General features: G+C 61.8%; 60 protein-coding genes and 1 pseudogene (1 of these 61 cut by a window edge). 36 read left to right on the top strand and 25 right to left on the bottom strand.

Features of this window, described 5'->3' with window-relative positions:
* Together EFD55_RS00300 and EFD55_RS32995 are read left to right on the top strand one after the other, a co-directional pair.
* Nucleotides 1-605, top strand: partial view of a complex I NDUFA9 subunit family protein gene (locus EFD55_RS00300; protein WP_125841813.1) — the 3' portion only. The gene continues 376 nt to the left of window position 1, outside the view; the window shows 605 of its 981 coding nt (coding positions 377-981); the start codon falls outside the window, past its left edge; it ends in the stop codon at nt 603-605.
* Nucleotides 606-886: 281 nt separating this feature from the next.
* A complete protein-coding gene (locus tag EFD55_RS32995; protein WP_008524876.1) occupies nt 887-1,039 on the top strand; it encodes a hypothetical protein in 153 nt (50 codons plus the stop codon).
* 233 nt (nt 1,040-1,272) lie between these two features.
* Here EFD55_RS32995 and EFD55_RS00295 read toward each other — a convergent pair whose 3' ends face one another.
* Entirely contained in the window at nt 1,273-2,070 is a 798-nt protein-coding gene (locus EFD55_RS00295) for an undecaprenyl-diphosphate phosphatase (RefSeq protein ID WP_125841811.1), read from the bottom strand.
* 235 nt (nt 2,071-2,305) lie between these two features.
* Here EFD55_RS00295 and EFD55_RS00290 point away from each other — a divergent pair, with 235 nt between their 5' ends.
* The 3 genes from EFD55_RS00290 to EFD55_RS00280 are packed head-to-tail and all read left to right on the top strand — an operon-like array spanning nt 2,306 to nt 5,031.
* Complete coding sequence (locus EFD55_RS00290) at nt 2,306-2,998, top strand: glutathione S-transferase family protein (RefSeq protein ID WP_125841809.1); 693 nt, start codon at nt 2,306-2,308, stop codon at nt 2,996-2,998.
* A 12-nt stretch (nt 2,999-3,010) separates the two neighbouring features.
* Entirely contained in the window at nt 3,011-4,162 is a 1,152-nt protein-coding gene (queG, locus tag EFD55_RS00285; protein ID WP_125841807.1) for a tRNA epoxyqueuosine(34) reductase QueG, read from the top strand.
* Nucleotides 4,162-5,031 (top strand): SDR family oxidoreductase, encoded by an 870-nt coding sequence (locus tag EFD55_RS00280; RefSeq protein ID WP_125841805.1) that lies wholly within the window; start codon nt 4,162-4,164, stop codon nt 5,029-5,031. The genes queG and EFD55_RS00280 overlap by 1 nt, the downstream gene beginning before the upstream one ends.
* 174 nt (nt 5,032-5,205) lie before the next feature.
* Here the strand turns inward: EFD55_RS00280 and EFD55_RS33560 are convergent, their stop codons facing one another.
* On the bottom strand, nt 5,206-5,553 hold the full coding sequence (locus tag EFD55_RS33560) for a hypothetical protein (protein WP_245438372.1): 348 nt from the start codon (nt 5,551-5,553) through the stop codon (nt 5,206-5,208).
* On the opposite strand from EFD55_RS33560, the gene EFD55_RS00275 reads away from it, so the two are divergent.
* The 6 genes from EFD55_RS00275 to EFD55_RS00250 all read left to right on the top strand — a co-directional run bounded on the left by EFD55_RS00275 (nt 5,438) and on the right by EFD55_RS00250 (nt 12,502).
* Complete coding sequence (locus EFD55_RS00275) at nt 5,438-5,791, top strand: septal ring lytic transglycosylase RlpA family protein (RefSeq protein WP_245438369.1); 354 nt, start codon at nt 5,438-5,440, stop codon at nt 5,789-5,791. The genes EFD55_RS33560 and EFD55_RS00275 overlap by 116 nt on opposite strands.
* A gap of 148 nt (nt 5,792-5,939) precedes the next feature.
* Nucleotides 5,940-7,229 carry an RsmB/NOP family class I SAM-dependent RNA methyltransferase gene (locus EFD55_RS00270; RefSeq protein WP_125841803.1) on the top strand — a complete coding sequence of 430 codons (1,290 nt, stop codon included), beginning with the start codon at nt 5,940-5,942 and terminating at the stop codon, nt 7,227-7,229.
* 212 nt (nt 7,230-7,441) lie between these two features.
* Nucleotides 7,442-8,716, top strand: coding sequence for an imelysin family protein (locus tag EFD55_RS00265; RefSeq protein ID WP_125841801.1), 1,275 nt, complete (start codon nt 7,442-7,444; stop codon nt 8,714-8,716).
* A gap of 45 nt (nt 8,717-8,761) precedes the next feature.
* Entirely contained in the window at nt 8,762-10,300 is a 1,539-nt protein-coding gene (locus EFD55_RS00260; RefSeq protein ID WP_125841799.1) for a di-heme oxidoreductase family protein, read from the top strand.
* Nucleotides 10,300-11,400, top strand: coding sequence for an imelysin family protein (locus EFD55_RS00255; RefSeq protein ID WP_125841797.1), 1,101 nt, complete (start codon nt 10,300-10,302; stop codon nt 11,398-11,400). Before EFD55_RS00260 ends, EFD55_RS00255 begins: the two co-directional genes overlap by 1 nt.
* Nucleotides 11,401-11,404: 4 nt before the next feature.
* Complete coding sequence (locus EFD55_RS00250) at nt 11,405-12,502, top strand: DUF1513 domain-containing protein (RefSeq protein WP_125841795.1); 1,098 nt, start codon at nt 11,405-11,407, stop codon at nt 12,500-12,502.
* On the opposite strand, the gene EFD55_RS00245 is transcribed toward EFD55_RS00250, so the two are convergent.
* Nucleotides 12,484-13,560 carry a DUF2252 family protein gene (locus tag EFD55_RS00245; RefSeq protein WP_125841793.1) on the bottom strand — a complete coding sequence of 359 codons (1,077 nt, stop codon included), beginning with the start codon at nt 13,558-13,560 and terminating at the stop codon, nt 12,484-12,486. The genes EFD55_RS00250 and EFD55_RS00245 overlap by 19 nt on opposite strands.
* Nucleotides 13,561-13,760: 200 nt before the next feature.
* Here EFD55_RS00245 and EFD55_RS00240 point away from each other — a divergent pair, with 200 nt between their 5' ends.
* The 3 genes from EFD55_RS00240 (at nt 13,761) to guaA (ending at nt 16,522) form a co-directional block, all read left to right on the top strand.
* The gene (locus EFD55_RS00240; protein ID WP_003583690.1) at nt 13,761-14,210 is read left to right on the top strand and encodes a PaaI family thioesterase; all 450 of its coding nucleotides are present in this window, start codon (nt 13,761-13,763) and stop codon (nt 14,208-14,210) included.
* On the top strand, nt 14,207-14,845 hold the full coding sequence (locus EFD55_RS00235; RefSeq protein WP_125841791.1) for a 5'-methylthioadenosine/S-adenosylhomocysteine nucleosidase: 639 nt from the start codon (nt 14,207-14,209) through the stop codon (nt 14,843-14,845). The genes EFD55_RS00240 and EFD55_RS00235 overlap by 4 nt, the downstream gene beginning before the upstream one ends.
* 114 nt (nt 14,846-14,959) lie before the next feature.
* The gene (gene guaA / locus EFD55_RS00230; protein ID WP_125841789.1) at nt 14,960-16,522 is read left to right on the top strand and encodes a glutamine-hydrolyzing GMP synthase; all 1,563 of its coding nucleotides are present in this window, start codon (nt 14,960-14,962) and stop codon (nt 16,520-16,522) included.
* A 159-nt stretch (nt 16,523-16,681) separates the two neighbouring features.
* Here guaA and EFD55_RS00225 read toward each other — a convergent pair whose 3' ends face one another.
* From EFD55_RS00225 to EFD55_RS00215, 3 genes are all read right to left on the bottom strand, one after another.
* The gene (locus EFD55_RS00225; protein ID WP_125841787.1) at nt 16,682-17,113 is read right to left on the bottom strand and encodes a PIN domain-containing protein; all 432 of its coding nucleotides are present in this window, start codon (nt 17,111-17,113) and stop codon (nt 16,682-16,684) included.
* Nucleotides 17,110-17,409, bottom strand: a complete 300-nt coding sequence (locus tag EFD55_RS00220) for a hypothetical protein (RefSeq protein WP_125841785.1) — start codon at nt 17,407-17,409, stop codon at nt 17,110-17,112. Before EFD55_RS00220 ends, EFD55_RS00225 begins: the two co-directional genes overlap by 4 nt.
* A gap of 80 nt (nt 17,410-17,489) precedes the next feature.
* Complete coding sequence (locus EFD55_RS00215; protein WP_125841783.1) at nt 17,490-18,386, bottom strand: LysR family transcriptional regulator; 897 nt, start codon at nt 18,384-18,386, stop codon at nt 17,490-17,492.
* A gap of 105 nt (nt 18,387-18,491) precedes the next feature.
* On the opposite strand from EFD55_RS00215, the gene EFD55_RS00210 reads away from it, so the two are divergent.
* The 3 genes from EFD55_RS00210 to EFD55_RS00200 are packed head-to-tail and all read left to right on the top strand — an operon-like array spanning nt 18,492 to nt 20,553.
* Nucleotides 18,492-18,866, top strand: coding sequence for an Atu4866 domain-containing protein (locus EFD55_RS00210; RefSeq protein ID WP_125841781.1), 375 nt, complete (start codon nt 18,492-18,494; stop codon nt 18,864-18,866).
* 58 nt (nt 18,867-18,924) lie between these two features.
* The gene (locus EFD55_RS00205) at nt 18,925-19,776 is read left to right on the top strand and encodes an oxidoreductase (protein ID WP_183736649.1); all 852 of its coding nucleotides are present in this window, start codon (nt 18,925-18,927) and stop codon (nt 19,774-19,776) included.
* A gap of 42 nt (nt 19,777-19,818) precedes the next feature.
* Complete coding sequence (locus EFD55_RS00200) at nt 19,819-20,553, top strand: SDR family oxidoreductase (RefSeq protein WP_125841777.1); 735 nt, start codon at nt 19,819-19,821, stop codon at nt 20,551-20,553.
* A gap of 111 nt (nt 20,554-20,664) precedes the next feature.
* Here EFD55_RS00200 and EFD55_RS00195 read toward each other — a convergent pair whose 3' ends face one another.
* Entirely contained in the window at nt 20,665-21,228 is a 564-nt protein-coding gene (locus tag EFD55_RS00195) for a methylated-DNA--[protein]-cysteine S-methyltransferase (protein WP_125841775.1), read from the bottom strand.
* Between the two features lie 181 nt (nt 21,229-21,409).
* On the opposite strand from EFD55_RS00195, the pseudogene EFD55_RS00190 reads away from it, so the two are divergent.
* The 4 genes and pseudogenes from EFD55_RS00190 to ybaK all read left to right on the top strand — a co-directional run bounded on the left by EFD55_RS00190 (nt 21,410) and on the right by ybaK (nt 24,120).
* Nucleotides 21,410-22,008: pseudogene (locus tag EFD55_RS00190) on the top strand (2'-5' RNA ligase family protein).
* A 99-nt stretch (nt 22,009-22,107) separates the two neighbouring features.
* On the top strand, nt 22,108-23,166 hold the full coding sequence (locus tag EFD55_RS00185; protein ID WP_125841771.1) for a M14 family metallopeptidase: 1,059 nt from the start codon (nt 22,108-22,110) through the stop codon (nt 23,164-23,166).
* 126 nt (nt 23,167-23,292) lie between these two features.
* A complete protein-coding gene (locus tag EFD55_RS00180) occupies nt 23,293-23,643 on the top strand; it encodes an ArsC family reductase (RefSeq protein WP_125841769.1) in 351 nt (116 codons plus the stop codon).
* Nucleotides 23,644-23,646: 3 nt separating this feature from the next.
* Complete coding sequence (gene ybaK, locus EFD55_RS00175; RefSeq protein WP_125841767.1) at nt 23,647-24,120, top strand: Cys-tRNA(Pro) deacylase; 474 nt, start codon at nt 23,647-23,649, stop codon at nt 24,118-24,120.
* A 56-nt stretch (nt 24,121-24,176) separates the two neighbouring features.
* Here ybaK and EFD55_RS00170 read toward each other — a convergent pair whose 3' ends face one another.
* Nucleotides 24,177-24,620, bottom strand: coding sequence for a MarR family winged helix-turn-helix transcriptional regulator (locus tag EFD55_RS00170; RefSeq protein ID WP_125841765.1), 444 nt, complete (start codon nt 24,618-24,620; stop codon nt 24,177-24,179).
* Between the two features lie 101 nt (nt 24,621-24,721).
* On the opposite strand from EFD55_RS00170, the gene EFD55_RS00165 reads away from it, so the two are divergent.
* Complete coding sequence (locus EFD55_RS00165) at nt 24,722-25,405, top strand: glutathione S-transferase family protein (protein ID WP_125841763.1); 684 nt, start codon at nt 24,722-24,724, stop codon at nt 25,403-25,405.
* 128 nt (nt 25,406-25,533) lie between these two features.
* Complete coding sequence (locus EFD55_RS00160) at nt 25,534-26,787, top strand: aminopeptidase (protein ID WP_125841761.1); 1,254 nt, start codon at nt 25,534-25,536, stop codon at nt 26,785-26,787.
* Here EFD55_RS00160 and EFD55_RS00155 read toward each other — a convergent pair.
* A complete protein-coding gene (locus tag EFD55_RS00155) occupies nt 26,735-27,658 on the bottom strand; it encodes an EamA family transporter (RefSeq protein ID WP_125841760.1) in 924 nt (307 codons plus the stop codon). The genes EFD55_RS00160 and EFD55_RS00155 overlap by 53 nt on opposite strands.
* Before the next feature lie 81 nt (nt 27,659-27,739).
* On the opposite strand from EFD55_RS00155, the gene EFD55_RS00150 reads away from it, so the two are divergent.
* On the top strand, nt 27,740-28,237 hold the full coding sequence (locus EFD55_RS00150) for a MarR family winged helix-turn-helix transcriptional regulator (protein ID WP_125841758.1): 498 nt from the start codon (nt 27,740-27,742) through the stop codon (nt 28,235-28,237).
* Here the strand turns inward: EFD55_RS00150 and EFD55_RS00145 are convergent, their stop codons facing one another.
* Entirely contained in the window at nt 28,238-28,831 is a 594-nt protein-coding gene (locus EFD55_RS00145; RefSeq protein ID WP_125841756.1) for an NAD(P)H-dependent oxidoreductase, read from the bottom strand.
* Nucleotides 28,832-28,833: 2 nt separating this feature from the next.
* Nucleotides 28,834-30,414 carry an exodeoxyribonuclease VII large subunit gene (gene xseA, locus EFD55_RS00140; RefSeq protein WP_125841754.1) on the bottom strand — a complete coding sequence of 527 codons (1,581 nt, stop codon included), beginning with the start codon at nt 30,412-30,414 and terminating at the stop codon, nt 28,834-28,836.
* A gap of 342 nt (nt 30,415-30,756) precedes the next feature.
* On the opposite strand from xseA, the gene EFD55_RS00135 reads away from it, so the two are divergent.
* Nucleotides 30,757-30,999 (top strand): hypothetical protein, encoded by a 243-nt coding sequence (locus EFD55_RS00135; RefSeq protein WP_125841752.1) that lies wholly within the window; start codon nt 30,757-30,759, stop codon nt 30,997-30,999.
* 26 nt (nt 31,000-31,025) lie between these two features.
* On the opposite strand, the gene EFD55_RS00130 is transcribed toward EFD55_RS00135, so the two are convergent.
* On the bottom strand, nt 31,026-32,873 hold the full coding sequence (locus EFD55_RS00130; protein ID WP_125841750.1) for a hypothetical protein: 1,848 nt from the start codon (nt 32,871-32,873) through the stop codon (nt 31,026-31,028).
* 160 nt (nt 32,874-33,033) lie between these two features.
* Between EFD55_RS00130 and EFD55_RS00125 the strand changes: the two genes are divergently transcribed.
* Nucleotides 33,034-34,041: a glycosyltransferase gene (locus EFD55_RS00125; RefSeq protein WP_125841748.1), complete on the top strand. Its 1,008-nt coding sequence runs from the start codon at nt 33,034-33,036 to the stop codon at nt 34,039-34,041.
* Nucleotides 34,038-34,415 (top strand): GtrA family protein, encoded by a 378-nt coding sequence (locus tag EFD55_RS00120; protein WP_125841746.1) that lies wholly within the window; start codon nt 34,038-34,040, stop codon nt 34,413-34,415. Before EFD55_RS00125 ends, EFD55_RS00120 begins: the two co-directional genes overlap by 4 nt.
* Before the next feature lie 92 nt (nt 34,416-34,507).
* Here the strand turns inward: EFD55_RS00120 and EFD55_RS00115 are convergent, their stop codons facing one another.
* Complete coding sequence (locus EFD55_RS00115) at nt 34,508-35,494, bottom strand: Gfo/Idh/MocA family protein (RefSeq protein ID WP_125841744.1); 987 nt, start codon at nt 35,492-35,494, stop codon at nt 34,508-34,510.
* 194 nt (nt 35,495-35,688) lie between these two features.
* On the opposite strand from EFD55_RS00115, the gene EFD55_RS00110 reads away from it, so the two are divergent.
* Both EFD55_RS00110 and EFD55_RS00105 read left to right on the top strand, forming a co-directional pair.
* Nucleotides 35,689-36,636: an aldo/keto reductase gene (locus EFD55_RS00110; protein ID WP_125841742.1), complete on the top strand. Its 948-nt coding sequence runs from the start codon at nt 35,689-35,691 to the stop codon at nt 36,634-36,636.
* A gap of 13 nt (nt 36,637-36,649) precedes the next feature.
* Entirely contained in the window at nt 36,650-37,099 is a 450-nt protein-coding gene (locus tag EFD55_RS00105) for a GNAT family N-acetyltransferase (protein ID WP_125841740.1), read from the top strand.
* 9 nt (nt 37,100-37,108) lie between these two features.
* Here EFD55_RS00105 and EFD55_RS00100 read toward each other — a convergent pair whose 3' ends face one another.
* Nucleotides 37,109-37,738, bottom strand: a complete 630-nt coding sequence (locus tag EFD55_RS00100) for a hypothetical protein (protein ID WP_125841737.1) — start codon at nt 37,736-37,738, stop codon at nt 37,109-37,111.
* A gap of 148 nt (nt 37,739-37,886) precedes the next feature.
* Between EFD55_RS00100 and EFD55_RS00095 the strand changes: the two genes are divergently transcribed.
* A complete protein-coding gene (locus EFD55_RS00095; protein WP_125841735.1) occupies nt 37,887-38,384 on the top strand; it encodes a YciE/YciF ferroxidase family protein in 498 nt (165 codons plus the stop codon).
* Nucleotides 38,385-38,410: 26 nt separating this feature from the next.
* Here EFD55_RS00095 and EFD55_RS00090 read toward each other — a convergent pair whose 3' ends face one another.
* Nucleotides 38,411-39,322: a LysR family transcriptional regulator gene (locus tag EFD55_RS00090; RefSeq protein ID WP_125841733.1), complete on the bottom strand. Its 912-nt coding sequence runs from the start codon at nt 39,320-39,322 to the stop codon at nt 38,411-38,413.
* 124 nt (nt 39,323-39,446) lie between these two features.
* Between EFD55_RS00090 and EFD55_RS00085 the strand changes: the two genes are divergently transcribed.
* Both EFD55_RS00085 and EFD55_RS00080 read left to right on the top strand, forming a co-directional pair.
* Complete coding sequence (locus EFD55_RS00085) at nt 39,447-40,442, top strand: aldo/keto reductase (protein ID WP_125841731.1); 996 nt, start codon at nt 39,447-39,449, stop codon at nt 40,440-40,442.
* Nucleotides 40,443-40,532: 90 nt separating this feature from the next.
* The gene (locus EFD55_RS00080; protein WP_125841729.1) at nt 40,533-40,892 is read left to right on the top strand and encodes a nuclear transport factor 2 family protein; all 360 of its coding nucleotides are present in this window, start codon (nt 40,533-40,535) and stop codon (nt 40,890-40,892) included.
* Between the two features lie 68 nt (nt 40,893-40,960).
* On the opposite strand, the gene pheT is transcribed toward EFD55_RS00080, so the two are convergent.
* The 5 genes from pheT to infC form a co-directional block, all read right to left on the bottom strand.
* Nucleotides 40,961-43,393 carry a phenylalanine--tRNA ligase subunit beta gene (gene pheT, locus EFD55_RS00075; protein ID WP_125841727.1) on the bottom strand — a complete coding sequence of 811 codons (2,433 nt, stop codon included), beginning with the start codon at nt 43,391-43,393 and terminating at the stop codon, nt 40,961-40,963.
* Between the two features lie 16 nt (nt 43,394-43,409).
* Complete coding sequence (pheS, locus tag EFD55_RS00070) at nt 43,410-44,492, bottom strand: phenylalanine--tRNA ligase subunit alpha (RefSeq protein ID WP_125841725.1); 1,083 nt, start codon at nt 44,490-44,492, stop codon at nt 43,410-43,412.
* Between the two features lie 150 nt (nt 44,493-44,642).
* Nucleotides 44,643-45,047: a 50S ribosomal protein L20 gene (gene rplT / locus EFD55_RS00065; RefSeq protein ID WP_125841723.1), complete on the bottom strand. Its 405-nt coding sequence runs from the start codon at nt 45,045-45,047 to the stop codon at nt 44,643-44,645.
* 38 nt (nt 45,048-45,085) lie between these two features.
* Nucleotides 45,086-45,289: a 50S ribosomal protein L35 gene (gene rpmI, locus EFD55_RS00060; protein WP_003570998.1), complete on the bottom strand. Its 204-nt coding sequence runs from the start codon at nt 45,287-45,289 to the stop codon at nt 45,086-45,088.
* A gap of 297 nt (nt 45,290-45,586) precedes the next feature.
* On the bottom strand, nt 45,587-46,123 hold the full coding sequence (infC, locus tag EFD55_RS00050) for a translation initiation factor IF-3 (RefSeq protein ID WP_245438240.1): 537 nt from the start codon (nt 46,121-46,123) through the stop codon (nt 45,587-45,589).
* A 179-nt stretch (nt 46,124-46,302) separates the two neighbouring features.
* Here infC and EFD55_RS00045 point away from each other — a divergent pair, with 179 nt between their 5' ends.
* Nucleotides 46,303-47,142, top strand: a complete 840-nt coding sequence (locus EFD55_RS00045; RefSeq protein ID WP_125841719.1) for an alpha/beta hydrolase — start codon at nt 46,303-46,305, stop codon at nt 47,140-47,142.
* A gap of 160 nt (nt 47,143-47,302) precedes the next feature.
* Entirely contained in the window at nt 47,303-47,902 is a 600-nt protein-coding gene (locus tag EFD55_RS00040) for a transglutaminase-like cysteine peptidase (protein WP_125841717.1), read from the top strand.
* A 163-nt stretch (nt 47,903-48,065) separates the two neighbouring features.
* Here EFD55_RS00040 and mbfA read toward each other — a convergent pair whose 3' ends face one another.
* The gene (mbfA, locus tag EFD55_RS00035; protein ID WP_125841715.1) at nt 48,066-49,049 is read right to left on the bottom strand and encodes an iron exporter MbfA; all 984 of its coding nucleotides are present in this window, start codon (nt 49,047-49,049) and stop codon (nt 48,066-48,068) included.
* A gap of 170 nt (nt 49,050-49,219) precedes the next feature.
* On the opposite strand from mbfA, the gene EFD55_RS00030 reads away from it, so the two are divergent.
* A complete protein-coding gene (locus EFD55_RS00030; RefSeq protein ID WP_125841713.1) occupies nt 49,220-49,687 on the top strand; it encodes a group III truncated hemoglobin in 468 nt (155 codons plus the stop codon).
* A 111-nt stretch (nt 49,688-49,798) separates the two neighbouring features.
* On the opposite strand, the gene EFD55_RS00025 is transcribed toward EFD55_RS00030, so the two are convergent.
* The 3 genes from EFD55_RS00025 to EFD55_RS00015 form a co-directional block, all read right to left on the bottom strand.
* On the bottom strand, nt 49,799-50,710 hold the full coding sequence (locus EFD55_RS00025; protein WP_125841711.1) for an EamA family transporter: 912 nt from the start codon (nt 50,708-50,710) through the stop codon (nt 49,799-49,801).
* Between the two features lie 136 nt (nt 50,711-50,846).
* The gene (recX, locus tag EFD55_RS00020; RefSeq protein WP_125841709.1) at nt 50,847-51,395 is read right to left on the bottom strand and encodes a recombination regulator RecX; all 549 of its coding nucleotides are present in this window, start codon (nt 51,393-51,395) and stop codon (nt 50,847-50,849) included.
* A 9-nt stretch (nt 51,396-51,404) separates the two neighbouring features.
* On the bottom strand, nt 51,405-52,430 hold the full coding sequence (locus tag EFD55_RS00015; RefSeq protein WP_125841707.1) for a histone deacetylase family protein: 1,026 nt from the start codon (nt 52,428-52,430) through the stop codon (nt 51,405-51,407).
* 133 nt (nt 52,431-52,563) lie between these two features.
* Between EFD55_RS00015 and EFD55_RS00010 the strand changes: the two genes are divergently transcribed.
* Nucleotides 52,564-53,175: an HAD-IA family hydrolase gene (locus EFD55_RS00010; protein WP_125841705.1), complete on the top strand. Its 612-nt coding sequence runs from the start codon at nt 52,564-52,566 to the stop codon at nt 53,173-53,175.
* Between the two features lie 16 nt (nt 53,176-53,191).
* Here EFD55_RS00010 and EFD55_RS00005 read toward each other — a convergent pair whose 3' ends face one another.
* Entirely contained in the window at nt 53,192-53,710 is a 519-nt protein-coding gene (locus EFD55_RS00005) for a GNAT family N-acetyltransferase (RefSeq protein WP_125841703.1), read from the bottom strand.
* Nucleotides 53,711-53,842: the final 132 nt, after the last annotated feature.

The raw sequence follows: 53,842 nt of genomic DNA, 5'->3' as shown, positions 1-53,842 counted from the left end.
CCAAATCCGCTTCGGACTATGGTCGCACCAAGGGCCGCGCCGAAACCGCCATCTTCTCCATCAAGCCCGATGCGGTGATCTTCCGCCCATCGATCGTCTTCGGACCGGAAGACAGCTTCTTCAACAAGTTCGCCGACATGGCGCGCATGTCGCCGGTCCTGCCCCTGGTCGGCGGCGGCAAGACGAAATTCCAGCCTGTCTATGTCGAGGATATTGCCGAGGCCGTCGGCCGTGCCGTCGATGGCAAAGTCGCCGTCGGCAAGGTCTACGAGCTTGGCGGGCCTGAAGTGCTGAGCTTCCGCGAATGTCTCGAGACGATGCTGAAGGTGACGAGCCGCAAGAACCCGCTGGTGTCCCTGCCCTTCGGCATCGCTTCGCTGATCGGCAGCATCGCCTCGATGATCCCCTTCATCACGCCCCCGATCACGCCGGACCAGGTGCGCCTGCTCAAGCACGACAATATCGTTTCCAGGGAAGCCGAGGCGGAAGGCCGCACGCTGCAGGGCCTCGGCATCACGCCCACAATGCCGGCATCGGTGCTCGGCTCCTACCTCGTGCATTATCGCCCGCACGGCCAGTATACCGGTACCGGAAAGGCTGCGTGACCAAATTTCAGACAACGAAACACGCCGCTCGCGGAAACGCGGGCGGCGTTTTTTTTCGTGTGGCATCACGCAACGCCGGCGCAAGTTCGGCATGATTTTCTGCCCCCACCTTGAGGCGGCGTTGCATAAAAGACGCATCGGAAATTTTGTGGAATTAACGCCAAATTTAGCAGGAACGTTTATTGCTATTTGCCATTCCACTGACTACCAAACCCGCGCGTCTTCGGCTGGACTCAACGCCTGCGATAGCGTGCGGCAATCACTGTGAAAGGCATTTCTCGATGGGCAAGTCAATCGCGCTTTTATTTGCGTGTGCGGCGCTGGTTATCCTTGCAGGCTCCTTCGTTGCGCCCGGCTCGGTCGCGGCGGTGAAGGGCGATTGCTCGCCGGCCTACGGCGTCGATCCTTGCTCGACGGCTTCGATCAGCCACTGAAAAAAGGCCGGCCGTCTGCGCCGGCGTTTTGCCTGAGACGAACAGTCGTTAGAAACACCTGAAACAAGGTGCTTCATCAACGCTCAGCCTGCTTGAAAAACGGCGATGCGTATTTTCTCAAATATGCCTATCTGAAAATCGGCTTGCCGCTCATCGCGTGTCTGTGCGCGGCGTCCGGCCGGACAATTGCATTCGCGCCGGGAGTTGCGCGAATGCAATGTGGCGGGGATGTCTCAGGCGATCAAGCCGGTTGCGGCCATACCGAGCAGCAGGACACCGAGAATGATGCGGTAAATGGCAAACAGGGTGAACCGGTTGCTTCTGATGTAGGCGAGCAGCCATTTGACCGCAATGAAAGCGACCACGGTGGAAACGACGAAGGCGATACCGAGCGCGGTCCAGTCTTCGCCTGCCGCTCCGCCGTCCTTGAAGGTCTTCAGCAATTCATAGCCGCTTGCGGCATACATGGTCGGTATCCCGACGAGAAAGGCGAATTCGGTCGCCGCTGCGCGGTTGCCGGTGCCCGCCAACATGGCAACGAAAATCGTGGCGCCGGACCGCGAGGTTCCCGGGAAGATGCCGGCGACGATCTGGGCGATGCCGACCAGGATGGCGACGAGCCAGGTGATCTCCTTATGCGGCGGCCTGCGGGCGGCAGCCCATTCGGCGAAGATCATCCAGATACCGCCGATGATGAGCGCCCAGGCGATCGGCGTCGCGGTCTCCGGAAGTTCGAAGCCGAGCTTCTTGACGATAAGACCCAGAATTGCGGTGATAAGAAATGCGACGATCAGCTTGGCGGCATAATCTCGATTCTGAGGCTCGCGCCAGCCAAGCACCAGATCCAGCAGGCGACGCCAGTAAATGATGGTGACGGCAAGGATGGCGCCGGCCTGAATGACGATGTTGAACATGTCCGACCGGTGTCCGAGCCATTGCTCGACAATGATAAGGTGGCCGGTGCTCGAGATCGGCAGAAACTCGGTAATCCCCTCGACGACACCGAGGATTGCAGCATTTATATAGTCCATAAATTGTCTCCGGTTTAAAAGTCGGTCGGATTTGAACAGCGCTTGAGCCGATCAGGCGCTGCGTTTATCCTCGTGCGCAAGAAGCGTGTTTCGTCCCTGTCAGATGGTGTGAGACCCGATTCGCTTGTGTTGGCCCGGCCAAGCTCCTATAGCTTCAACCAATGAGTCATGACTAGGGCGCTATAACTGAGCTGCCACACAGTCCTGTAACAGCAATCACAAAGCCCGAGTATCGATGCCCACCCTTTATCATCATCCCATGTCATCCGCATCTCGCTTCGTCCGGCTGATCCTGGCGGAATACGGCTACCACGCGGACATGATCGAAGAGCAGACATGGGAGAAACGCCGGGATTTCCTGGCGCTCAATCCCGCCGGCACGTTGCCGGTCTATGTCGACGACAGCATGCGCGCGCTCTGCGGCGCGAGCGTCATTTCCGAATATCTGGACGAGACGCATGGCGTCCTGAAGCGCGACCGGCGGCTGCTTGCAGAGGACCCTTTCCAGCGGGCGGAAATCCGCCGGTTGACCGAATGGTTCATGCAGAAGATGGAAAACGACGTGACGAAGCCGCTTGCCCGCGAGCGTGTCTATAAGTTGCAGATGACTGCCGATCAGGGCGGTGGAGCACCGGATTCGAAGATTTTGCGCACGGCCCGCGCGAATATCCGCCAGCATATGCGCTACCTCACCTGGCTTGCCGGCTCACGGCAGTGGCTGGCAGGCGAGCGGATGAGCTATGCCGACCTTGCCGCCGCCGCCTCGATCTCGATCCTCGATTACCTCGGGGAGATCGAATGGGCGGATGCGCCTGTCGTCAAGGACTGGTACCAGCGGCTGAAATCGCGCCCCTCCTTCCGGCCGATGCTGACCGAGCGCGTGCGCGGCCTGACGCCGGTTTCCCATTACGCCGATCTGGATTTCTGACGAGGGCTCTTCATGCCCGAACCGAATGACAAAGAGAGCAAGCGCCGCGACAATTTGTCCGCCTTCGTAAAGGCAGAATCCGCCGCTCACGGCTTCGATCTCTGCCGCATTACGCGCGCCGATGCGATCCCTGAGGCAGGGCAACGGCTCGGCGAGTTTATCGATGCCGGCCGCCACGGGACGATGGAGTGGATGGCGGAGACGCGCGACAGGCGCGGAGATCCTCGCACGCTCTGGAGCGACGTGAAATCCGTCGTCGTCTTCGGCCTCAATTACGCCCCGGAGGAAGATCCGCGCGGCATTCTCGACAAGCCCGACAAAGCCGCGATCTCGGTCTATGCCCGCAACCGCGACTATCATGACGTCATCAAAGGCCGGCTGAAGGAGATCGCCACACGCTTTGCGGCGCGCGCGAGCGCCGACGTGAAAGTCTTCGTCGATACTGCACCCGTCATGGAAAAGCCTCTGGCCGTGGCAGCCGGCCTCGGCTGGCAGGGAAAACACACCAATCTCGTCAGCCGCCTGCACGGCTCGTGGCTGTTTCTCGGGAGCATGTTCACCACGGCCGATCTTGCCGTCGACGCGCCGGAGACGGATCATTGCGGCTCCTGCCGCGCCTGCCTCGACATTTGCCCGACGGCCGCCTTCCCCGCGCCCTATCAGATCGATGCGCGACGCTGCATCTCCTATCTCACCATCGAGCACAAAGGGCCGATCGATCCCGACCTGCGGCCGTTGATCGGCAATCGCATCTATGGCTGCGACGACTGTCTTGCCGTCTGCCCCTGGAACAAGTTCGCAAGCTCCGCCTCGGAGATGAAGCTGAAGGCGCGGGAAGACCTGAAGGAACCGTCGATCGCCTTTCTGCTGACACTTGACGATGCCGCCTTCCGCGCCTTTTTCAGCGGCTCGCCGGTCAAGCGGATCGGCCGCGACCGTTTTATCCGCAATTTGCTGATCGCCGCCGGCAATTCCGGCATGCCGGAATTGATCGCGCAATGTCGGCTGCTCGCCGCCGACCCCTCGCCCGTGGTGCGCGGCATGGCGGTGTGGGCGCTTTCGCGGCTGATGGAGGCTGGCGAATTCGTGGCCTTTGCCGCACAAAGGGCCGATGAGCGCGATGACGGCGTGTTGAACGAATGGCGGCTGGCGGGAGTGGGCTGATGCATGTGATGATCTTTGGCTGCGGTTTTTCCGGAACGGCGATCGCAAAGGCCTTCACCGACGACGGCGTGCGCGTTTCCGGCACGACGCGCTCGGCAGAGAAGATGGAAACGCTGAGCCGTGACGGCATCGAGGCATTCCTTTTCGACGGCGAGACCTTGGAAAACAGGTTGCGCGAGGCTTTGGCTGACGTCACCCATCTCGTGCAATCGATCGCACCGGGAAAGGCCGACCCGCTGCTGCGGTTGCTCGGCGAAGACGGCGCAGCCCTGCTGCCCAGGCTCGAATGGATCGGTTACCTCTCGACCGTCGGCGTCTACGGCGACCATAAGGGCACATGGGTCACTGAGGAAACGCCCTGCGTGCCCGTTTCCGGACGGTCGAAGGAACGGCTCGAGGCCGAGGACGGCTGGCTGGCAATGGGAGAAAAGCGCGGCGTGCCGGCCGCGGTACTCCGCCTTTCCGGCATTTACGGGCCTGGGCGCAATGCCTTCTGCAATCTGGAAAAGGGCACGGCACGTCGCCTGATCAAGAAGGACCAGGTGTTCAACCGCATCCGCGTCGAGGATATCGGCGCGGCGACACGCTTCCTGTCGGAGCATCGCCTTGGCGGCATCTATAATGTCACCGACGACCGACCCGGCCCGCCGCAGGATGTGATCGTGGAGGCGGCGCGCCTGATGGACGTCGAGCCGCCGCTGGAACAGGCCTTCGAAACTGCCGAGCTGACACCGATGGCGCGCTCCTTCTACGGCGAGAACAAGCGGGTTTCGAATGCGAAACTCAAAGCCGCCGGCTTCAAATTCTCCTTCCCTGACTATCTGATGTCGCTTGCCCAATTGTGGCGGGACGAACGCTGGCGCGGCTGAAGGCGAGAAGCCATCGACCCCCACATAAAAGAGTAGGAAATTCCTACTTTTCCGGCTTATGCGAGCGATTTTCGCCTCGAATATAGTTAACGGCCTCTGAATTTGCTGAAATGTGGCAGCAAATATGGCAAGTTCCGCAAAAAAATTTCGTGATATTTGTGACGCCCGAGATGTTTACCATTCGTTCGGAAAATTCATTCGAATTTTAGCTGATTCTATTACGTTTTTTCCACGTCCTGCCATCGGCGCCGATTTCCTATATTTAATCAACGATATCACGAGTATTACATAATGTAACATTCCGTGATCGACCGTGGCACTTTTTTGCCATTTTTCGACGGATTTAAGCCCCGCCGCCTGCAAGGGCGTGAGTTCAATAGTTGAGGGACACTCCGTTTTGAAGAAAATAAGCCGTTCTATTATCGCTGCCGCAACTATTGCAGCCTGTTCTTCCTTGCTTCCGGCGGAAGGTTTTGCTGCAAATGGCTGTGGCGGTGCTTCATGGTACGCACTTCGCTCCAAAACTGCTTCCGGGGAACGTATGAACCCTGCCGTCTTGACTGCCGCACATCGTTCGCTCGCATTCGGCACCAAGGTGAAGGTCACCAACAGCCACAATGGCCGCACCGTCGTCGTTCGCATCAACGATCGCGGTCCGTTCATCCGCGGCCGCGTGCTCGATCTGTCGCGTGCCGCCGCGCAGAATATCGGCATGGTAAGCTCCGGCACGGCGAAGGTCTGCTACCAGGTCATCAGCTGAGGCCACGCGCCTCCTACATCCGGCCCGCGCCTCTACGGCGCTTGCTCTTGCCGTCAATCGCGGTTACCACGCGGTTGAGACTTGTGAACACTCCGCCCGCGACCAATCGCGCGATCGTTCACATGCCATGGCAACAGGAGACATGTGAATGCGTCTGGGCGGCCGCCTCGAAGGGGCGATTTCTGTGCTCGCGGACATCGATGCCCGCAAGCGGCCCGTCGCCGACGCGCTGAAGGACTGGGGCCTTGCGCATCGCTTTGCCGGCTCCGGCGATCGCGCCGCGATCGGCAACATCGTTTATGACGCATTGCGCATGCGTCTTTCCCATGCCTGGCTGATGGATGACGACAGTGCTGCCGCCGTTGCCCACGCCGTCATGTTCCGCCAATGGGGTTTCACACCCGAGAGCCTTGCCGCCGAACTGGCGGATGACAAGTTCGCGCCGCCGCCGCTTTCGGCCGATGCCGCCTCGGCCTTCGAAAGCCGCTCGCTCGACGATGCCCCGCCGCATATCCGCGGCGATATTCCCGTATGGGTCCAACCCTCCTTCGAACAGGCCTTCGGTGCCGAGTGGCTCGCCGAGGCACAAGCGCTTGCCGCCCGCCCGACGCTCGATCTGCGCGCCAACATCCTGAAGGCCTCCCGCGACAAGGCCGTCAAGGCGCTCGAAAGAGCCGGCGCACATGCCGCGAAGATCGCCCGCTACGGCATCCGGATTGCCGCCGGCGAAGGCGCCTCGCGTCTCCCCAACGTGACAGCCGAGCTTTCGTTCCAGAAAGGCTGGTTCGAGGTTCAGGACGAGGGGTCGCAGATCGTCGCCGACCTGGTGCTCGCGCGGGATGGCGAACAGATCCTCGACTATTGCGCCGGCGGCGGCGGCAAGACGCTCGCCATGGCGGCGGCCATGCACAATAAGGGCCAGGTTCACGCCTATGATGCCGACCGCAAGCGGCTGGCGCCGATCATCGAGCGGCTGAAGCGGGCGGGCACCCGCAATGTCCAGGTCCATGACGACGCCAAGGGGCTCTCCGGCCTTGCCGGACGCTGCGACAAGGTACTGGTCGACGCGCCCTGCACCGGCACCGGCACGTGGCGCCGCCGCCCCGATACGAAATGGCGGTTGACGGCGAAGAATCTCGACGAGCGTACCGCCCAGCAGCAAGACGCGCTGGCACAGGCAAGCGGCTTCGTCAAATTAGGCGGCGAGCTGATCTACGTCACCTGTTCGGTGCTGCCCCAAGAAAACGAGGAACAGGTGCGCCGCTTCACGGCCGACAATCCCGACTTCGAGATCGTCAACGCCCTGCCCGCCTGGGATGGCCTGTTCGGCAAGGACGCCCCGCGTCCGCATTCTTCCGACGGCCTGACGGTGACGCTGACGCCCGCCTCCACCGATACGGACGGCTTCTTCTTCTGCCGCATGCAGCGCAAGGGCTGACGCGGGATAGTGATGCCGCGCAGTGGTGACGCTGAGCGCCAAGTGCGGCGCGCTTGCTGCCATCTTTTCAAACAGATGCCCTTCAAAGAGGCTGGTTTGCAATGCCCTGTCCGATCTTAAAATTATTCCAAACTAGAGTATTTGACACCAGTTTGCTTTTGGGCGAAGAGACGAGGCCCGATTAGACGGAAAATCCGTCACAGGAGAGGATCATGAAGCTCAACACATTCCGCGCGGCCGTGCTGGCGATCGCCCCCGCAGCCCTGCTCGCCCTTCCCGCGCATGCCGAGACCGATGCTGCCGCCGTGGTGAAACACTATGCCGACGTGGCGCACGCCAAATACGAGGACTCGCTGACGACGGCCAAGGCGCTCGACGCCGCCATCGATGCCTTCCTGAAAGCGCCGACCGATGAGACGCTGAAAGCCGCCAGGGACGCCTGGATCAAGGCGCGCGTCCCCTACCAGCAGACGGAAGTCTATCGCTTCGGCAATCCGATCGTCGACGACTGGGAAGGCAAGATCAATTCATGGCCTCTCGATGAAGGCCTGATCGACTACGTCGACTCCTCCTACGGCACCGAGAGCGACGAAAATTCTCTCTATGTGGCGAATGTCATCGCCAACAAGACGATCAAGATCGACGGCAAGGATGTCGACGCCTCCAAGCTGACGCCGGAATTCCTCTCCGGCACGCTTGCCGAAGCTGGCGGCATCGAGGCCAATGTCGCGACAGGCTACCACGCCATCGAATTCCTGCTCTGGGGACAGGATCTGAACGGCACGGGGCCTGGCGCAGGCAACCGCCCGGCAACCGATTACGACCTCAAGAATTGCACGCACGGCAATTGCGATCGTCGCGCCGAATATCTGAAGTCCGCGTCCACCCTGCTCGTTTCCGATCTGCAGGAAATGACCGACAACTGGAAGCCGGACGGCGCTGCGACAAAGAACGTCGAAGCCGATCCGAAAGCCGGCCTCGTCGCGATCCTGACGGGCATGGGTTCGCTCTCCTACGGCGAGCTTGCTGGTGAGCGCATGAAGCTCGGCCTTTTGCTGCACGATCCGGAAGAAGAGCATGACTGCTTCTCGGACAATACCTACAACTCGCATCTCAACGACGCGATCGGCATCGCCGCCGCCTACACGGGCGACTATACCCGCGTCGACGGCACCAAGCTCGCCGGCCCGTCGCTGCACGATCTTGTTGCTGCCAAGGACAAGGCACTCGATGCCGAGATGGAAGGCAAGCTCAACAAGACGCTCGATGCGATGAATGCCATGGCAAAGCGCGGCGAGACGGTCGAGAAGTACGACCAGATGATCGCCGAGGGCAACAAGGAAGGCAACGCCATCGTCCAGGCCGCCATCGACGGGCTGATCGACCAGACGAAATCGATCCAGCGCGTTATTGCCGCACTCGATCTCGGCACGGTTCAGCTTGAAGGTTCCGACAGCTTGGATAATCCTAACGCCGTCTTCAAATAAGCACAAAGGCGGGCCGCTCCCACCGGAGCGGCCCGAACCCCTGAAATGTCGCATACCCCGGTTCGCCGATTGATCGCCAGCGCAGCGCTCTGCGCCATGCTTGCCGGTTTTTCGGCAGCAATCGCCGCCGGTTTCGATCTGCCGACGAAACGCGCGGATCTTTCCGAGGCCGATCTCAAACGCGTCGCCGACGTGGCGCGGCCGACGGCGGATTTTTCCAAAGCTGAACAATACGAAGCGATGCAGGCGGGTGCGGCGACCTCGATCAATCCAGTCACCGAGGACAGCTTTTCGCATATTTCGGCCAATATCCCCTTCGAAGAGGAGCAGCAATTCAGGCTCGGCAACGCGCTCTTCCGCAAGCTCTGGGTTTCCGCTCCGTCTTCGACGCAGGCCTCTGACGGCCTAGGGCCGCTCTTCAACGCCCGCTCCTGCATGAGCTGTCATGTCAATGACGGCCGTGGCAAGCCGCCGGAAGGGGGGCCGAGCGCCACTTCGATGCTGCTGCGGCTGGCGCGCGCGGCCAAGACAGCGGAGGAGGAAAAGGCGATAGCACAGGCGGATGTCGTCAATTTCCCCGATCCGGTCTACGGACACCAGCTGCAGGACCTCGCCGTTCCCGGCCTTGCCGCCGAAGGAAAGATGGCTATCAGCTACAGCGAGGAACCGGTGACGCTCGGCGACGGCGAGACGGTGTCGCTGCGCCGGCCGAGCTATACGGTTGAGAACCCCGCCTACGGTCCGCTCGATCCCGCCACCACGATTTCACCCCGCGTTGCCTCCGCCATGATCGGTCTTGGGCTGATCGAGGCCATTCCGGAAGCCGATATCCTTGCCCATGCCGATCCCGACGATGCCGACGGCGACGGCATCTCCGGCAAGGCGGCAATCGTGCGCGACCATCGCAGCGGGAAGATCGCGCTCGGGCGCTTCGGCTGGAAGGCGCAGAACGCCACGGTGCGCGACCAGAGCGCCGACGCCTTCGCCAACGATATCGGCATCTCGACGCCCGATCAGCCGAATGCGCAGGGCGACTGCACCAAGGCGGAAGAAAAATGCCTCGATATGCCGACCGGCGTGCAGAAGCGGCTGGGCGTGGAAGAAGCGCCGGGGCCCATCCTTGACCTCGTGACCTTCTATTCCGAAAATCTCGCCGTTCCGGCGCGGCGCAAGGCGAGCTTCCCCGAAACGCTGCGGGGCAAGCGGATCTTCTACGAAACCGGCTGCATTTCCTGCCATGTGCCGAAATTCGTCACCCGCCGGGATACGCCGGACAAGGCGCAGTCCTTCCAGCTGATCTGGCCTTATTCCGACTTCCTTCTGCACGACATGGGCGACGGTCTCGCCGACGGCCAACAGGTCGGCCTCGCAAGCGGACGTGAATGGCGCACGCCGCCGCTATGGGGTATAGGACTGACCCGGACAGTCAGCGGACACAGCTTTTTCCTGCATGACGGCCGTGCGCGTGATCTCACCGAAGCGATCCTCTGGCATGGCGGCGAAGCTGAAAAGGCCCGCAACGCTTTCTCCTCCCTGTCCAAAGAGGACAGGGAGGCCCTGATTACATTCCTGGAGTCACTTTGATGCGCCTTTGGCACCCTTTGCTCTGCCTCACTCTGATCGGCTTCGCCACGTCGGCGACCGCCCAGACCGCCGCTCCTCCGGCAGGGCTGAACGAGGATGCCGTTCCCGCCGTCATGCAGCGCGCTGTCGACGAGGTGATCCGTCCCGGCTATCGCAACATGCAACAATCGGCCGCCCGGCTGACGACGGCGATGAAGGATCTTTGTGACGGCGGCACACAACAGACGCTCGACAAGGCGAAATCCGCTTTCGACGATACGATCCGCTACTGGTCGATCATCGAGATCGTCCAAACCGGCCCCGTCATCCAGGACAATCTCTTCGAGCACATCCTGTTCTATCCCGACCGCAAGGGCGTTGGCCTCAAGCAGGTACAGGCGCTGATCGCCAAGGCCGATCCCAAGGATGCGACGGTCGATGCGATCGCCGGCAAGAGCGTGGCGCTGCAGGGCCTGACCGCGCTGGAATATGTGCTTTACGGCAATGGTTCGGACGATCTGATCAAGCAGAAGGGCGGCTTCCGCTGCCTTTACGGCCAGGCCGTCGCCGGCAATATCCAGCGTGAGGCCGGCGAAGTCGTCGCCGCCTGGGAAAAGCCCGACGGCATACAGGCGAGCTGGAAACATCCGGGCTCGCAGAGCAACGATTTCATGGACAACAAGGAAGCCGTCACCGCGCTGCTCGGCATTCTCGTCCACGGCACGGAGAATATCCGCGACCAGCGGCTGGAACAGTTCTACAAGGGCAAGGACACTCCGCCGCGCCCACGCATGGCGATCTACTGGCGTTCGAAAAACACCTGGAAGTCGATGGCCGCCAATCTCGAAGGCCTGCGCACGCTCTGGCAGAAGGCCGGCATGGCCGAGCTTTTGCCGGCGGACAAACAGGCGGTCGCCGCCTTGATCGACGAGGAATTCAAATCGCTGCTCGACAGCGTGCCGAAGCTCAACCCCGACATCGACGTCGCAACCAGCGATGCGGAGAAGGCCAAGCTCGATACGCTTCTTGCCGAGAGCCGCGACCTGATCACCAAGATCAGCGACGAATATGGCGCAGCCATCGGCCTTTCGGCCGGCTTTTCCTTTTCGGACGGAGACTGAAACAATGATGCAAAGTGCCGCGATCGACCGACGCAGCTTCGTCAAGGCGGCGGGGCTCGGCTTCCTTGCGGCCTTGGCGCCAAAGTCGCTGATGGCGCTCGAACGGGCCGATGCGGTCTATGCTTCGGGCATTCGCGCAGCGGACGGCTCCTTTGCCGTCGCGACCGTGACGGAGCGCGGCGAGATCGTCGATCAGGTCGCCCTTCCCGCGCGGGCGCACGGCATGGCTTTCAGCGCCGCCAGCGGCAAGACGGTCGCCTTCGCGCGCAGGCCCGGCACCTATGCGATGATCTTCGATCCCCGGAACAAGGGCGAACCGATCGTCATCAGCTCCCGGGAGGACCGGCATTTCTACGGTCACGGCGCCTTCTCGCCCGATGGCCGCATCCTGTATGCCAGCGAGAACGACTTCGACGGCAATCGCGGCATGATCGGTCTCTACGACGCCAGCGACCGCTTCAGGCGCATCGGCGAATTCGAGACATACGGCATCGGTCCGCACGATATGACGGTGTCCGATGACGGACGCCTCCTGATCGTCGCCAATGGCGGCATCGAGACACATCCGGATTTCGGCCGCACCAAGCTCAATCTCGGAGCGATGCAGCCGTCGCTTGTTCTGATCGATGCGGCAACCGGCGCGCTGATCGAAAAACATGTGCTGCCCGCCGAATGGTCGGAACTCTCCACCCGACATGTCGATCTCGACGGGAACGGCCGCATCTGGTTCGCCTGCCAGTATGAAGGCCACCGCAGGGATCTGCCGCCGCTTGTTGGGCATTTCGCCAAGGGCGAGGATCTTTCCTTCGTCGACCTGCCGGAGGAGACGACGCGCAGACTTGCCAATTACGTCGGAGCGATCGCCGTCAATCGCCGCGATGGCCTCGTCGGCGTCACCTCGCCGAAGGGCGGCGCCTCGGTGACCATCGATGCAAGGACGGGCAAGGTGCTGGCCGAGACAACAGTTCCGGATGCTGCGGGCATCGCGCCGGCAAGAGACGGCTTTGCCGTCTCCTCCTATGACGGCGATTTTCTGTCGACCCGCAGCGATGTCGCCTGGGATCAGCATATCGTGCGCATTTCTCAGCCGGCGCGTGAATAGGCCTTCTGCTCGGCACTGATGCTCGCTGCCGCCGCCCTTGCCGACTCATGCAGCCATTCGCTTCCGCGCACCCGCAGATCCTCCAGGATAGCCGCAACCGCCTCCGGATCGTCGGAATGGCAATTGGCGATTTCGAAGCCCGTCAGTTCGAGCATCGTCGGCGCAAGCAAGATTTCCGGGTGCTTGTCGATCTCGATCTTGCGGCTGTTCGGAGAGAGCCGGCGAAGGAGGATGCGGCCTGAGACGCTGTAGTGGGGATTGGCCGATCGCGCCCGCCCCGCGGCGATTTTGCCCGCATGGATGGCCACATCCTGCGGCCTGTGGCAAAGCGACCAGGCGGACGGCACCAGCGCCTTCGCCTCCCGCAGCACCGGCCCCCCCTGCCATTCGGCATAGGCGACGAAACGCGGCCGGCCGAGGCTGCCTGTGCCGGCGGTGCGCGGCTTTGCTACGAAGGAGCCGGACCCTGGCGGCAATGCGCCGGCCAGTGCCTTGATATAGGCTGATGGCGCCGGCTTCTTGCCTGGAGGCAGCGTTTCGTATTTCTCCCAGAATTCGCGGCGCTCGGGATTCGGCAGGACCAACGCCTTGCGCAGCCACTTGTAGTCGCGCTCGAGGATGACGGGGAGCGGATTTTCAAGGCCCCTGCGATAGCCGCCCAGAATCAGTTCACAGATCATTCGGACCGGGGGACCATCATCGCCGCGCGCCAGGATGGCGCTTGCCGCCAGGCGAACGAGATCGAGCGCATAGGGCATCACCGCCGCATCGTCGAAATCATTGGCGCCCCAGACGAGCCGGCCTTCGACATCGCGCCAGGTGCCGAAATTCTCCAGATGCGTATCGCCGATTGCCAGCACCTCGGGCGCGCCGCTGAGGTCCGGGCAGATATCAAGGATGGTCTCGGACCAACGCCAATAGGTGGCGCGCAGGAAGACGAAATCGTCGCTTCGCATCTTCTCGTGCTTCTTGCGCAGATCCTCCTTGACGAGATCATCGCCGAGCTGGTCGGCGAGCCAGTTCTCATATTCCAGGACCGATTGCGATATCGTCGTCATGCCGCTGGTGCTCCATCATGTCGAGACCCGTTGAGCAGAATACGCGCAAGGCGCGAGCCCACAATCACCTTTGCACGGACCGCGACAGGCCGGCCGAGCACGGCCCGATCTTTCCACTATCGTCGCAGGCGATTTCGGCAATGTCCAGCTTGTCGAATCCGGCGCGCCATGCCACTTTCGCCGCTTCAAGAGGGGCAGCCATGAGTGAGACTGACAGGGGCGATTTCCGCGCGCGAATCCGCCGCAATTTTGCGCGCCAGGCGGCGATGCAGACGATCGGCGCGGAACTGACGCGCGTCGAGCACGGCGTCGTCGAGATCGAACTTCCCTTCGACGTCAAACTGACACAGCAGCACGGCATCCTGCATGCGGGTATCATTTCCGCCGCGCTCGATTCGGCCTGCGGTTTTGCAGCCTACAGTGTCATCGACCCCGAAGCCTCGATCCTGACGATCGAATTCAAGGTCAATCTCATGTCGCCGGGGCGTGGCGATCGTTTCCTATTCCGCGGGGAAATCACCAAACCCGGCTCCACCATCATCGTCGCCGACGGGCGAGGCTATGCGATCAGCGACGGGCCGGCGAAACTCATCGCCTCCATGACGGGAACGATGATGGTCATCCGTGGTAGAGAGGGAATTACTGGATGAAGTTCGAACTGAAATCGGTCGCGGGGAAATCCATCCTTTTCGTGATGGCGGCGGAGGCCGAATACGGGCCCTTCCTGCGTTCGCGCATCGAGCCTTTGATGACGGGCGTCGGCCCGGTCGAGGCAGCGGTCGCTCTGACCAAGGCCTTGGCGCGGCTCGATGCAGCAGACGACCTGCCGGATCTCGTCGTTTCCCTCGGCTCGGCCGGCTCCGCCAAACTGGAACAGACCGAAATCTATCAAGTGACCTCGGTTTCCTATCGCGACATGGATGCCTCGCCGCTCGGCTTCGAAAAAGGCCTGACACCTTTCCTCGACCTGCCTGCGACGCTTGAACTGCCGCTGCGCATTCCCGGCATCCCGGAAGCCAGCCTTTCCACCGGCGGCAACGTCATCTCCGGCGCCGCCTACACCAATATCGACGCTGATATGGTCGACATGGAGACCTATGCGGTGCTGCGCGCCTGCCAGGGCTACAAGCTGCCGCTGATCGGGCTGCGCGGCATTTCCGACGGCGTGGTCGAGCTGCAGCATATTTCGGGCTGGACCGAATATCTGCACATCGTCGACCGCAAGCTCTCCTACGGTGTCGACAGTCTGTTCACGGCGCTGGAAGACGGGGTTTTCTGGTTCTGAACCTGACAGCCCCGCGCATCTTGCCAGACGTGCGGGGACAATTGGAACAATAAAAAGCCGATGCCGCCGATTTCCCGGATTGCAAGGCGAAGCGCTTTTCTTTAAAGCCTCGCCATGACCCAGACAGCACATCCCGACTCCGTTCTCATCGTCGATTTCGGCAGCCAGGTGACCCAGCTCATCGCACGGCGCGTGCGCGAGGCCGGCGTCTATTGCGAGATCGTTCCCTTCCAATCGGCCGAAGAAGGCTTCAAGCGCCTGCAGCCGAAGGCCGTGATCCTGTCCGGCAGCCCGGCTTCCACGGTGGACGAGGGGTCGCCGCGAGCGCCCCAGATCATCTTCGACAGCGGCCTGCCGGTCTTCGGCATCTGTTACGGCCAGCAGACGATGTGCATGCAGCTCGGCGGCAAGGTCGAGAGCGGCCATCACCGCGAATTCGGCCGGGCCTTCCTCGATGTGGACAAGGATTGCCAGCTGTTCGAGGGCCTCTGGTCCTCCGGTTCGCGCCATCAGGTCTGGATGAGCCACGGCGACCGCGTCACGGCGCTGCCTGAAGGGTTCGAGGTGATCGCCACCTCCTCCAACGCGCCCTTCGCCTTCATCGCCGACGAGAAGCGCAAATATTACGGCGTGCAGTTCCATCCCGAGGTCGTGCATACGCCCGACGGCGCCAAGCTGATCGGCAACTTCATCCACAATATCGCCGGCATCAAGGGCGACTGGTCGATGTCGGCCTACCGCCAGAAGGCGGTCGAACAGATCCGCGAGCAGGTGGGCGACAAGCGCGTCATCTGCGCACTTTCGGGCGGCGTCGACAGTTCCGTCGCGGCGCTGCTGATCCACGAGGCCGTCGGCGACCAGCTGACCTGCATCCTCGTCGACCACGGGCTGATGCGCAAGGACGAGGCGGCCGGCGTCGTCGCCATGTTCCGCGAGCACTACAATCTGCATCTCTTGCATGTCGATGCGTCCGACCGCTTCATCGGCGAGCTCGAAGGCGTCAGCGACCCTGAGACCAAGCGCAAGATCATCGGTCGTCTCTTCATCGAAACCTTCGAGGAAGAGGCAAAGAAACTCGGCGGCGCCGATTTCCTCGGCCAGGGCACGCTCTATCCCGACGTGATCGAGAGCGTCTCCTTCACCGGCGGCCCTTCCGTCACCATCAAATCGCATCACAATGTCGGCGGCCTGCCGGAACGCATGAAGATGCAGCTCGTCGAACCGCTGCGCGAGCTCTTCAAGGACGAGGTGCGCGCGCTCGGCCGCGAACTCGGCCTTCCCGACAGCTTCATCGGCCGCCACCCCTTCCCCGGCCCCGGCCTTGCGATCCGCTGCCCCGGCGGCATCACCCGCGAAAAGCTGGAAATCCTGCGCGAAGCCGATGCGATCTATCTCGACGAAATCCGCAAGGCCGGCCTCTACGACGCCATCTGGCAGGCTTTCGCCGTGCTGCTTCCCGTCCAGACCGTCGGCGTCATGGGCGACGGACGCACCTATGAATTCGTCTGCGCACTGCGCGCCGTGACTTCAGTCGACGGCATGACGGCGGACTTCTACCACTACGACATGGAATTCCTCGGCCGCGCCGCGACCCGCATCATCAACGAGGTTCGCGGGATCAACCGTGTGGTCTACGACGTTACGTCGAAGCCGCCTGGTACGATCGAGTGGGAATGAGGAGCGCAGAGTAGACGAGAATTGCCGGGCCCCTAGGCCGGATCCGGATGTCGTTTGACGCGAAGAAGCGTCCGCGCTCAATATGAGCGCGACGGAGCTATAACCGGGTAGCGAAAAAGATGACGCTGGGGCGTATCAATCAGCGCGATCTACCGACACCTAAGCCGCTCCGCGGATCGGATTGACGATCTGAAGTCCGGCAAAGTCCCTTTCATTATCTGTCACCACCACGCATTCGTTCGCACTGGCGACAGCGGCGATGATCATGTCGAGTCCGCTGCGCGGCTTGCCGGCCGCCTTCCCTTCCGCCATCAGTCGCGCCCAGATCAGGCCTGCCTTGCCGTCGAACGATAGAATGCGGCCCGCAAACAGCGCCTGGAGCCCGTCACGCCCGGAAAACCATTTGTCGAGCGCGTCTCGCTTCTTGCCACGCGGCTGTTCCAAAATTCCGCGACGTATCTCCGCAACGGTCAGTGAGGCGATGAACAAGTCCTCGTCGCGTTGTGTCGACATCCATGCCAGAAGCGATTCCGATGGCTGCGGTTTGATAACATTGCTGATGATGTTGGTGTCCAAAAGAAAGCGCGTCACAGGTCGACCTTACGCCCCTCTTCACGGGGCCGGGAGAGATCGAGTTCGGCGTCCACCAGCGGCGAACGACGCAATGCGGCGAGAATCCCTCCAAGCTTCGGCGGGTCGCCGCCGATCGACTTGCTTACCGCTGCACGAAGCTCTGAAGCCTCAGGTGTATCCTCTGAGAGGCGTCTGGCGAGCGATCGGATGAGATCGCGATCGGTGTCCTTGGCGAGCACTTCGAAGCGCGCCAAGCCACGCTCGCCAAGGCGAGATCGATAATTTTGGATAGCGCGCTTCTGTGAACTTACCATAATGACCTCCGATTATTTCCAGTAATATAGCCGGAAATAGGCTTTTAAGCAAGATTACAGCGCCGCGCGCGCAAATGAGACTACCGCCTCCCTGCCCGGCGCACATAATCGACCAGCGCGCGCAGCTTCAGCGGCTGCCTTTGCCGTCTGGGATAGTAGAGGTAGAAACCCGGAAATGGCGGGCAGAAATCTTCGAGCAACGGCACGAGTTCGCCGCGATCGAAATAGGGTTGGAAGGTTTCCACCATGCCGAAGGTGATGCCGGCTCCCGCGCAAGCCAAGCGGATCATCATTCCCATATCGTTGGTCGTGACGGCCGGGTCGACGGCGACATCGAAGTCGCGGTGGTTTTCGGTGAACTCCCAGCGATAGGGCGCCGTATCGGGGCGCGGGCGCCAGCCGATGCAGGCATGGTTCTGCAGGTCGCGGGGATGGCGGGGATGGCCGCAGCGCTCGAGATAAGCGGGAGATGCGACCGGGCATTGCCGCTGCTTTTCGGAGACGGAAATTGCGATCATGTCCTGCTCGATCACCTCGCCGAGCCGGACACCAGCATCGAAACCAGCCTCGACGATATCGAATTCCTCATCCGTAATCACGATATCGAGTTTGACGTCGGGGCAAGCTTCGATGAAGCCGGCCAGCAAGGTGCCGGACAGGAAACTCTCGGCGATCGAGGAGACGGTGATCCTCAAGAGGCCGCTCGGACGCGCCTGCATTTCCCTGACCGTCTGCATCGCATCCTTGACCTGGCGGACCGATGGCCGAACCGCCTCGAAGAAGACTTCGCCGGCTTCGGTCAGGCTGACGCTGCGCGTTGTGCGCTGGACCAGGGCGACGCCGACCCGATCCTCCAGGCGCTGCAGGGCCTGGCTGACGGCGGAGCGGGTGACGCCGAGCCGCTCGCCGGCGAGCCGGAAGTTGCGCGCTTCCGCCACCGCAAGAAAGACTGAAATGCCTTCGAGATCATCGATCATTGGTTAGCATTTCTAACCAAGGCATCTCGGATTGGCAACTTAATCGCCGGGGATGGGCGGGCTATCTTTCAGTCGAGGTCAAGCAAGGCTTCGAAAGGAGGAGCGATGCGCAACATTTCCAACAGTCCTATTCTGCATTTTTTCGCCGCAACCACCTTGGCGGGCACAGCGACCAGTTCCTCAGCCGCCGATGCCGTGAACGACCGAGAGCCCCAGCAGCAACAGACAAGCGAGCGTGGAATGCAGCAACATCCTTATGTCGGTATGTGGGTGACGGAAGACGGCCGCGTCCGCCACGAACTTTTGCCGAATGGCCGTTACGACGAAGCCCGCGGAAACCGGGAAAGTGCCTATCGAGGACGCTACGAAGTCACCGGAAGGCATATCGAATACTGGGACGACACCGGCTTCACGGCCGATGGCGATTTCGTAGACGAGAAGACCCTCCATCATGGCGGCATGGTGCTTCGCCGCAGGTGAGGCGCCGCCTGAAAGGCAATACCACCAAGGATAAGGCCGCATTTACCGGCCGGAAAGGATGACGATCATGTCTTCCACAACACCCATCTGGTTCATCACCGGAGCGTCGTCCGGCCTCGGCCGGGCACCAGCCGAAGCCGTTCTGGCCCGTGGCTGGCGCGCCGCCATGACGGCGCGCAGACCCGAGACCTTGGCAGATCTCACAGCAGAGCATGGCGACAGGGCGCTTACTCTTGCCCTCGATGTAACGGACAGCCGCTCAGTTGCCCGTGCGGTTCGTGACGCCGAAACGCATTTCGGTGCAATCGATGTTCTCGTCAACAATGCCGGCTACGGCTACCTCTCGGCGATCGAAGAGGGCGACGATGCTGAGATACGCGCCCAGTTCGAGACCAATGTCTTCGGATTGATCGATGTCACCAAGCAGGTCCTGCCGGGCATGCGCGCACGCCGGCAAGGGCATATCTTCAACGTCTCCTCGCTTGGCGGGCTCGTCGCCTTCGCCGCAACCGGCTACTACCACGCCACCAAATTTGCGGTCGAAGGCCTGTCGGAATCTCTTTCGTATGAGGTCAGGCCGCTTGGCATCGATGTGACGATCCTCGAACCCGGCGCCTTCCGCACGGATTGGGCCGGCCGGTCGATGGTCGAGTCCGACACGATCATCGATGACTATGCCGAAACGTCAGGCAAGCGGCGCCAGGCCACCCGTTTGGTCTCCGGCAACCAGCCGGGAGATCCGGCCCGTGCTGCAATTGCGATCATATCCGCATTCGAGGCAACCGAGCCGCCGCTGCGCCTGCTGCTCGGCGCACCCGCCCTGAAGATCGCCCGCGAAAGGCTCGATGCGCTGCGCGCAAATTTCGATGCCTGGGCAGAGACGACGCTCAGCGCCGACTTCCCAATCTGACGCGCCACCAAGAAACTGCTTAACTTGCCAATGGAGCTTGAAATGTCTGATATCGAAGGAAAAGTCGTAGCCATCACCGGGGCCAGCAGCGGCATCGGACAGGCTGCGGCCAAGGTGCTGGCTGCGGCCGGCGCCCATATCGTGATCGGCGCGCGCCGTACCGAGCGCCTAGAGGAACTCGCCGGCGACATCGCCGCAAAGGGCGGGACGGTGCGCCTGCGACGGCTTGACGTCACCGACCGTTCCCAGGTGGAAGCCTTCGCAGGCTTTGCCAGATCCGAATTCGGCCGGCTGGATGTGATCGTCAACAATGCCGGCATCATGCCGCTCTCGCCGCTCGAGGCCCTCAAGGTCGACGAGTGGGACCAAATGGTCGACGTCAATATCAAGGGTGTTCTCTACGGGATCGCGGCGGCGCTTCCGATCATGAAGGCGCAGGGATCGGGGCAGATCATCAACCTGTCTTCGATCGGCGGCCACAGCGTCTCTCCGACCGCCGCCGTCTATTGCGCGACGAAATTCGCAGTGCGGGCGATCTCGGACGGATTGCGGCAGGAGACCGATCGTATCCGCGTCACCGTCATCTCGCCCGGCACGACGACGTCGGAACTGGCCGACACCATCACCGATCCGACGGCGCGGGAAGCCATGAAGGCTTTCAGGGCGATCACGATCAGCCCCGAGGCCATCGCCAATTCGATCCTCTACGCCGTCAGCCAGCCCGATGACGTCGATGTCAGCGAGATCATCATCCGGCCGACAGCCAGCCCGCATTGATCGGCTGAGAGACTGGCAAAGCAATTCCAGCAAAAGTGTAGAGCGGGTTTGCCAGGCAAAGCGCGAAGCGATTTTGCCGGGAATTACGGAAAGCGAAAAAGCCTCCGCCGCCTAAAAACCCAGCGACTGCTGGGCAGGCGGCGGCGCTGCGAGGTTGACGCCTTCGAGCTCCAGCATGCGGGCCTTCGATGACGAACCGCCGGGAGCGGAGAAGCCGCCGATCTTGCCGCCGGCGGCGAGCACCCGGTGGCAGGGAATGATCAGAGCGACCGGGTTCTTCGCCATTGCCTGGCCAACGTCGCGGGCGGCTTCCGGCCCGACGCCGAGCTCCTTCGCCAACGCGCCGTAAGTGGTCGTGCGGCCCCAGCCGACGCGCCGTACCGCCGCATAAATCTCCCGGAAGAAGGTATCCTGGCCGGCAAGATCGAGTTCGACGCCGGAAAAATCCGTTTCCTCGCCCTGGAAGTAACGCTTCACGGCGGCGACCGTCTCGAGCACGTCAGGCGTTGGCGTTCCGGGTTCGGCACCCGGCAATCGGCGCAGCAGCAGCCGCTCGGTCGCTTCCGCGGCTTTCGTCGGCAGCTGGAAGCGGGTGATGCCGGCGTCGCTCCAGGCAATACCGCAAAAGCCACTCGCGGTTTCGAAGATGAAATAGTGGTGCATAGTCTCAGCCATGACACAGCCTCCGCGTTTTCGATTACCGACAAAATCGTATGGAGCGACTGCTGTTTCAACCCGTTTCTTGCGTGCGACGGAAATTATTGTTCTCTTTTTGTTCTTGATGTACCACCCCGCCAGGAATATCCTACCTCGCATTTGGAAACGACGAGGCGGGCCATGACGGCCTTGCGATCCTATGAACCAGATGTCTTTCGACTTCGACCATGACCGCAGTCGGCGTGGGCGGCCGGGCCACAGCGACGGCGATGGACACCAGCTTTTCTTTGCCCTCTGTCCTCCTGACGCCATCGAGCAGCAGGCGGCGTCGATCGCCCATGACTATCGTCGAGCCTTCTCCCTTTCCGGCGAGCCGCGGCTGACGACTTTGCATGTGACAATCATCTGGGTCGGCGACTATCCGAGGCTGCCAGAGAATGTGGTCTTCGCGGCGCTACAGGCCGGCGCCGCAGTCGAGAGTGCCCCGATCGCAATGAGCTTCGATCTGATCATGCGATTCCCGCATGCTCGAGCGCTTGTGCTTTGCGGCGAAGGCGGACGCAAACCGCTCACCCGACTGCGCGTCCAACTCGGCGTTAGCATGCACAATGCCGGATTCCCGCATAATATCAGCGGCGATTTCAAGCCGCACATGACACTGCTCTACGACCGCAAGGCCGTGCCGACGGCGACCCTCGACACACCGGTTTCATGGACGGCATCTGAATTCCTGCTCGTCCACAGTCTTCTCGGAAACACCGACATCACATCATCGATCGCTGGCCGTTGCTTGGCTGAGGCAACGATGTCCTGCCTACCCCGGCTTGCGCTTGGCTGATTTACCCGCATAAAGCTCTGGAAACCTTTTCTGGGTTGCAGCCGGGGAGCGAAGACAAAATGGACGTTTCAGAGATCATCATCCCGGGAGATACGCCGGGAACGGAGTGGCGGCTGCCGGTGCTGCGCTTTAAGGGCAGCGATCCGAAGGCGCCGAAGGTCTATATTCAGGCGGCACTGCATGCCGGCGAACTGCCGGGAACGGTGCTGCTGCATTTCCTTTGCGAGCGGCTGCGGCAGGAAGGCCAAGGCGGGATCGCCGGCGATATCACCATCGTGCCGCAGGCCAATCCGATCGGTGCGGCGCAGTCGCATTTTGGCGAATTGCAGGGCCGTTTCGACTTGGGCTCACGCACCAATTTCAACCGCGATTTCCCACTGATCCCCCTTGTCGATCGGGCGACGCTGACCGAAGATCTCGATGATTATCCGGCTACTGACAGACTGAAGCGGCAGCTGCTGCATATGGCGCTAGGAGCCGATCTCGTGCTCGACCTGCATTGCGATGACGAATCCCTGCAATATGCCTATATCGACGAGACCTTCTGGCCGGAGGCGGCCGATCTCGCCGCCGCACTCGAGATGGAAGCCGTGCTGCTTTCGGACGGCGAAAGCTCGGCCTTCGAGGAAGCCGTGGGCTTTGCATGGAAGTACGAAGTTCCCGGCGAGCGCCAGTCCCGGTTGCCCGGCAAACTTTCCGTCACCGTCGAACTGCGCGGCAAACGCGACGTCGACCCGATACTGGCGAAAAGGGATGCCGACGGGCTCTGGCGTTTCCTCGCAGCACGCGGGATCGTCAACAGCGAGAAGGCTACGGCAGCCGTATTCTCCGGTCCGGCCGTGCCGCTCGACAATGTCGAGATCATCCGCGCACCTGAAGGCGGGGCCGTGCTCTTTCATCGCAACATCGGCGAGAGGATGGCAGAAGGCGATCTTCTGGCGACAATCGTCACCCGGCCGGGGCAGCCGGGCGGCAGCATCGAGCTATATGCGCCTCAGGATGGGCTGATCCTGACCCGGACGTCCGACCGGCTGGTGCGGCGGCGCGGTGACCTGATGAAGATTGCCTGCGGCAGCCCGAGCAAGGCTTCGCGCAGGGCCGGCGCACTGGAGAATTGAGTCAGGCCGGCTTTGCGCCCGAGTATCCCGCATGGATCGAAGGGATCGAGGGATAAGAGTAGCACGGCGTTTGCGCCGGCCGTCGTGCATGTTATTTCGCTGCCATCACAGGGAGATCGATCAAGCATGGCCATCACCATCTATGGCATCAAGAATTGCGACACGATGAAGAAGGCCCGCGGGTGGCTGGAAGAGCACGGCGTCGCTTATGAGTTTCACGATTACAAGGCGTCGGGTATCGACCGTGCCCATCTCGAAGCCTGGATCGACGAAGCCGGTCTCGACACCGTGCTCAACCGCGCCGGGACCACCTTCCGCAAGCTGCCCGATGCCGACCGCGAAAACCTGACCCGGGAAAAGGCGATCGCACTGATGATCGACCAGCCGTCGATGATCAAGCGGCCGGTGCTGGAAACAAAGGGCAAGCTGCTGATCGGCTTCAAGCCGGAGGCCTACGCGGATATGTTCGAGCGCTGAGCGATGTCCAAGACCACGCGCGCGACACAGGCTCTTACCCAAGCAGGCGTCGCCTTCACCGTCCATGTCTATGATTACGACCCCGGCGCCGAGCGTGTCGGGCTGCAGGCGGCCGAGGCGCTGGGCGAGGCGCCGCACCGGGTGCTGAAGACGCTGATGGCCGAGGTGGACGGCAAGCCGGTCTGCGTCGTCGTGCCGTCGGACCGCGAAGTCAGCATGAAGAAGCTTGCGAGCGCCTTTCACGGCAAGTCGGCCAACATGATGAAGCCTGCCGATGCGGAGCGGCTGACGGGTTATCATGTCGGCGGCATCAGCCCGTTCGGCCAGAAGAAGACCGTGCCGACGGCGATCGAGGAGGCCGCCCTTGCTGAACCGCTCGTTTATATCAATGGCGGCCAACGCGGGCTGCAGGTAAGGCTCGATCCCAAGGATGCGTTGAAGGCGCTGAAAGCCGTCGCCGCGTCACTGATCGCCTGATCAGAGCATGTTGCCCAAAAGTGTAAGCGGTTTTCAGGCGACATCATGCTCTCGAACTAGAGAAAGCGGTCGAGCAGGCCGGCGATCGCCTTCGCCTCGCTTTCGGAGAGCTTGCAGCCGATATTGGTTTCGATCGACCTGGCATAAACGGCCCACATGCGCTCACGAAGCTCTCGGCCGGCATCGGTAATCACCACCCAGCGCCCGCGGCCATCCCTAGCGAAGACCTCGCGCCGGACCAGGCCCTCTTTCGCCAGCCGGTCGATCAGGCGGGACAGATTATACTGCGCCAGCAACGTCCGCTCCTCGATCTCATAGGGACGCAGCTTGCCGGATTGCGCGCGCGCCAATTCCCAGAGTACGTCGTACCAGGCAAGCGGCGGCATGCCGGCCGTCTTGAAGTCGGCCTCGATCGCAGCAAGCAGCCGTTCGCGGGCGCGCATGATGCGCGTCCAGGCTGAGACGGCGGCTTCGCTCGGTTTCGGTATATTTTCCGACATAAATGCAATTACATCTATCTTGAATTCTGCGGCAAGCGATATTAGATGCACTTGCATAGATTTTGACCGTCCGATTCTTTGCAAACCGCCAGGAGACTTTCATGAGCAGGCTTACCCTTATCAGTCATCATCTCTGTCCCTATGTGCAGCGCGCCGCTATCGCGCTTCTCGAAAAGGGCGTGCCGTTCGAGCGCATCAATATCGATCTCGCCAACAAGCCGGACTGGTTCCTGAAAATATCGCCGCTCGGCAAGGTGCCGCTGCTCAGGATCGAAGGGGAAGACGGAAGCGAGGCCGTATTGTTCGAAAGCAGCGTCATCTGCGAATATCTGGAGGAAACGCAGGCGGGTGCGGCCCTGCATCCCGCCGACGCGCTGACGCGAGCCCGCCACCGTGGCTGGATGGAATTCGGGTCGTCCGTGCTTTCCGACCTCTGGGGCTATGAGACGGCTCAGGATGCGACGCAACTGGAGACCAAGCGCAAGGCACTCGCCGCCAAATTCGCGACGATCGAGGGGGCGTTGGCGGAGGGGCCGTATTTCGCCGGAGCCAGCTTCAGCCTGGTCGACGCCGTCTTCGCGCCGATCTTCCGTTACTTCGATCTCTTCGACACGCTCGGCGACAGCGGAATCTTCGACGGGCTCGAGCGGGTCAAGCGCTGGCGCAAGGCGCTGTCCGAGCGCGCGAGTGTCCGAAACGCGGTCGGCGAAGATTATCCGCAGCGGCTGACGGAGTTCCTCGAGAAGCATAACTCGATCCTGCTCAGGCTGCCCGCCGCCGCTTGAAGTGCGCATAGGCGGCCGGGAACATGCGTCCGGCCGCCTTCAATTCCGAAGCGGCGCCCTTCATTTTCGCCGCAAACGGGTCTAAGTCTTCCAGCCTCCCACCGTAAATACAGAAGGCAGGTTGAACCATGACTTTCATGCCCCAGAGCCAGAACACCGTTGATCCCGTCAAGCTGGAGAAGCTTGCGGAAGTCGCCATCAAGGTCGGCCTGCAGTTGCAGAAGGGTCAGGACCTGGTGATTACGTCACCTGTCGTGGCGCTGCCGCTGGTGCGCCTCATCACCAAACACGCCTATCAGGCCGGCGCCGGATTGGTGACCGCCTTCTATTCCGACGAGGAAACGACGCTGGCGCGGTATCAGTATGGCAGCGACGAGAGCTTCGACCGCGCCTCCGGCTGGCTCTACGAGGGCATGGCAAAGGCCTATGACAATGGTGCGGCGCGTCTCGCAATCGCCGGCGACAATCCGATGCTGCTCTCCGAGCAGGATGCCGGCAAGGTCGGCCGCGCCAACCGCGCCACCTCAACCGCCTACAAGCCGGCGCTGGAGAAGATCTCGAATTTCGATATCAACCGGAACATCGTCTCCTACCCCAACCCTTCCTGGGCCAAGGTGGTCTTCCCCGATGATCCCGAACCGATTGCGATCGCCAAGCTCGCCAAGGCGATCTTTGCCGCTTCCCGCGTCGATCTCAGCGATCCTGTCGCCGCCTGGGCCGAACACAATGCCAACCTTGCCAAGCGTTCCGCCTGGCTGAACGGCGAGCGCTTCGCTTCACTGCATTTTAGGGGACCGGGCACGGACCTGACGGTCGGCCTCGCCGATGGGCACGAATGGCATGGCGGCGCTTCCGCGGCCAAGAACGGCATCACCTGCAATCCGAATATCCCGACCGAGGAAGTCTTCACCACGCCGCATGCACTGCGCGTCGAAGGTCATGTGTCGAGCACCAAGCCGCTTTCGCATCAGGGTACACTGATCGACAATATCCGGGTGCGCTTCGAGGGCGGCCGCATCGTCGAGGCCAAGGCCTCGCGCGGCGAAGAGGTGCTGAACAAGGTGCTCGATACCGACGAGGGCGCGCGCCGGCTTGGCGAAGTGGCGCTCGTGCCGCATTCCTCGCCGATCTCGGCCAGCGGCATTCTGTTCTACAACACCCTGTTCGACGAAAACGCCTCGTGCCACATCGCGCTCGGCCAGTGCTATTCCAAGTGCTTCCTCGACGGCGCGAAACTCAGCCAGGAGCAGATCAAGGCGCAGGGTGGCAATTCGAGCCTCATCCATATCGACTGGATGATCGGCTCCGACAAGGTCGATATCGACGGCATCAAGCCGGACGGCGCACGGGTTCCGGTGATGCGGCAGGGCGAGTGGGCGTAACAACGCCCGCCTTCGCCATCAGGCTGCGCTGGCTGAGCCAGACGCTGACCAGCACCATGGCAAGGCCTGAAAGCTGGGCTGGCGTCAGGTTCTGGCCGAGCGCCAGCCAACCGAGCAGGGTCGCGACCGCGGGGCTCAAGAAGCCGAGCGAGGCCGCGGCCGACGGCTCGATGCGTGACAGGCCGCGGAACCAGAGCAGATAGGTGAAGGCCGCGCCGACGAGGCCGAGATAGGCGATGCCGAGGATATTGGCCGCCGTCGGCACTGGCAGTGCCGGCTCAAGGAAGAGGGCGACGGGCACGAGCAGGACGCCGCCTGCAGTCAATTGCCATGAAGTAAAGGTCAGGCTGGAGACCGGCGGCTGCCAGTGGCGGGTCAGCACCGTGCCGAAAGCCATGGAGACCGCGCCTGCAAGACCGGCGACGATGCCGACGGGATCGAGCGCCGCATTCGGCGTCAGCACCAGCAGTCCGACGCCTGATATGCCGATCAGGCCGGCAATGACGGCAAGGAAGCGGATCGGTTTGCCTAGGAAGAGGCGCGAGAGCGCAATGACGATCAGCGGCTGCACGGCGCCGACCGTGGCCGCTACGCCGCCGGGCAGGCGATAGGCCGAAACGAAGAGCATCGCCCAGAAAAACGAGAAGTTCAGCGCGCCGAGAATGAAGGCGCGACCCCACCAGACGCCTGTCGGCAGTTTCCGAACAATCAGCAAGAGAAGCAGGCCGGCCGGTAGTGCGCGCAGCATCGCGACCGTCAGCGGATAGCCATGTGGCAGGAAGGACGTCGTGACGAAATAGGTGCTGCCCCAGATCGCAGGCGCAATCGCTGTCATCAACACGTCGGCGGCGTAGCGGAAATTTTTCTTCATCTCAAGAATCTCTACTTCAAGATAAATCCACGATAGCGCATTTTATCTTGACGTCAAGAGATCCGCTGATATCGATGTGACATGGACAAAACCAAGGAAGACCACGTCGACAGGATCCTGGCGCAATGGCGGCGCGAGCGGCCGGAGCTGGATGTCGAACCCATGGGCATCCTCGGCCGGCTGAAGCGGCTGACGACGCATATCGGCCGCGAAGTGGACGAAGTGCTTCTCAAACACGGGCTCTCCTCCTCCGCCTTCGATGTGCTGGCGACGCTTCGCCGCTCCGGAGCGCCGTACCGGCTGTCGCCCGGAGAGCTGCTCGACATGACCATGGTGAGTTCCGGCACGATGACGAACCGGATCGACCAGCTCGAAAAGGCGGGTTTCGTCGAGCGCATGCTCAACCCCGAGGACAGGCGAAGCGTGCTGATCGCGCTGACCGGGAAAGGGTTTGCGACCGTGGAAGAAGCGGTCGGCGCCCATGTCGCCAACCAGCATCGGCTGACGCGCAATCTGACAGCCGAAGACAAGGCCGAATTCGACCGGCTGCTCAAGAAATTCCTGTCCGATTTCGAATAGTCAGACGACAGCGATGAGCGCCTTGCGGACGCGTTCCAGATGCGCCTTGCGCTTAACCTCCGTCGCGCGATCCATATCGTGCAGGCTCAGCATGCGGAAGACGAGCTTCTTCGAGCAGAAATTGGCAATGCGGCGCTTCAGCAGGCGACGGACGGGATTGCCCATATAGAGATGCACCAGCCACCACGGCGAGCCCGTCGTCGTCAGCGCATAGAGCAGTCTGATATTGGTGAGCTCAGGCACGATGCGGCCGCCGGCGGCATCATGGGTGAAGGCCACGCCGGGCGCGAAGATGCGATCAAAGAACCCTTTCAGGATGGCCGGGAAATTGAACCACCACTGCGGAAAGACAAGGACGAGCCCATCGGCCGCTTTCACCCGATCAGCGATACCGGCAACGGCTGAAGTGTCGTAGGGCACATCGAAATAACCACGGCGCTCGGCCTCGGAGAGACGCGGATCGAAATCCTCGGCGTAGAGATCGAGCAGATCGACGATATGGCCGGAGGCTTCCAATGCTTCGCGGGCGGTGCGGGCCACCGAGGCGGCAAAACTTTCCGGCAGCGGATGGGCGAGCAACAGCAGGATCCGCATCGTCAGAACAGGCTTCCCTGCTTCGGCGGTTCTGCGGATTTTGCGCCGCGCTTCTTCGCGCCGACGGGAGGATTGCCGCCTTCCGTGGTCATGGCGCCGACGCGACCATCGGCGAATTCGATGGCAATGCCCATGCCGGCAGAGAGTGCCGCAGCTTGTGAGACCGGTCTGTTATCCTCATCGCGAATGACAGCGTAGCCGCGCTTCAGCACGTTCTTGTAAGACAGCGACTGCAGCACACGATCTTGCGCGGAAAGCTCGGCGCGCGCACGTGTCAGCTGATGACGGATCGCCGTATCTGCATGGCGCGAAAGGTTGCCGAGCCGCTCGCGGCCGCGGCCGGTCTGGGTCTTCAGCCGAGCGGGCAGCGAGGCGAGGATTGCCTCGGCGCGGTCGATGCGGGACTTCGAACGGTCGAGCAGGCGCTCGACGGTGCGTTCGGCCCGCGCCATGCGTTCGCTCAGAAGCTGGCGGCGCTCGGTGATGCGGTTGGAGAGCACATCAGGGCGCAGATGCGAGGCGACACGCTCGAAGCCGCGACGCTTGTTGATGGTGTTGAGTTCCAGCCCGCGGCCGAGCCCTGCGGCAGCCTCGTCGAAGCGGCGGCGGGGCAGCGCCAGCAACTGGTCGAGCGACGGCAATGCCCGCATCAGCGCGCGCACCGATTGGCGGCGCTGATCCATCTGGCGGTTTATGCAGCCCTGCAGGCGTGCGGCAAGAGCGGCCGCCTGCGCTTCGAGCTCGGCCTTGACCGGCACCGCCATTTCCGCAGCACCCGTCGGCGTCGGGGCGCGGACATCGGCGGCATAATCGATCAGCGTCCAATCCGTCTCGTGACCGACGGCCGAGATCAGCGGTATCCGGCTTTCGGCGGCGGCGCGCACGACGACCTCGTCGTTGAAGCTCCAGAGATCCTCCAGGCTGCCGCCGCCGCGCGCGACGATCAGCACATCAGGGCGCGGGATCGCGCCTGCCGGCTCCAGCGCATTGAAGCCACGGATGGCGTTTGCCACCTCCTCGCCGGACCCCTCCCCCTGCACCTTCACCGGCCAGACGATGACATGGACCGGAAAACGATCGGAGATGCGATGCAGGATATCGCGGATGACGGCGCCGGTCGGCGAGGTAACGACCCCGATGACCCTCGGCATGAAGGGCAGCCGTTTCTTGCGAGCGGCATCGAACAGGCCTTCGGCGCCGAGCTTGCGCTTGCGCTCCTCGATCAGCGCCATCAGCGCGCCGGCGCCGGCCGGCTCCAGCGTCTCGATGACGATCTGATATTTCGAGGAGCCCGGAAAGGTGGTGACCTTGCCGGTGGCGATGACTTCCATGCCCTCTTCCGGGCGGAACTTCAGGCGCGAGAATGTGCCTTTCCAGATGACGGCGTCGATGCGGGCGCGATCGTCCTTCAGCGAGAAATAGGCATGTCCCGAGGAGTGCGGCCCGCGATAGCCTGATATTTCCCCGCGCACGCGAACCTGGTCGAAGGCCGTCTCGACGGTGCGCTTGATCGAGCCGGAAAGCTCCGAAACCGAATATTCGGCAAGGTTGGTAGGCGAATCGCTGTCGAAGACGTTGCTCATCCCTTCTTTCTATGTCCATCCGCTGAAAACGGGAAGGTCGGCATGGGCATTGGGATCGGTTTTCCCGGCCGTTGAGATCGGTGGCGAAAGGGGTTCGCGGTCGTTGCGTCGGACGCGCTCGTTTCCCGGCATTCTGTACATGCACTCGTTGCAGCAAAGAAAAAAACAGCAAAATCGAGTAAATTCGTTTTGTTGCGGAACGGATAGTTAGAATGTGCGTTTTACCTGAAAGGGATTGCTAACCACCGCAATACAAAGGCTTTTCGGCAAAGATGGCCGGTAAATCTTTGTTAGCTGGCGCTTCCTATGCTTCCCCTCGTTCTCTTCGGGAAGGGTGCTGAAATGATTACTCTTACGGCAGCAGCATTGGGCATCAGCGCCGGACAAACGCGCTCGGCCGCCGCGATCGCGTTGATCGCCGCGCTGATCGGAATCACATTCGCGCTGGCGGCAATAAGCTCGCCCGGACCGGTGTCACTTCTGGCGCTCGTTTATGCCATCCTCGGCTACAATGGTGGCCTTATCCTCTTCGTCGTCGGGCTCTATGCCAGCGCGCGTCTTCGCGCACTACGCGTCTCTCAATAACGAACCCGTCATGAAAATTGCCGGCGTCAATTCGCCGCCGGCCGATAGCGAAAGAACTGCACGCCTGCATCCGCCGCTTTCGGAAGCGGCACCAGATAGGGCGGAATATTCCCCTTGCCGAGTTGCGCATAGAGACCATCAGGCTTCAGCTTGGCGAGTTGGCGCGTCTGCGGATCATCCGGGCAGAAGGCAAGCGTCGTGACACCCGCCCCCTTCAGAAAAGCCTCCGCCTCCTGCGGCTCAGCCATACCGATATGCAGTTCCGTCAGCATGCCGCCCTGATTGCGGTGATAGGGTGCCGAGAGAACCCGGTTTTGCGTGAAGCGGAGAATTGAGACGCCCATTTCCGACGGTACCGAGACGAGACCGACAGGAAGCCCGTCAAGCGGCGCCAGCGCCTGTTTCGAGGCGCAGGAATGCTCCTTTACCGGCTCCGCCGGCTTTTTCGGCACGTCATTTTCCATCTCCAGCGAGAGTAGCCCGCCGCCGACCGCCCAGGCCGCAGGAACGCTGGCAAGCACCGTCACCACATAGACGAAGGCAGCGGCAACATTCTCGCTGTCGCTGTTGGAGATGCGCCTGATATCGATGATCAACAGGGCAAGCGGCAGGATGGAAAGCAAGTTCGAGAAGGTTGCGCCGCGCACCTGGACCAGTGCGATCGCCCAGCTGACGGCGAGCAGGAAGAACAGGATCAGATGGATCTGAACGCGATCGCGCCGGGTGATGCGGAAGACGCAGACGGCGATCCCGAACAGGCCTGCCGCATAGAAGGCGCCGATATCGAAAGGTTCGCTGCGCGCCAGGGCGAAAACCGACTTGGCTTCGGAAATGTTTCTCAGCCAGAGTTCGACCAGCATGGGATCGAGACTGGCCAGCGGATCGCTCAGGCATTGCGGCGCGATCACCGCCGCCGAACCGAGAACACCCGCACCGACGACGGCCAGCGCCGCAAAGCGGATGGGGCGGGCGAGCTGGCTCGCAAAAACCGCTGAAAACAGGAGAAGCCCGCCGCCGATCGCCGCCAGGCTGTAATAACCGAGCGAGAGGTTGTCGCAGGTGACCATCGAATAGAGCCGCGGCGGCACCGTTGCGAAGAAGAGAATGCTGATCGCGACCGCCAGCGCCAGCCCGAAGGACTGAGCGGCAACGGCGAAATCCTGGCCCTCCCACGCCCAAAGCAGGGCGATCGTCAGGCAGACGGCGGCGACGAAGGGTGTCGTTTCGGCACCGATCGCGATGGCGACGGCTGCGGCGACGCCAGCGACCGCATAGTTCCAGCCGCGGCGCTTGGGATCCAGCAGCATCGCCGTCATCGTCGCCACCAGCGCCAGTTGCGCGTTGTGATGATCGATGGCGCCCGGCGCGAAACGATTTCCGGTGTAGATCGCAAGCCCGGTCAGGACGAGGCTGATATGCATGCCGGGGATATCGCCGATACGCCGACCGGCAACGGCCATGGCGAGCATGGCGGGCAGGACGAGCGATACCGGCCAGACGGCAAGCGCCAACGCCTCGGCCGTCTCATGGGGTGCAAACAGACCGAAAAACCAGATCAGCGAGGCGATCGGCAGGTCGATCAGCCGCGACCAGTGCATCAGCGTGCCGCCGTCTAGGCCGAGACGGTACTGCATCAGATCGAACCACCCCTGCCCGGCGAGAAAATCGCGGACCTCGACGAGACGCATGCCGTCATCATTGTCGGGCCCGACGTAATCGGTGGCGCTGGCGACCCTCGTGACGATGATAATGGCGGCGAGAACGACGCTATAGGTGATGACGACAGGCCACAAACGTGTGAGCAGGCCGCGTATTCCGCCCTGGGGGGCGTCGGTCGCAGATGATGAAATGGCGATCGGCTGCACAGCGTTCATCGTGGTTAGCGGTCCGTTTCTTGATTGCCGAACCTTAGCCGTCGCCGATCAAGAAAGTGTAAAGCCGCTTGCGGCGGCCGCCGATTTTGCCTGCGTCATAGGGTCTTATTAACGCCGAGTGGTTTAGGCTCGCCACGGCTTCTGTGTAACGAGTAAAGTCATGGCCCGATCGCGTACCGACAATCTTGATATAGCCGTCCTGCTTCCCTGCTATAACGAGGCGGCGACAATCGGCTCCGTGGTGCGGGGCTTCCGCGCGACGCTGCCGGAGGCAGCGATCCACGTCTACGACAATAATTCCACCGACGGGACCGCCTTGCAGGCGATGCTTGCCGGGGCGCATGTCGTGCGCGAGCGGCGGCAGGGCAAGGGTCACGTCGTGCGCCGCATGTTTGCCGACATCGAAGCTGATATCTACATCATGGCCGACGGCGACGGGACCTATGCGCCTTCCGATGCCGAGGAACTGGTACGCACGCTTCTGACGGAGCGCGCCGACATGGTGGTCGGCACGCGCCGCGGTGTGCATGCCGATGCCGGCCGTCAGGGCCACGCGCTCGGCAACCGGCTTTTCAACCTACTCTACCGGACGATCTTCGGCCCTGATTTCACCGACATCTTTTCCGGCTACCGCGCCTTTTCGCGCCGTTTCGTCAAGAGCTTCCCGGCGGTATCAGGCGGCTTCGAGATCGAAACAGAAATGTCCGTTCATGCCTCGCGGCTGAAGCTGCCGGTCAGCGAGCTGGAACTCGATTACGGCCGCCGGCCGGACGGCTCGCATTCCAAGCTTTCGACTTTTCGCGACGGCGGCAAAATCCTCTGGATGTTTGCGATGCTGATGAAGGAAACGCGGCCTTTTGCCTTCTTCAGCACGATCAGCGCCGCCTTCATGCTGGCAAGCCTCGGATTCATGGCGCCCGTGCTGGCGGAATACTTCGAGACGGGCCTCGTCAGCCGCATGCCGACCTGGGTACTGTCGATGGCGCTGATGATGATCTCCTTCATGCTGTTCACCGCCGGCGTCATCCTGGATTCCGTCGCGCGCGCCCGCGCCGAGCAGCTGCGCATCCACTATATGGGCCTCGTGACGCCAAGCGCGGCCAAGCCGCCGGTCGGCGAAGCCTCGCCTGCATCGCGTCCCGGCCGCGGCAAGGCGGATGCGGCATGAAGAAGCTCGTCCGCTTCGCGATTGCCGGCGGCATCGGCTTCCTCATCGATGCCGGCATCCTGTCGGCACTGCTCGAGCTGACGCCGCTCGGGCCGTTTTTGGCGCGGCTCATCGCGATCGCCTTCGCAATGGCGGCGACCTGGGCTTTCAACCGGAGCTTCACCTTCGATCGCTCCGGCCGTTCGCTTGCCGCCGAAGGCTTCCGCTACGGCTCGGTCGGGGTGACGGCGGCACTCGTCAATTACGGGCTCTATTCCGCCCTTCTGCTGTCGCTGCCGGCGCTTCAGCCCCTTGCAGCCATGGTGATCGCCACCCTCGCCTCGATGTTCTTCAGCTTCTTCGGCTATTCGCGCTTCGTCTTCCGGGCAGAGTGACGAGTGCGCCGCGCGTCCAATGAGACGCTCCAGCACTTTGAAACGGCGCATAATCCTTTCCTAAAATTGATTCCGATTTTCGGGGTTATGCGCTAGACGGCTTCCCAGCCGTCCCTCTCACTGGCGCGATAGATCGCGTCGATCACCTTCTGGTTCAGCTTCGAATTTTCGAGCGTGACGATCTCTTCCTTGCCGTTCTTCACCGCCCGGGCGAAGGCCTCGACCTCACGCCGGTACTGGCGGCTGTCCTGGAAGCGGAAAATGCGCGATTCATTGTGGCTGCGGTCGGCGAGCTCAATCTCCTCGGGGCCCCAGCGATTGGCATTGAACGGCGACTTGACCTCGATGTAACCGTCGGTGCCGTGGAAGACCATGACCTGGCGGTTCGCCATCTGCGTCGAGATATAGAAGCTTAGCTCGAAATCGCCGAAGTCGGCTTTGACGCTCGAATAGACATCCGTGCCGAAGTCCGGATCGCGCTCGGTGATCGCCTGAACCCAGAGCGGCTCCTTGCCGGTGGAAAAGCGAGTGCTCATGACGGGATAGACGCCGATATCGGGAAGGCCGCCGCCGCCAAGCTCGGGAACGTTGCGCATATTGGCGGGATCGCGGTTGAAATAGGTAAAGGCGCCCTGCACATGCCGGAGCGAACCGATCGCGCCCTCGTCGATCAGCGCGCGCACCTTCTGCCAGACCGGGGAATAGGTGACCATATAGGCTTCGGTGACCACGACCCGGTTGCGGTCGCGGGCGGCGATCACGTCGTCGATATCGGCTGCTTTCAGCGCCAGCGGCTTTTCACAGAGCACATGCTTGCCGGCATCGGCTGCATTGATCGACCATTCGATATGCTGCGAGGTCGGCAGGGGGATATAGACGGCGTCGATGGTGTCGGAGGCCAGCATCTCCTCATAGGAGCCGAAGGCATGCGGCACCGAGAAGCGGTCCGCCATCTCCCTTGCACGCGCGAGATCGCGGCTCGCAATCGCTGTGACGACGCAGTTCTCCGCATCCTGGATTGCTGGAACGACATTGTCGCGGCCGATCTTCGCCGTTGAAATGATACCGAAGCGCAACATGATCCAATCTCCCAAAGCTGATGTCGGCGAACCATATTCAGGCCTCCGCAACGGCGCAATGGCGCGACCCGAAATCACGGAAGTTTGGTTTCCCTGATGCCGGGATCGCGCTAGGTTACGCCGGAACATCATGCTCCGAGACGGCGTTCTGCCGTTTCCGCAATTTCAATCATTTCACCATTTTGGAGAGCGTCATGGAAATGCGCCGGCTTGGAAAAACAGGTCTTTCACTCGCGCCGATCGTCTTCGGCGGCAATGTTTTCGGCTGGACGGCCGATGAGAAAACATCTTTCGCCATGCTCGATGCCTTCTTCGACGCAGGCTTGAACACCATCGACACAGCCGATGTCTATTCCGCCTGGGTTCCCGGCAACAAGGGCGGCGATTCCGAGGAGATCATCGGGCGTTGGCTGAAGCAGGCGAACGTTTCCCGCGACAAGGCCGTCATCATCACCAAGGTCGGCTCGGACATGGGACAGGGGAAGACGCTGAAGGAGACCTATATCCTGAAGGCTGTCGAAGATTCGCTGCGACGGCTGCAGACGGATTACATCGACCTCTATCTCTCGCACTGGCCGGATGCCGATACGCCGCACGAGGAAACGCTCGGCGCCTATGCCAAGCTGAAGCAGCAGGGCAAGATCCGCGCTATCGGCTGCTCGAACTATGATGCAAAGCTGCTCCAGGCTTCCTTCGACGCCGCCGGCAAGGCCGGCCTGCCGCGTTACGACGTGCTGCAGCCGGAATATAATCTTTACGAACGCGCGAGCTTCGAGGGACCGCTTGCCGAGCTCTGCATCAGGGAAGACATCGGCGTCATCACCTATTTCAGTCTCGCAGCCGGTTTCCTCACAGGCAAGTACCGCAACAAGGCCGACACGGAAGGCCGCGCACGCGAGGGCCGCGTCTCGCAATACCTCGACGACAAGGGCCTGCGCATTCTTGCGGCGCTCGACAAGGTTTCAGCCCAGACCGGCGCAAAGCCCGCGGAAATCTCGCTTGCCTGGCTGCTGCGCAAGAAGGGTGTGACGGCGCCGATCGCCAGCGCCACCAGCCTTTCGCAGCTTGAAAGCCTGGTGAAATCGGCGACACTTGCGCTTTCCGATGACGCGATGGCGCTGCTCGACGAAGCCGGCGCCTGAAGAAGGGATGCCCATGACCGTGACGATACGTGATGCCCGCCCCGAGGACGAAACCCGCTGGCGCGAACTTTGGGCTGGCTATCTCGCCTTTTACGAAGTCACGGTCGATTCCGACATCACCGATCAGACATGGCGCCGGGTCTTCGATCCGGGCTCGGCGATCTCGATGCGAGTGGCCGAAGTCGATGGCAGGGTGATGGGCTTTGCGCTCTACCTCACGCATGAGGGCACATGGATCCGCGGCAGAGACTGCTATCTCGAAGACCTGTTCGTCGATCCCGATGCGCGGGGCAAAGGCGTCGGGCGGGCGCTGATGGATGATCTCATTGGGCTTTGCAAGGCGAAGGGCTGGTCGCGGCTCTACTGGCATACGAGCGAGCAGAACACGACAGCCCGGGCGCTCTACGACAGCTATGTCGAGAGCGACGGCCACATCCGCTACCGCATCAGCTTCACGGCATAATTCCTTCAATCAGAAGATGCGCGGCGCTGTAAGCGCGGGAAAGCCTTCGTACCACTCGGAATGGTCTCCTTCCCAGTTCGCCATGCCCGGCTTGGTGAGGATGCCGCGCGGGCTGATATAACTCTGGATCACCCGTTTCGGCCGTTCGTGCCACTGGATATTGAAGGCCCACAGCTTGGGGAAGAAGCAGACAGAGGCATAAGGCAGGTGGTCGTGGATCCACCAGGCGAGTCGCTGCCAGTCACTTTCGTCGCTGTAACGGTCGACCAGCCACGGCACGACAATACAGACCGCAGCGCCCATGCAGCCGTAAAAGTCCCTCATATCCCAGATGTGATGCGCAGCAGTGCCGGCATTGGTCGAGCAGTTCAGATTGTTCTCGTTGCCGAACCTGTTGACCTCAGGCGAACGATAGCCGGAGCGGATATGCAGACGCCCGAACGTCGCCTCCAGCGGCTCCAACAATTCCTCGCAGAGCCTGCGGCCCGCCTCGATCGCCAGATCGGGATCCTCGGGGATATTGGGAATGCGGTAGAAATCGGCGATTTCGGAATGCAGGAAATCGCGGAGGAAGAAGTTCTGTGACAGCCGCACGCGGCCGAGATCCTCCAGACCCTTCATCGAACCCGGCTTCCGCATGGCTTTCTCTCCTCACTGTCGACCTGAGAATCATCGCCTGCGGCGCATTTCCCGTCCACCCGAAAACGATCGGGAACAATTTGCGTGGTCTTCGCTTCTTAATGTGTCGCCGCTTCGCGCGGTTTCCCCCAAAACAAGGATCGAGAAAATGGCCAAGGAAAAAACGTTGGAAGATCTCTTCTACGACACGCTGAAGGACATCTATTTTGCCGAGCGGCAAATTCTGCGCGCCCTGCCGAAGATGGCGCGCGCGGCGCAATCCTCCGAACTGAAGGCGGGCTTCGAGAAGCATCGCGAGGAGACCGAAGGCCAGGTCGAGCGCCTGCAGCAGGTTTTCGACAAGATCGGCAAACGCGCCCAGGGCAAGACCTGCGAGGCGATCCAGGGCATTATCGCCGAGGGCGAGGAAATCATGGATGAATTCAAGGGCACGCAGGCGCTGGATGCCGGCCTGATCTCGGCTGCCCAGGCCGTCGAACATTACGAGATTGCCCGCTACGGCACACTGAAGACCTGGGCCGCGACGCTCGGCCTCAAGGATGTCGTCAGCCTGCTTGACCAGACGCTGCAGGAGGAAACGGCGACCGACAAGACCCTCTCCCGGCTTGCCACCACGGCGGCAAACCAGAAGGCGAAAGCTGCCTGACGGAATGAAGGATACGGGCGGCTGTCCTAGCCCCGCCCGCCCGTATCCTTTTCGACATATCTGAAAAAATCGATGAAGGCGCGCAGCGCCGGCCGCATTTGCCGCCGGCTGGGATAATAAAGATACGGCCCGGGATAGGGCGCGCACCAATCCTCCAGTACCCGCACAAGCCTGCCGGCCGCCAGTTCGGAATGCACCCGCATGTTGAAGAGATAGGCAAGGCCTGCGCCGTTCAGCGCCGCAAGAAGAGCGAGCCGATCCTCGCTGACGATCAGCGGCCCGTCGACCGGCACGACCAGTTCCTGCCCGTCCTTTTCGAATTCCCAGCGATAGATCGAGCCGTTGGTGAAGCGCCGCTTGATGCAGCGATGACGGACGAGATCGCGGGGATGCTCCGGCTTCGGATAGCGCTCGAAATATTCCGGCGACGCGGCGATGACCGTCGTCAGGTTGGGCGAGATCCTGACCGCGATCATATCAGCCTCCAGGCTCTCCTCCAGCCGGATGCCGGCGTCGAACCCTTCCTTGACGATGTCGGTGAAGCCGTCCTCGTTGGCGATCTCCAGGGTGATATCGGGATAGAGATTGAGAAAATCGCCGAGGCGCGTGGCGAGCAGGATATCGGAGGCAAAGCGCGGCGCCGTGATGCGCAGGTTTCCGGCAGGCTTGTCGCGCGCGTCGGTGACTGCCTCCAATGCAACGGCGATCTCCTCGAGCGCCGGGCGGAGCCTTTCGAGAAGCAGGCGGCCCTCCTCCGTCGGCGCGACGCTCCGGGTGGTGCGCGCCAGGAGCCGGACGCCCAGGCTTTCCTCCAGGCTCGAGATCGCATGGCTGACCGCCGATGGCGCGACGAGGAGTTCTCTGGCCGCAGCCCGGAAGCTGCGATGCTCCGAGACGGCGGCGAGAACGGCGAGTTGGGAGAGCTGTGTTCTGTTCATTGATCGAAATGATAGAACAGGCTGTTAGAAACTGCACGTATTTTCCGATTTATTGGAGACCGATATGGTCTGTCCGTACCGCAACGATCCCAACGCGGTGCAGATCAGCTCAAAGGAGCGCAACATGAAAACCCGAAAACTCGGAAACGATCTTACCGTCTCTGCCGTCGGCCTTGGCTGCATGGGCATGAGCTTTGCCTATGGCGCCAGCGACGAAGCGGAATCGATCAAGACCCTGCATCGCGCCGTCGATCTCGGCGTCACTTTCTTCGACACTGCCGAAGTCTATGGTCCCTTCACCAACGAAGTTCTTCTCGGCAAGGCGCTGAAGCCATTCCGCGACCGCGTGGTGATCGCCACCAAGTTCGGCTTCAAGATCGATACCAGCCAGAAGGGTGCGGCCGCCATCGCCGGCGTCAACAGCCGCCCCGCGCATGTGCGAGAAGTCGCCGAGGCTTCGTTGAAGCGCCTCGGCATCGAGACCATCGACCTCCTCTACCAGCATCGGGTCGATCCCGACGTGCCGATCGAAGAGACAGTGGGCGTCATGGCCGAGTTGGTCAGGGAAGGGAAAGTCCGCGCGCTTGGCCTTTCGGAGGCTGGCAGAGCCACCATCCGCCGCGCGCATGCGGTCCATCCGATCGCAGCCCTTCAGAGCGAATATTCGCTGTGGACGCGCGACCCGGAAGAGGAGGTGCTCGCCACCTGCCGCGAGCTCGGCATCGGCTTCGTCCCCTACAGCCCGCTCGGCCGCGGTTTCCTGACCGGGGCGATTCGCAAAGTGGAGGATCTCGCCGCCGACGATTTCCGCCGCCAGGTGCCGCGGTTCCAGGCTGAGAATTTCGACGCCAACGCGGCCCTCGTCGCGACGCTCGAAGAGCTTGCAGCCGAGAAAGGCGTGACGGCCGCGCAGTTGGCGCTGGCCTGGGTGCTAAGCCAGGGGAACGACATCGTGCCGATCCCCGGCGCGCGCAAGCTTCACCACCTCGAACAGAACGCCGCTGCCGCCGATATCACGCTAAGTGCTGCGGAACTCAAGCAGCTTAGCGAGGCGATCCCCGCGACACAGGTGGCCGGCAAGCGCTATTCGGATGCCTCGCTTGCAATGACGAACCTTTGAGACAGGAAGCCCGGCCGGTTGCACTCGACCGGGCTTGCCTTCGCGGCCGGCGAAGCTATTTAACTTCATCCCAAGCAACGGGATGAAAACATGTCGGACAGGCAGTCAGTCGAACAGACGGTTCATCTCTATGTCGAAGGCATGGCCTTCGCCAACGAGGCAGCCTTGAAAAAGGCCTTTCACCCCAAAAGCTCGATCATCGGCTATTACCAGAATGCCATCGAATGGCTGACGCGGGACGAATTCATCGCGGCGATCCTGGCTGAGGAGCCCGCGCCGCCCGGCACGCAGCCCTTCATGGACATCCAGAGCGTCGATGTCGAGGGCGATGCGGCCAGCGTCAAAGTTACCGACGATTTCGCCGGAATGCGCTTTACCGATTATCTCTCGCTGCTGAAGATCGAAGGTCGATGGACGATCGTCAGCAAGCTCTACCATCTCCATCGTTGAAAGACGGACACCGGTTGAAAGACCGGCCATCTCGGCCGGTCCTTTATGCTTGGCAAGACCCGTAAGGATCAGCTTCTCAGCACGCCGCCGGTGAATTTCGTCACGCTCGCCACGATCTTCTGGGTCAGCGCCTCGAAATCCTCGTCCGTCAGCGTGCGCTCGACCGGCTGGATCTGAACCTCGATCGCCACCGACTTCTTGCCCTCACCAACCGATGCGCCTTCGAAGATGTCGAAGACGTTGACGCCCGTGATGAGCTTGCGGTCGGCGCCCGTCGCAGCCTTGATGATAGCGCCTGATTCCACCGTCCTGTCGACGACGAAGGCGAAGTCGCGGCGGACCACTTGGAAAGGTGACAATTCAAGCGCCGGCTTGGTGCGCGTCGCCTTCCGTTTCGCTTCCGGCATGGCGTCGACATAGACTTCGAAACCGCACAGCGCCCCGGAGACATCGAGCGCTTCCAGCGTCAGCGGATGGAATTCGCCGAAATAGCCGAGCACGACTTTCGGCCCCATCTTGATCGTGCCGGAGCGGCCGGGATGATACCATTCCGGCCCGCCCTGTTCGATCTGGATATTGCCCATCGGCAGGCCGCAAGCTTCGATGACGGCGAGCGCATCGGCCTTGGCGTCGAAGACGTCGACCGGCTTGCCGCCGCCCTTGGCCGTATTCGACCACATGCGGCCGGCGCCTGACAGCGAGGCCGTGCCGCGGCGGATGCCGCCAGCGACGCGCCGCTGGCCTTCCGGCGTGTCATTTTCGTAGGTGCCGGAGACTTCGAAGATTGCCACGTCGCCGTAGCCCTTATCGGCGTTTCGCTGGGCAGCCGTCAGCAGGCCGGGCAGCAGCGAGGGGCGCATATCCGACATTTCGGCGGCAATCGGGTTGGCAAGCTTGAGAGCCGGAGAACCACCACCAAAGAGCTTTGCCTGATCTTCCGGGATGAAGGACCAGGTGACGGCTTCCAGCATGCCGCGCGAGGCAAGCGCGCGCTTGGCAGCGCGCGTACGGATCTGCAACGTCGTCAGGATGCGGCCGTTGACAGCAGCATGGCTTTCGAGCGGCGCCGGCTTGATGTTGTCAACGCCATGAATGCGCATGATCTCTTCGACGAGATCGGCCTTGCCGTCGACATCGGGGCGCCAGGAGGGAACAGCGACGGAGCAGGAGCCGACATCGCCGGCGCCCATAGCGACGGAGAAGCCTAGCCGGCTCAGTATCTGCTTCATCTCTTCGGCGGGAATGTCGAGACCGGTCAGGCGCTTGACCTCGGAAAACGGAAACTCGACGACCTTCGGCTCGTAACCCTTGTAGCCGACGACTTCAGCCCTGGCGGCCGTGCCGCCGCAGAGTTCCAGAACCAGTTCCGTCGTGCGTTCCAGACCGGGAACCATATATTCCGGATCAACGCCGCGTTCGAAGCGGTAGCGGGCATCGGTGATGATGCCGAGGCTGCGGCCTGATTTGGCAATGTTCATCGGATCCCAAAGAGCGGACTCGATCAGCACGTCGACAGTGTTCTCATCGCAGCCGGAATGTTCGCCGCCCATGATGCCGCCGATCGACTCGATGCCGTCCTCGTCGGAGATGACGACGTTGTTCGGGCCGAGCTTGTATTCGCGCTGGTCGAGCGCCAGCACGGTTTCGCCTTCGGCGGCACGGCGGACGGTCAGGTTGCCCTTGACCTTGGCGGCGTCGAAGACGTGCATCGGCCGGCCCTGATCGAAGGTCATGTAGTTGGTGATATCGACGAGCGCATTGATGGGGCGCAGGCCGATGGCGAGCAGCCGCTGCTGCATCCAGCGCGGGCTCGGGCCGTTCTTGACGCCGCGGACAAGCCTGAGGCCGAAGCCCGGGCAAAGCTTTGCATCGTCGAGATCGAGCGTCAGCTTGACCGGCGTTTCGCCTTCGACGGCGAAGGACGGCGCGGGGCGCGTCTTTAGCGTGCCAAGGCCGGAGGCTGCGAGATCGCGGGCGATGCCGTGGATCGACGTGCAGTCCGGGCGGTTCGGCGTCAGGTTGATCTCGATAACCGGATCATCGAGATGAACGTAGCTGGCATAGCTGGTGCCGATAGGCGCATCGTCCGGAAGGTCGATGATGCCGTCGTGGTTGTCGGAAATCTCAAGCTCCTTTTCGGAGCACATCATGCCGCGGCTTTCGACGCCGCGGATATTGCCGACGGCGAGCGTCACGTCGATGCCGGGAACATAGGTTCCGGGCGCGGCAAAGGCGCCGACGAGGCCGGCGCGCGCATTCGGGGCGCCGCAGACGACCTGGACCGGCGCGCCGGAACCCGTATCGACCATCAGCACCTTCAGGCGATCGGCCTGGGGATGTTTTTCCGCCGAGACAACCCTTGCAATGACAAAGGGCTTGAAGGCCGCCTTGTCATCGACATCCTCCACTTCCAGCCCGATCTGGGTGAGGCGGGTGCAGATTTCATCGAGCGTGGCATCCGTTTCCAGATGCTCTTTCAGCCAGGAGAGCGTGAATTTCATCGTTTCAATTCTCCGTTCAAGCGCTGAGGCCGCCGAACAGCGTCGGCATGTCGAGCGGGCGGAAGCCGTAGTGCGTCATCCAGCGGACGTCGGCGTTGAAGAAGTCGCGCAGGTCGGGCATGCCGTATTTCAGCATGGCGATGCGATCGAGGCCCATGCCCCAGGCAAAACCCTGATATTCGCCCGGATCAAGCCCGCCGTAACGCAGCACGTTCGGATGGACCATGCCGCAGCCGAGGATCTCCATCCAGTCGGTGCCTTCGCCGAACTTAACGATCGGGCCGGAGCGGTCGCACTGGATATCAACCTCGAAAGAGGGCTCGGTGAAGGGGAAGAAAGACGGGCGGAAACGCATCGTCACGCTGTCGACCTCGAAGAAGGTCTTGCAGAATTCTTCGAGCACCCAGCGGATGTTGGCGACATTGGCCTTCTTGTCGATGACCAGGCCTTCGACCTGATGGAACATCGGCGAATGCGTGGCGTCGCTGTCCTGGCGGTAGGTCTTGCCGGGAATGATGATGCGGATCGGCGGCTTCTGCGATTCCATCGTTCGCACCTGCACCGGCGAGGTGTGGGTGCGCAGCACCTTGCGCTCGCCCTTCTCATCCGGATTGAAAAAGAAGGTGTCGTGCATCTCGCGAGCCGGGTGGCCTTCGGGGAAGTTCAGCGCCGTGAAATTATAGTAGTCGGTTTCGATATCGGGGCCTTCGGCGATCGAGAAGCCCATGTCGGCGAAGATCGCGGTGATCTCGTCGACGATCTGGCTGATCGGATGGATGCGGCCGCGCTCGGCGGGCGAGGAGCGCACCGGCAGGCTGACATCGACCGTTTCGGCCTTCAGACGGGCATTGACCGCCGCCACCTTCAGCACTGATTTGCGCTCGGTGATGGCGTCCGTCACCTCGTTCTTCAGGGCGTTGATCGCGGCACCCCGGGTCTGGCGCTCCTCCGGCGTCATGGCGCCGAGCGTCTTCAGGAGTTCGGAGACCGAGCCCTTCTTGCCGAGCGCCGAAACGCGCACGGCTTCGAGCGCGGGCTCATCGCCAGCGGCGGCAATTTCGGCAAGCAAAGAGGATTTAAGCTGATCGATATCTGACATCGTCTTCTTTCCGTCCAGTATCAGGCGGGCGATCGGGAGGCAGGCGGCGCCGACCGGCGCAAGGAATATAAAGAAAGAAAAACCCGCGCTAGCCCAAACCAGCGCGGGTTTCCCAAAATTCAAAAAAGCGTCAAGCTTGGGAAGCGCTGGTTAACGAACCGCGCCTTCAAACTCGTTAGCCGTGCCGGTTTCCTTGAGATACTCAAGGGCCTTCTTGGCAGCGCCGACCAGCGCGCCGAATGCTTCCGGCTCGTGGATCGCCATGTCGGAGAGAACCTTACGGTCGACTTCGATGCCGGCCTTGTTCAGGCCGTCGATGAAGCGGCCGTAGGTCAGGCCGAATTCGCGGACAGCAGCGTTGATGCGCTGGATCCAGAGCGCACGGAAATTGCGCTTGTTGACCTTGCGGTCGCGGTAAGCGTACTGCTTCGAACGATCGACAGCGGCCTTGGCGGTACGGATGGTGTTCTTGCGGCGGCCGTAAAAGCCCTTTGCGGCCTTCAGAACCTTCTTGTGCTTGGCATGGGCGGTAACGCCTCTTTTTACACGTGCCATATCATGATCTCCTTAAATCTAGCGTTCGCGGACGAGTCTCAGAGACCGTTCGGCAGGTAATTCTTGATAACCTTGCGGCCATCCGGTTCTGCGAGAACCATGGTGCCACGTGCATCGCGAATGAACTTGTTGGTACGCTTGATCATGCCATGGCGCTTGCCGGCAGCGGCAGCCTTGACCTTGCCTGTTGCGGTGATCTTGAACCGCTTCTTGGCAGAGGACTTCGTCTTCATCTTGGGCATTTTGCTACTCCTTCTGTCCTCCCTGCGCGCTTCATCAAAAAGCCCTCCTCGCGAAGTCCGGTTCTCCGGCCGTCGCAACAAGGTGCGGGAGCGTTTGTTGTTGATCTGCGGCATCGGCGACGAACCGTCCCGCAAGCATTCGAAACTGCCACGGCATGCCCTGCCGGTCAGTTCGGACGCGCGCTTATAACCGCAGCGTCATGAAAGTGCAACGGGGCCGCAGAAGGAATCTTCACGTGACCCGAAAGCACAAAAGCCGCCCTTGCGGACGGCCTTGGGCGAAAAAGTGCCTGGCGCTCACTTCGGCGCCAGCACCATCATCATCTGACGGCCTTCGAGCTTGGGCTCGGCTTCGACCTTGGCGACCTCGGTCGTATCGGCCTTGACCTGCTGCAGCAGCTTCATGCCGAGTTCCTGGTGGGCCATTTCACGACCGCGGAACTTCAGCGTCACCTTGACCTTGTCACCTTCGTCGAAGAAGCGACCCATCGCCTTCATCTTCACCTCATAATCATGGGTGTCGATGTTCGGACGCATCTTGATTTCTTTGACTTCGACGATCTTCTGCTTCTTGCGCGCTTCGGCAGCCTTCTTCTGGTTGGCATATTTCAGCTTGCCCAGATCGAGGATCTTGCACACCGGCGGTTCGACATTGGGGGAAATTTCGACGAGATCGAGGCCGGCTTCTTCCGCCATTCTCAGGGCCTGGTCGGTAGGCACGATGCCCAAATTCTCACCGTTCGCCCCGATCAGCTGAACTTTGGGAATGCGGATTTCACGGTTCGAGCGCGGTCCGTCCTTCACGGGCGCATCGGTCTTAAAAGGTCTGCGAATGGTCGTATTCTCCTCGCGTTGTTTCGGAACGTTGCAGCCTCGCGCTCCCATATCCAGGGTGCACAAACGTGTCGCGTCATTGCTGCAACGGAGTCAATATCATCCTTTAGCGGAAAAATCACCCGCTGTCAGCCTGCCAAGAATCTGTTTTATAGGCCAAAACAACAGGAGGTTCGCCGATGCCCGATCAGATGCCAGATACCCAGCCGCAGTTCCTGACAGTCGGCGAGGGCGAGGCCGCGCGTGAGATCGCCATGCTCGTCCGCCCGGCGCAAGCCGGCAACAAGGCTCCGACGCTCGTCTGGCTGTCCGGCTACCGATCCGACATGAGCGGCACCAAGGCGTTGGAACTCGACGGGCTGGCGGCGGAACTCGGGCTTGCCTGCATCCGCTTTGACTATTCCGGCCACGGACTTTCCGGCGGCAGCTTCCGCGACGGCACGATCTCGCGCTGGCTGGAGGAGGCGCTGGCCGTCATTGGCCACCTCGCGCCGGAACGGGTGATTCTCGTCGGCTCGTCGATGGGCGGCTGGATCGCGCTCAGGCTGGCGCAGGAGCTTGCGCGCCATGGCGAGCCGAAGCTCGAAGGCCCAAAGCTCGTGGGGATGGTGCTGATCGCGCCGGCGCCCGATTTCACCTCCGACCTGATCGAACCGAACCTGACGGCTAAGGAGCGCAAGTCGCTTACCGAACGCGGCTATTTCGAAGAGCGCTCCCAATATAGCCCCGAGCCGAACATCTATGCGAGGGCGCTGATCGAGGATGGGCGCCAGAACCGCGTGCTCGACGGCATTATCGAAACAGGCTGCCCGGTGCATATTCTCCAGGGCATGAAAGACCCCGACGTGCCGCATGCGCATGCGATGAAACTCGTCGAGCATCTTCCCGCCGACGACGTGGTGCTGACCCTCATTCGCGACGGCGACCACCGCCTCTCCCGCGCGAGCGATCTCGCGCTCCTCGTCAGCGCCGTCAGGGGCATCCTCCGTTCATCGGCAAATATGGAGAAGCCCACCTGAACGGCACCCGCCGCGCATCCCGAACAGGTCCCCGGCCGCGTTGCATTTTAACCATGTCAGCGAGTTGGGAGAACCTCCTAAGAAGTAACGATTGACTCTTCTCGGCCCTCTCCATTAACACTTTGTTAATAAATAAGGGGCGATGCGAGGAAGAGCGGGCGTGCGGATCAAGGGTATCTTTGTGGCCATGATGGCCATTTTTGCGATGGCCACGGCCGCCATACCGGCCCCAAGCAGAAATGCTTCCATGGTAACAGGCAATGCCACCTCGCAGCCGATCGGCCACTACGATTTCTGTCAGATTCACCGCAGCGAATGCGGCCCGAACCGCAACTCCGGCCCGGTCGAGATGACTCCGGCAAAATGGTCGCTGGTGCGTTCGATCAACGCCACGGTCAACCGCACGATCACGCCGATGACCGACAAGGAAATCTACGGCAAGGACGAGGTCTGGGCCTATCCGACCACGGCCGGCGACTGCGAAGACTTCGCGCTCCTGAAGCGCCGCATGCTGATCCAGCGCGGCTTTTCGGCAGCCGACCTCTTGATGACCGTCGTGCGCAAACCTGACGGCGAAGGCCATGCCGTGCTGACGCTGCGCACCGCCGAGGGCGATTTCGTGCTCGACAACCTCGCCTCCGATGTGAAGCCGTGGTTTGCGACGCCTTATTCCTTCGTCAAGCGTCAGTCGAGCTACAATGCCGGCCGCTGGGTCACCATCGAGAACGGCCGCGACGTTCTGGTCGGCGCGCTGCGCTAAGAGTTAAAACGGGGGGACTGCGGGAAAGGCCGGCGTATTCGCCGGTCTTTTCTGTTTTGGTGAGCGAGACGCCGAACCGTATCCCGGCCCTTCGCATGGCTCAGGCGTTCGCTGCTGCAATCGATCCACTGGATCGATTACTCGGGCTTTGCCCGACCGCAGCTCACCCATTCCCGATCAAAATGCCGGCGCCGAGGACTAGGCCGCCGCCGACGACGACCTGGAAGGCTGCGCGCAGGAATGGCGTCTCCATATATTTGTTCTGGATGAAGGCGATCGCCCAGAGCTCGAAGAAGACGATGATGGCGGCGGTGATGGTCGCAGTCCAGAACTGCGGAATGAGGTAGGGCAGCGCGTGGCCAAGGCCGCCGAGCGCCGTCATGATGCCGCAGGCAAGTCCGCGCTTGACCGGGGAACCTCGGCCGGAAATCTTGCCGTCGTCATGGGCGGCCTCGGTAAAGCCCATCGAGATGCCGGCGCCGACGGAGGCCGAAAGGCCGACGAGGAAGGTCTGCCAGGTATCCTGCGTGGCGAAGGCGGCGGCAAAGATCGGCGCCAGCGTCGAAACGGAGCCGTCCATCAGCCCGGCAAGACCCGGCTGCACATAGGTCAGCACGAATTGCCGGCGCACCGTCTCGTCCTCGGCATGCTTGACGTCCTCGGGCGTATGCTTGTCGCCCAGCATGCGAGCGATATCCTCATGCCCCTGTTCGGCAAGGGCGAGATCGCCGAGAAGCTCGCGCGTCGAGGCGTCCGAGGTTCGCTTTGCCGCTTCGACGTAAAAACGGTAGGCCTGATCCTCCATCGCCTCGGTTTCCTGCCGCATCGCATCGAGCGAAAGATTTGCCCTCAACCAGTCAGGTTTGCGCTCATAGAACCCCTCGACATGCTCGCGCCGGATCAGCGGGATGCGCTCGCCGAAACGCTGACGATGGATTTCGATCAATGACTTGCGGTGCGTATCCTCGACCTCGGCCATATCCTCGAAGATCTTGGCCGAGGCCGGAAATTCGCGGCGCAACCTGTCGGCATAGGCGAGATAGATGCGGGCATCGTCTTCCTCGGACGCGATCGCGAGGGCCAGGATCTCCTGCTCGGACAGCGACTCAAATGAACGTTTCGGGGATCTGAAAAATCGCGCCAACATGATCCGCTCCATAATTTAGAATAATTCTAAACCTAAAGAACGAGGCGATGACGGTCAAGTGCTTGAGGCTCGCCCGCTGACAGATTGCCGCAAGCCGCACGGACAGCTTTGGCTCGCCGCCGTAAGCACCTATATGAAGGGCGCCGCACCACGCGGCGCCGGGGTTTATGATGGACAATGACATTCAGGGCCGCCCTGCCCATGTCGCGGCGATCCGCGAAAGGGCAGAGGCCGAGATGCGGGCGATGGGCGTCGACGAGGCCTTTATCGGCAGGCTGGTCGAGACCTTCTATGGGCGCGTGCTTGCGCATCCCGATCTCGGCCCCGTGTTCGACACCAGGCTGAACGGTCGCTGGCCGGAGCATATGGAGAAGATGAAGAGCTTCTGGTCGGCCGTCGCCTTCCGCAGCGGCGCCTATGGCGGCAAGCCGGTGCAGGCGCATACGACTGTTCAGAACCTGACGCCTGATCTCTTTCCGAAGTGGCTGTCGCTGTTTGCCGAAACGCTCGACGATATCGCCCCATCGCCGGAGGCCAAAGCCTGGTTCATGGCGACGGCAGAGCGGATCGCCAAGAGCCTGACGCTTTCGCTGTTCTACAATCCGGCGCTCGACGATCCCAACCGCAAACCCGCCTGATCCATATCCTAAGGCGCGTCGCGGTTTTTCATGTTCGCTCTTTGCGCTTCCGATCTTTGTTTTTGCGCATGTCGTTATCGCAAAACCGCTGACACTTTTGCGCGACGTGCTCTAGGTCTTTGCCGCCGAGGCGGTGGCACCGGCGCTGGCCGCCACTACGAGCGCCGTACCCAGCATCTGCAGCGCGGTCATCGGCTGGGCCAGGATCAGAAAGCCGGCGAGCGCGCCGAGCGCCGGTTCGAGGCTCATCAGGATGCCGAAGGATGCCGACGGCATGCGCCGCAGCGCCACCATCTCCAGCGCATAGGGCAAGAGCGGCACGAGGATGGCAAGGCCGAGAACCTCCGCCAGTCCTTTCAACGTGAAGGCGCCCCCTGTCTCGGCAAGGCCGAAGGGGGTTGCGACGAGACCGGCAACGATCAGCGACATCGAGAGGCCTTCCAGCCCCTTGAAGGCAGCGCCGACCTTCTTCGTCAGCAGGATATAGACCGCCCATCCCACAGCCGAGCCGAGGGCGAACAGGACGCCGGGGAGATTGCCGACCCAGCCTTCGCCGTCATGGGCGAGGAAGAGAATGCCGGCCGCAGCAATCAGCGGCCAGAGCAGGCGCCAGGTCAGGCCGTAGCCGAAGACGGCGACAGAGAGCGGCCCGAGGAAATCGATGGCGATCGCCAGGCCGAGCGGCAGTCGCTGGATCGCCGCGAAGAAACACAGCGTCATAGCGGCGGTCGTCGTGCCGAGCAGCAAGGTCGCCCGCCATTGGGCGCCGCTATAACGCAGTAGGGAAGGTCTGACGACAACGGCAAGAATGATCGCCGCGAAAGCGAGGCGCAGCCAGGTGGCGCCGGCAACGCCATAGGTCGCGATGGCTGACGAAGACAACGCCGCGCCGAACTGGATCGAAGACATCGACATCAGGCACATCGCGACGCCGGCCGCCAAGCCGCCCGAAGACGACGACACGCCCGGCTGCGCAATCAAGGCTGCGCCATCCGTTCCAGTCTCTATATTCTTGATGTCCATGCGGCCTCCGATCCTGGCGCGGTTCTAGGCCGAGGACGGCGGAGAACCAAATTCAAACTTTTCATGCCGGGATCAAGAGCGCTGATGCTGAAGAATGCCAGGGATCGGCGATCTCCTGGGCCGAGGCGATGCAACATCAAAGACGGCCGGCAAGGATAACCTCCTCGGCGTCCTCGACGCTCATGTCGAAGACCTTCCTGCCGATGTCGAAGCTGAAGCCGTTACGGGCGAAAGCCGAAAGCTCTTTGACCTTTCGCTTGTCGTCAAGCTCGACCCGGCGGAAGGGACCAAAGGCGCGCTTGCGGGCGAATATCGCCGCCGCATAGAGATCGTCAGCCTGCTCGAGTGCAGCCTCTACCTTTTCGCTGGAGACGCCTTTCACCGCAAGCTTCTGGGCGATGGCGCGCTTCGATTTGCCGCCGCGCACGGCAGAGCGGGTGCTGATCTCAGCATAGGCGCTGTCGTCGAGCACCTTGTTGTCATAGGCAAATTTAACGGCGAAATCGGCAACGGCCTTGAGCTGTGCCGCGCTGATATCTTCGAACTTCTCCTTCGCCTTGCGGGTGATGGCGTCAAAGAGCTGCTTTTCCGTCATCATCCTTCGCTCCAGGCGATAGATGGTGGAGTTGCGCGCCCAGCTCAGCATGCGGGATGTCGGGAGGGATAGAACGGTTTCGTCGGTCATAGGTAGCGATCAGGCTTCCAGACCCGCGAGTACGTTGGCGACGTTGAGGCCGATTTCCGGCACGCCGTAGCCGCCCTCCATGCAGGCGAGGGCCGGCAGGCCGGCGGCGGAGATCATCTCTCCCATACGAATGAAATCCTCCGATTTCAGCTGGAAGAAGGAGATCGGGTCGCGTTCGAACGTATCGACGCCGAGCGCCACGACGATTGCCTCCGCACCGAAGGCCTTGATGCGGGCGAGCGCATCAGCAAGCGCCGAAGACCAGACTTCCCAGGGCGTATGGGGCGGCATCGGATAGTTGCGGTTAGCGCCTGTGCCCTCCCCCTCGCCTTCCTCGTCGGCATGACCGAGGAAATAAGGAAAGGCGTGCATGGGGTCGCCATGCAGCGAAGCGGTGAAGACATCGCCTCTGCGATAGAAGAGGTCCTGCGTGCCATTACCATGGTGGAAATCGACATCCAGCACCGCAACCTTCTTCGCGCCGTGATCGAGCAGACGCTGCGCCGCAACGCCCGAATTGTTGATGAAGCAATAGCCGCCGAAGAGATCGATGCCGGCGTGATGGCCGGGTGGGCGGCAGAGCGCGAAAGCGAAACGGTTGCCCGCATTCAGCCAATCGGCGCCTGTCATGGCGCAGCGCATCGAGGCAAGCGCTGCCTCGTAGGAGCCTTTGGTGATCGAGGTGTCGGCGGCATTGGCATAATGGCCGATCGCGCCGACGATATTGTCGGGCACGCGCTGGCTCGTCCGGCGAACGGCGAAGGAATTGGCGATCGCCTCGCCCGTAAAACCGGCCGCGACCCAGCGATCCCAGACGGTGGCGAGGAAATCCAGATAGGCAGGATCATGCACCTTACGCGCCGTTTCCAGCCCATGGGTATCGGGCGCCACCACATCGTGGAAACCCGCCTCCTTGACCGCCGCCAGGATCCACTCGGCGCGAAACGGCGCCTCGAAGGGCGTCACCAGCTGACCGGCATGGAGTTCGGTCCTGGCATCGCGCAGCTTGTGGTCTTCGGAATAGATGATGCGCATTTCGGATTCGTCCTTGCTTGAAAGTCTAGACTTACATGCGTCGGCCGCGACAAAAAAGCCGGCACCGCGCCCTTGATCGCCGAGAAGGATGACTTCACCTTCGCGATGTCTTGAGACCGGGGGAAATTTCCGCATGAAAGTGCTGATGGTCGATGTCGACGGCGTGCTCATTCATGGTCGTCCAGCCGATGGGCTGTCCCACTTCACCTATCTCGAGCACGATCTCGGGCTGCGGCCTGACCTGCTGCAACAGGCGTTCTTCCAGATCCATTGGGGTGACATCATCATCGGCCGTGAGGCGCTGGAGCCAAGGCTCGCCACCGTGCTCGAAAAGATCGCGCCCCATCTCAGCGCCACGACGCTGATCGACTACTGGTTCGAAAATGATTCCCGCCTCGACCGCAATCTCCTCGCAGATCTCGCCGTGCTCAGGCAAAGCGGCGTCACTCTCTTCCTGGCGACCAACCAGGAGCACAGGCGGGCGCGCTACCTGATGGAACAGCTGGGCCTTGGGGCACATTTCGACGACATCCTCTATTCCGCTGCCCTTGGGCACAGCAAGCCTTCTCCCGATTTTTTCCGGCTGGCGACCGAACGTGCGGGTGTTCCACCCAAGGAGATCGCCTTTATCGACGATATGGCGATCAACATTGAAGCAGCACGGCAGTTCGGCTGGAACGCGACGCAATGGACGGCGGGTGCTACTCTAACCAGTGCGCTTCCAATATTCGCAAGGTGGTCATAAGCGGCGCGTGGCGCAGTCAGGTGAGCCGCTTGTAGAACAGGGTGGTATCGCAGAAGCCTCCTTCCGGCCACAGCGCATAATCCGGGATCACGCCGACACGCTGCCAACCGAGCCGCGGGTAAATCGCCTCGGCATCGCTGCCGGTTGCCGTGTCGAGCACGAGCAGGGTTTTGCCACGCCTTGCCGCCTCGCGCTCGGCCGCCTCCATCAGCAGCCGGGCGAGGCCACGCCCGCGAGCGGAACGATGCACCAGGAGCTTCTTCAAGTCGCCGCGATGCGGCTGGTTCGGCATCTGCGCGGCACCCACCTGGACGGTACCGACGATCCTGCCGTCCAGCTCGGCGACCAGCAGCAGGTTGCCGCCCGTGGCAACTGCATCGGCGACGTCTAGCCAATAGGGCTCGGCATCCTCGGGCCCATAGGGTTGCATGAAGCCGACGGAGGCGCCGCCCACAACGCAGTCGGCCAGCACGTCCGAGAGAGCCGGAACGGCAGCGCGGGCCTCCTCGGCGGAAAGGGTACGAATGTCAGCCATGTTGTTCTCCAATGAAAGAACACAAGGGGCAGAACGCTTGTTCTGCAGGGCTTTCCCTGGGTTCGGTTGTGTTTTGACCGGCATTCTGCCGACCGGGTAAATTTTCTCCGTTCGCAGGACGGGCTTTTCCAT

The sequence above is a fragment of the Rhizobium pisi genome, from assembly GCF_003938655.1.
Taxonomy (GTDB): Bacteria; Pseudomonadota; Alphaproteobacteria; order Rhizobiales; family Rhizobiaceae; genus Rhizobium; species Rhizobium pisi.
This window is presented reverse-complemented; position numbering and strand designations above follow the sequence as displayed.

Coding starts and splice junctions, on each gene's coding strand:
- EFD55_RS32995 (WP_008524876.1), top strand. CDS start 887: ATGGGCAAGTCAATCGCGCTTTTATTTGCGTGTGCGGCGCTGGTTATC.
- EFD55_RS00295 (WP_125841811.1), bottom strand. CDS start 2,070: ATGGACTATATAAATGCTGCAATCCTCGGTGTCGTCGAGGGGATTACC.
- EFD55_RS00290 (WP_125841809.1), top strand. CDS start 2,306: ATGCCCACCCTTTATCATCATCCCATGTCATCCGCATCTCGCTTCGTC.
- queG (WP_125841807.1), top strand. CDS start 3,011: ATGCCCGAACCGAATGACAAAGAGAGCAAGCGCCGCGACAATTTGTCC.
- EFD55_RS00280 (WP_125841805.1), top strand. CDS start 4,162: ATGCATGTGATGATCTTTGGCTGCGGTTTTTCCGGAACGGCGATCGCA.
- EFD55_RS00270 (WP_125841803.1), top strand. CDS start 5,940: ATGCGTCTGGGCGGCCGCCTCGAAGGGGCGATTTCTGTGCTCGCGGAC.
- EFD55_RS00265 (WP_125841801.1), top strand. CDS start 7,442: ATGAAGCTCAACACATTCCGCGCGGCCGTGCTGGCGATCGCCCCCGCA.
- EFD55_RS00260 (WP_125841799.1), top strand. CDS start 8,762: ATGTCGCATACCCCGGTTCGCCGATTGATCGCCAGCGCAGCGCTCTGC.
- EFD55_RS00255 (WP_125841797.1), top strand. CDS start 10,300: ATGCGCCTTTGGCACCCTTTGCTCTGCCTCACTCTGATCGGCTTCGCC.
- EFD55_RS00250 (WP_125841795.1), top strand. CDS start 11,405: ATGATGCAAAGTGCCGCGATCGACCGACGCAGCTTCGTCAAGGCGGCG.
- EFD55_RS00245 (WP_125841793.1), bottom strand. CDS start 13,560: ATGACGACGATATCGCAATCGGTCCTGGAATATGAGAACTGGCTCGCC.
- EFD55_RS00240 (WP_003583690.1), top strand. CDS start 13,761: ATGAGTGAGACTGACAGGGGCGATTTCCGCGCGCGAATCCGCCGCAAT.
- EFD55_RS00235 (WP_125841791.1), top strand. CDS start 14,207: ATGAAGTTCGAACTGAAATCGGTCGCGGGGAAATCCATCCTTTTCGTG.
- guaA (WP_125841789.1), top strand. CDS start 14,960: ATGACCCAGACAGCACATCCCGACTCCGTTCTCATCGTCGATTTCGGC.
- EFD55_RS00220 (WP_125841785.1), bottom strand. CDS start 17,409: ATGGTAAGTTCACAGAAGCGCGCTATCCAAAATTATCGATCTCGCCTT.
- EFD55_RS00215 (WP_125841783.1), bottom strand. CDS start 18,386: ATGATCGATGATCTCGAAGGCATTTCAGTCTTTCTTGCGGTGGCGGAA.
- EFD55_RS00210 (WP_125841781.1), top strand. CDS start 18,492: ATGCGCAACATTTCCAACAGTCCTATTCTGCATTTTTTCGCCGCAACC.
- EFD55_RS00205 (WP_183736649.1), top strand. CDS start 18,925: ATGACGATCATGTCTTCCACAACACCCATCTGGTTCATCACCGGAGCG.
- EFD55_RS00200 (WP_125841777.1), top strand. CDS start 19,819: ATGTCTGATATCGAAGGAAAAGTCGTAGCCATCACCGGGGCCAGCAGC.
- EFD55_RS00195 (WP_125841775.1), bottom strand. CDS start 21,228: ATGGCTGAGACTATGCACCACTATTTCATCTTCGAAACCGCGAGTGGC.
- EFD55_RS00185 (WP_125841771.1), top strand. CDS start 22,108: ATGGACGTTTCAGAGATCATCATCCCGGGAGATACGCCGGGAACGGAG.
- EFD55_RS00180 (WP_125841769.1), top strand. CDS start 23,293: ATGGCCATCACCATCTATGGCATCAAGAATTGCGACACGATGAAGAAG.
- ybaK (WP_125841767.1), top strand. CDS start 23,647: ATGTCCAAGACCACGCGCGCGACACAGGCTCTTACCCAAGCAGGCGTC.
- EFD55_RS00170 (WP_125841765.1), bottom strand. CDS start 24,620: ATGTCGGAAAATATACCGAAACCGAGCGAAGCCGCCGTCTCAGCCTGG.
- EFD55_RS00165 (WP_125841763.1), top strand. CDS start 24,722: ATGAGCAGGCTTACCCTTATCAGTCATCATCTCTGTCCCTATGTGCAG.
- EFD55_RS00160 (WP_125841761.1), top strand. CDS start 25,534: ATGACTTTCATGCCCCAGAGCCAGAACACCGTTGATCCCGTCAAGCTG.
- EFD55_RS00155 (WP_125841760.1), bottom strand. CDS start 27,658: ATGAAGAAAAATTTCCGCTACGCCGCCGACGTGTTGATGACAGCGATT.
- EFD55_RS00150 (WP_125841758.1), top strand. CDS start 27,740: ATGGACAAAACCAAGGAAGACCACGTCGACAGGATCCTGGCGCAATGG.
- EFD55_RS00145 (WP_125841756.1), bottom strand. CDS start 28,831: ATGCGGATCCTGCTGTTGCTCGCCCATCCGCTGCCGGAAAGTTTTGCC.
- xseA (WP_125841754.1), bottom strand. CDS start 30,414: ATGAGCAACGTCTTCGACAGCGATTCGCCTACCAACCTTGCCGAATAT.
- EFD55_RS00135 (WP_125841752.1), top strand. CDS start 30,757: ATGATTACTCTTACGGCAGCAGCATTGGGCATCAGCGCCGGACAAACG.
- EFD55_RS00130 (WP_125841750.1), bottom strand. CDS start 32,873: ATGAACGCTGTGCAGCCGATCGCCATTTCATCATCTGCGACCGACGCC.
- EFD55_RS00125 (WP_125841748.1), top strand. CDS start 33,034: ATGGCCCGATCGCGTACCGACAATCTTGATATAGCCGTCCTGCTTCCC.
- EFD55_RS00120 (WP_125841746.1), top strand. CDS start 34,038: ATGAAGAAGCTCGTCCGCTTCGCGATTGCCGGCGGCATCGGCTTCCTC.
- EFD55_RS00115 (WP_125841744.1), bottom strand. CDS start 35,494: ATGTTGCGCTTCGGTATCATTTCAACGGCGAAGATCGGCCGCGACAAT.
- EFD55_RS00110 (WP_125841742.1), top strand. CDS start 35,689: ATGGAAATGCGCCGGCTTGGAAAAACAGGTCTTTCACTCGCGCCGATC.
- EFD55_RS00105 (WP_125841740.1), top strand. CDS start 36,650: ATGACCGTGACGATACGTGATGCCCGCCCCGAGGACGAAACCCGCTGG.
- EFD55_RS00100 (WP_125841737.1), bottom strand. CDS start 37,738: ATGCGGAAGCCGGGTTCGATGAAGGGTCTGGAGGATCTCGGCCGCGTG.
- EFD55_RS00095 (WP_125841735.1), top strand. CDS start 37,887: ATGGCCAAGGAAAAAACGTTGGAAGATCTCTTCTACGACACGCTGAAG.
- EFD55_RS00090 (WP_125841733.1), bottom strand. CDS start 39,322: ATGAACAGAACACAGCTCTCCCAACTCGCCGTTCTCGCCGCCGTCTCG.
- EFD55_RS00085 (WP_125841731.1), top strand. CDS start 39,447: ATGAAAACCCGAAAACTCGGAAACGATCTTACCGTCTCTGCCGTCGGC.
- EFD55_RS00080 (WP_125841729.1), top strand. CDS start 40,533: ATGTCGGACAGGCAGTCAGTCGAACAGACGGTTCATCTCTATGTCGAA.
- pheT (WP_125841727.1), bottom strand. CDS start 43,393: ATGAAATTCACGCTCTCCTGGCTGAAAGAGCATCTGGAAACGGATGCC.
- pheS (WP_125841725.1), bottom strand. CDS start 44,492: ATGTCAGATATCGATCAGCTTAAATCCTCTTTGCTTGCCGAAATTGCC.
- rplT (WP_125841723.1), bottom strand. CDS start 45,047: ATGGCACGTGTAAAAAGAGGCGTTACCGCCCATGCCAAGCACAAGAAG.
- rpmI (WP_003570998.1), bottom strand. CDS start 45,289: ATGCCCAAGATGAAGACGAAGTCCTCTGCCAAGAAGCGGTTCAAGATC.
- EFD55_RS00045 (WP_125841719.1), top strand. CDS start 46,303: ATGCCCGATCAGATGCCAGATACCCAGCCGCAGTTCCTGACAGTCGGC.
- mbfA (WP_125841715.1), bottom strand. CDS start 49,049: ATGTTGGCGCGATTTTTCAGATCCCCGAAACGTTCATTTGAGTCGCTG.
- EFD55_RS00030 (WP_125841713.1), top strand. CDS start 49,220: ATGGACAATGACATTCAGGGCCGCCCTGCCCATGTCGCGGCGATCCGC.
- EFD55_RS00025 (WP_125841711.1), bottom strand. CDS start 50,710: ATGGACATCAAGAATATAGAGACTGGAACGGATGGCGCAGCCTTGATT.
- recX (WP_125841709.1), bottom strand. CDS start 51,395: ATGACCGACGAAACCGTTCTATCCCTCCCGACATCCCGCATGCTGAGC.
- EFD55_RS00015 (WP_125841707.1), bottom strand. CDS start 52,430: ATGCGCATCATCTATTCCGAAGACCACAAGCTGCGCGATGCCAGGACC.
- EFD55_RS00010 (WP_125841705.1), top strand. CDS start 52,564: ATGAAAGTGCTGATGGTCGATGTCGACGGCGTGCTCATTCATGGTCGT.
- EFD55_RS00005 (WP_125841703.1), bottom strand. CDS start 53,710: ATGGCTGACATTCGTACCCTTTCCGCCGAGGAGGCCCGCGCTGCCGTT.